Here is a 57,671-nt window from a genome sequence, read left to right on the forward strand (position 1 = left end):
ATGTGGAGCGGGTCAACGGCGGCTCGCCGCCGTTGACCCGCTCCACATTGACCAGCGTCCCTCCGAACAGGTCCAGAGCCTGCCGCACGGACGGCTCCGCCCGGGCCTGTTCGATGTCCGCGCGACTGGCCTGGGTGGCGCCCTTGGCTGGAGCAGGCGGCGAAGCCGATCCGCGCGAACGAGTCCGCGAAGCGGCCGGCTTGGCCACCGGGGCCTCCTCGCGAACCTTCTGATCCGCTGGCTGCACAGGAGCGGCGACCGCCCGCACCCCAGCCGCTGCCGGACGAGAAGGAGCCGGACGGGAAGAAGCCAACTCCCCCGGCGCAGAACCCGTCAGCTCATCCAGCAACGACTGCACCGAGCGGTAGCCCACCTGACCAGCCAGCCGGACCATGGCCGCCTCGGTCAAGGCTCGACCCAGAGCACTGTAACGGACGTTGCGCCGCAGGTCCTCACACACCGCCATCATGTAAACAAACGCCTCCGGTTCAAAACGCCTGGCCAGAGCGATCATCCCATCACGCCCGTCGGCCGGCAAATCCACCAGCATCGTCTGCTCGCCGCATACCCGAAGCAGCATCAGCGCCCGAAGCTGCTCCACCAGCGACTCGGCCAGCCGCTCCAGGCTGTATCCGGCCGCCAGACACTCGTCCAACGACGCCAGGACACCGGCCGCATCCTTGTCCGCCAGTTGCCCGATCAGCCGCGTCAACGCCTCGTCGTGCGGCGCCGGCAACACGTCGTCGATCATCTCCAGCGTCAACCGATCGCCGCCCATGGCCATCAGCTGATCAAGAAGCGACAGGCCGTCACGCATCGAGCCGTTGGCCAGCCGGGCCACCCGCCGGATGACCTGCAGCTCGGCAGTCACACCCTCCTGCTCCAGAATCCAGTCAAAATGGGCCGCGATCCGGTCCACGCTGATCGCCCGGAAATCGAACCGCTGGCAGCGGCTCTGGATCGTGGCCGGCACTTTGTGCGGCTCCGTCGTGGCCAGAATGAACTTCACATGCCCGGGAGGTTCCTCCAACGTCTTGAGCAGGGCATTGAACGCCCCCGTACTCAGCATGTGCACTTCATCGATGATGTATATTTTGAAGCGGGATCGGGCGGGACGATAGATCGCGTTGCCCCGCAGCTCGCGGATGTTGTCCACCCCCGTGTTACTCGCGGCGTCGATCTCGATCACATCCACGTCCTGCCCCTCGGCAATGGCCGTGCAGGACTCGCACTTGCGGCAGGGGTCAACCGTCGGCTTGGGGCTAGCCAGACAATTCAGCGAACGAGCCAGGATCCGGGCCGCCGAGGTCTTGCCCACCCCACGCGTGCCGGTGAACAGATAGCCATGGTGAACACGTTCGCTGTTGATCGCGTTCTTGAGCGTGGTGGCTACGGCCTCCTGCCCAACCAACTCGTCAAACGTCCAGCTCCGGTACTTCCTGGCTAAAACGGTATATGCCATCGAAGCTCCAGCTCCTCCCGGCCCGTCGCCCGTACGGCCGCGTAAACCCGGAGAGCCGCAGGCCGGCAATCCAGCCCGCGGCTCCCCTGACGAAGCCCTGAGTCTACCACATTGAGGGCCAGGTTGACCACGGCACCTGGAACACAAAGGCTGGGCTGCTACCGTTAGGTCCTGACCCGTTGTCCCTCAGCCCCACTGCATGGGACCCGACCCTCAATGTGATCGACTCAGTCGATTGTCTCCTTACCGGCCATGCCGGATTCACTTGCGCGCGGGATTCGCCGGCTGACTGTCCGCCGGCCTTGGCCGCACGGGCGACGGGCCAACCTTGCCGTCATCGCTCTTCGCGCCTGCCATCGCGGAACCCGCCGCTCCCTGGGGCCCAAGCTTGCTCAACCCCGACGGCCGAGTCGTCGCGCTCCTGGTGTTCCCTCCAATCGCCCGAGGACTCGTGTCGCGGTCCCACTCCTTCAGTGGCATATTCTCCAGCGATATGGCTTGAATGTAAACCGGCTCCCGCGGGCGGTCGTCGTTCCCTACCGGGATAGCGGCCATCTTGCGAAGCGTCTCGAACGACTCATCTCCCACCAGATAGCCAAAAGCCGTCTGGTTGCCGTCAAAGGACGGCTGCCGCCCCAGGCAGATGAAAAACTGGCAACTCGCGGAATCAGGGTCGCGCATCGATCTGGCCATGCCCACAGTGCCCAACTCGAACGGGATGTTGCTGAACTCGGCAACCAGACGCTTGCCGTCCGATCGCACACCTCGCCGGTCACCCCGGGGATCGCCACCTTGAATCAGACCACCGGGAATGATCCGGTTGAAGGTCAGCCCGTCGTAGAACCGCTGCTCGACGAGCTCGATGAAGTTCTGAACATGGTTCGGAGCTTCTTCGTAGTAGAACCGCATCCTCATCTTGCCGAAGCTGGTCGTGAACACAGCTTGCCTTTGAGGCAGAACCTGAATCTGCAGCGGCGGCGACTCGACCGCCCCCTCATACGGACGCCAGACCAGCGTGTATTTGCCGGGGCGTCGAAGAGAATCATAGTACTGGCTCATCTCCAGCCGTACACCGACCGATCCGTGCGGAGCCAGTTGAATGGCCGGCACCAGACCGCGGGGCGAAACCGACACCGAGGTGTCAAACGCGTCGCCATGAACGTCGCGGATGGAAAGCCCTGAGAAACCCACGCCGCTGAACACGTGAGCCGTGGGCAATCCCATAAGCGGAGCACCCGCCCCTTCGCTCGTGGTCCTGGGAATCTGCAGACTGACCGGCGCCGTCGTCAGGTTGGTGAGGATGAAGTCGATCCACACTTCCCGCCCGGCTTGAACCAGCGGCCGGTCCGTCCGGAGCCAGGCCGCGATGATCGGCGCAGGCTGAGTCGCCGGGCCGCGGGCCTCCTCCTTGCCCGTGGCCTCACCCAACCCGAAGGCCGTCGTCGCCGCCGCGATTCCCAATAGGTAGATCCAGGTTCGCATGCAAGCTGTCTCTCAGGCCCAGTCCGCTGATAACCTCATGATGCATCGAATCTTACAGACGACGAGCCCCCTTCGGGGCGCTTCCCGGCTCAACCCTTATACACACCGCTCCTCGCGGCCGACGCAGACTAGCGCGGAGCCGATGCGGTCGCCGGCCGGCTCGCGGGAGCCCCGACGGACTTGTTCGCCAAACCCATCCCCGGCTGACTGGCCACCACCCGCATAACCTCAATGTCCTCCCTGGGAACCGGTCCCAGACGCCACACATCACCTTCCTTGAACACCATCAGCGGCACATCGCGCTCACGGCGACCTTTCGAGTCCGGATTCCTAAGCTCCACCTTGGCCAGAACATACCAGCGGTGCAGAGGATCCTTGGGCCTCGGAAACACCTTCCGAACCGTTACCCCCTTCACGCCCTGCCAAACCTTCTTGAAGTCCGCTTCCGAGGTGGGCCGATAATCCACCCCGAAAAGCTGGCGGTAGGCGTCGTAGTCTCCGCGCCCACAAACATCCAGGCAGTGCTCAATGAACTTGTTCACCGTTGCGTCCGCCTGGCGGCAATCAGGAGGAAAGACCACCGTCGGGCGTGGCGCACCAGGAATCTGGCGAGCCAGGTCCGGCCGGTCGATCTGCGGTCCGTCCTCGGCTTTCCGGTTCCCCGAACACTCGCAGCCACCCATCGTGCAGACCGCCAACCCGAAAGCCCAGAGGAGCCTAATCCCCGTTCCGACAAGCATCTCCGTGCCATCTCGCATCACGCCCATCTTAGTGCCCATCCCCTCCCGCGCCAATCGCGGCCCGGCTTCGCCGCCGCCTGATGGACGGCTCGCCTTGACCCTGTCGCCACTCTATCATGGGCCGGAGCAAGGCCGCAGGCACGCACTCATGACCATGGAGCTGCCCATGCCCCCACCGCTTCGACTGGTTTTCTGGGAGACAACCGCTGGCTGCAACCTCGAATGCATTCATTGCCGCCGGCTGGACGTCTCCAAGGAACTCATGCGCAACGACCTGAACACCGAGGAGGGCCGGCGACTCATCGACCAGATCGCCGCGGTCGGACGTCCCGTCCTGGTCCTCTCGGGCGGCGAGCCGCTGATGAGGCCGGACATCTTCGACTTGGCCGCCCATGCTAGAAACGCCGGACTGCTGGTCGCTCTGGCCACTAACGGCACGATGATCGACGCCCCCCTCGCCGAACGCATCGCCGAGACCGGCTTCGATCGAGTCAGTGTCTCCCTGGATGGTTCGAACGCGGCCACCCATGACCATTTCCGCGGACAGATGGGCTCGTTTGGCCGCTCCGTGCAGGCCCTCGAGCACCTGCGAACCGCAGGCGTCGCCACGCAGATCAACTGCACTATCGCTCGGCACAACCAACACCAGCTCGGCGAGATCCTCGAACTGGGGAAGCGAACAAACGCGGTGGCCGTGCACTACTTCCTGCTCGTCCCGGTGGGCTGCGGTGAACAGATCGCCCAGAGCCAAATGCTCAGCACGACCGAGGTCGAGAAGCGACTGCTCGAAATCTACCATCTGGAGCAAGGCACATCCCTCCAGATCAAGGCCACTTGCGCCCCCCACTACTACCGAATCATCCGGCAGCAGGGCAAGATCGCACGCCGGGCCTCTGCCCCCCGGCACGCCGACCAGACCACGTCAGGAGATGCAGCGGGATACGCCCAAACCCGGGACCATCCCGCCAACCATCCGCACGGCCAGCTCCACAGCATCACCAAGGGCTGCCTGGCGGGCACGGCCGTCTGCTTCGTCTCTCATCAAGGACAGGTCTTCCCTTGCGGCTATCTGCCCGTGGCCTGTGGCGACATCCGACACCAGAACTTCGGGGACATCTGGCGCGAGAGTACCGTCTTCAGCGACCTCCGCAACCCGAGCAAGCTGACCGGTAAGTGCGGGGCGTGCGAGTTCAAGACCATCTGCGGCGGATGCCGGGCCCGGGCATTCTACCAGTACGGCGACCTTCTGGCCGAGGAGCCGTACTGCGAGTACCCGCCGCGGCCCCAGCCACCATAACCCGGCTGCCTGCGCGTCCCCGCGACCGCGGCATGCAGCATCGAGCACCGGAGTGGGCGACACCAGCGCCGGGCAGCCGATAACACTCAGCAATGCCCCAGCCGCTTCGGACACTGCTGATCACACCGTTCTTCGACACAGCCCCACCCAGCGGTGGAGCACTGCCCTCGATGACCACGGCCGGCGAGTGGCTTCGCCGCGGACGGCAGGTGGCCGTCGTCTGCACCCGGCGAGAGCGGCAGCTCGGGCCGCTCCAGAACTACGCCGATAGCGGGCAACTCGAGATACACGCGATCGCGACCGAAGAACAGGTCCGATTCTCGCATCACCGCCACGCCGAGGTCGGAGCCGCGGCGACCATGGTGCTGCGGACGTTCCACCCTCACGGGGTTCATGTCCACAACTTCCAGGGACTGCTGGCCCGGTCACCCACCGCCCAGTCACCGCCCGCCCGCCGCGACGGCCGACAATGGCCTGCCCGAGCCCGACCACTTGCCGGCCTCCAGAACTCCCTGCCACAGACGCGAGCCGTTCCACTCCTCGTCGGGGCGGCTACACCAGAATCCATGAAGAATTGCCAAAAAAGGAAGTGACAATCCACCCACCCGGCTCAAGGCCCGTGACGCCGACCATCCAAAGCCAAGCCGACTACTCAGGTGTATGAGCCGCATACCCGACATGCTGACCGGCGGCACCCAGATCCGGCCAGACGCCGGTCGACACACCGGCCAGCAGGGCGGCACCAAACGAGGCCTCCTCGCGATGCCTGGGCACCACCACGGGGAGGCCAAAACGCGAGGAAATGATCTCCCGGAACAGGGGGTTCTTGCGGACCGCGTTGCCCGACGCCACGACGACGGTGTGATCGGAATCACGCTCTCCGACCGAGGAACGGTAAAACGCGCACAACTCCTCGATGATGCCTTCGAGCACCGCGCGGGCCACGTTCCCCAGCTTGAAGTTGTCGAGCGAGACCCCCTCGAAAGAACCTCGCAGAAGAGGGTCGGTACGCGTCCCAGCGAGGGTGGTCCGAGCGGTGAGCCCGCCCGCACCGCCCGGAGCGAGACTAGCCAGACCGACCAGGCGAGCGTAGACCGTCTCTCGATCGGGTACCCCGGCGAACGGGGCGATCCACTCACGAACCACGTCGTTCAGCCAGGCCAAGGCCCGCCCGCCACATAGGCTGGCTCCAACCAGCATATACCTTTTCATCGGTAGATACCGAGTCTCCATGCCCTCCGCTCGACTGAACCCCGGTATCGCCCAACTGATCTGCCCACCCGTACCCAGGTTCACCAGGACCGAATTGTCCATCTGTGCGATGCTGCCGAGCACGCTCGCCTGGTTGTCGCCGATGGCATTGCATACCGGCGTGCCCGCAGGCAAGCCCGTGGCTCGGGCGGTTGCCGCGGACAACCGGCCAATCACCTCGCCCGACTCCCTGACCGGAGGCAGCAGTTCGACAGGCAAATCCAGGGCCTCGCAGATGCGGCGATGCCACGCCATCGCGGCCAAATTGAACACACCAGCGCTGCCGGCATGGCTGGGATCGGTCACTGGCATCTGTTCCGTCAACCAGCCGGCAATCCAGTCGGCCGCGAAGCTGACCCGAACCACACCTCTCAGCGTGGCCCGGTCCCGAGAGAGCCAGAAGAGCGTGCTGCCCATGAAGCCGCTGGCCGGCAGACAGCCACACGCATCCCACACCCGGGCCGGCACCAGAATCCGCATCTGCTCCAGGCTGCTCCGCCCGTGAGCATCCGGCTCCAGGCATCGCCCATCTTGCCAGGTCACCAGGTTGCCCAACGGCTCGGCACGCTCGTCCAGACACATCATCCCGTGCATCTGCCCGGTGATGCCGATGCCGGCCACATCGCTGATCCGCTCACCCAGCTCGGACAGCACCTCCACAACCCGCTCCCGAATCCGCCGCGGGTCCTGTTCCGTACGACCGGTCGGCAGACCGGCTACCGCCGAGTCGTTCGGCCGCTCAACCGAAACCAGCAGTTCTCCCGAAGTCGAGACGCCCACGCCGCAGATGGTGGTAGTACCGATGTCGAGGCCCAGGATGGCTTTCATGATGGCCCCCATGGTAACCGGCCCAACGCGGAATTCGAGAGGGCCGACGAATACCCAAGGGTCGGGCGCCGGAACGAGCCCCGCGATCCCCACCACCCACTCCACGCACCACCAGGGTAAGCCTCTCCGAGGCCAGGGCAGGCTGGGTAGGCCCGCAAGCCCCGTCCCCTCACCACCCCCATAAAAGCCGGACGATTGGCGCAATCGCAGCCCCGGAATACACTCTTACCCTCAGTGGCCCGCTTCCGGTCCCAGTAACCTCATTCGGCATGCCACTCAGGAGGTGCGGGGTAATGACTTCTGGAAATCAGATCTCTCGACGGGCGGTTCTCAAACGCGGGGCGGCGGCGTCCATCGGCGTGGCAGCACCCTACATCATCCCTGGTGGAGTCCTGGCCGCTCCCGGCCGGCCGGGAGCCAACGACCGGGTCATCCTCGGCTTCATCGGCACCGGCGGCCGCGCCCGCCAACTGATGAACCATGTCCCCGCGGAAGGCCGCATCGTGGCCATCTGCGACTGCTATCTCCAGCGATGCGTCGAGACGCTCAAGGAGAAGAAGACCGAGTGGACCAGCTATCAGTACCACCAGAAAATGCTCGAGAAGGAGAAACTCGACGCCGTGGTCGTGGCCACCACCGATCATGCCCGCGTGCTGCCCTGCATCCATGCCTGCCAGGCCGGCCTCGATATCTACGCCGAGAAACCGCTCACGCTGACCATCCGAGAAGGACGGGTACTGGTCAACGCCGTCCGCAAGTACAAACGCATCTTCCAGGTCGGCTCCCAGCAGCGAACCATGGAAATGAACCGATTCGCCTGCGACTTCGTGCACAAGGGAGGCCTGGGCAGACTCAAGAAAGCACAGGGCGTCTGTTACACCGGTCCGCGCGACTACGAGGGACTCCCGCCGCAGCCAGTCCCCGAGGGCGACGACTGGAACGTCTGGCAAGCCCAGACCGAGGCCCGCCCCTTCAACCACGCCCTTCAGTTCGGCTGGATGGGCTGGCGCGACTACTCCGGCGGCGAAATGACCAACTGGGGCGCCCACGGCGTCGACCAGATCCAGTGGGCCTTGGGAATGAGCGATAGCGGCCCGGTCGAAATCTGGCCAACCAGCCCCGGCCCCCACGGCGCTGTCTCGATGAAGTACCCCGGCGGAATCCAGGTGGACTACGACATGCCCCAAGGCCCCATGGGAGGCGGCGTGTTCATCGGCGAAAACGCCAAGATGGTCATCGACCGCAACGTGTTCACTACCGAGCCGGCCGGCGTGGTCGCCAATCCGCCCGACCCGGGCGTGGCCAAGGCCTGGGAAGGGCCGGACTGGGTCTCGCGGCCGCACATGCAGAACTGGATCGACTGTATCAAGAGTCGCCAGCGCCCCAACGCGGATGTGGAGATCGGCCACCGCTCGATCAGCGTGTGCCACCTGGCCAATATCGCTCGCCAGATCGGGCGTCGGCTTCGCTGGGATCCGGAGCGGGAAGTCTTCCCCGGCGATGAGGAGGCTAATGCCTACCTGGACCGCCCCCGCCGCAAGGGCTGGGAGCTGCCCACCATCACATAGGGTGAGGAACGCATCACCAGGCCGGTGTGGTACCGGCGTCTGACCGCCGAGTCGTCAGTGGCTCAGGATGAACGCGGTGAGAACCATCGGATGATTCGTTGGCACGACGCTTGTCGTCCCATCTGTTACGCGAGGAGAATACGACTGTGAAAAAGAACTCCTGGATGCTCGTCGCTCTGATCGGGAGCGTGGGGTCCGCGGCCAGCATGGCCCAGGATGCAAGCTCGATTTCCAGGCAATACAGGGCCTTGAAGGTCCCTGCCCCCTCGCCCGGCTCAACCTGGGCGGTGCTCGACAAGAACGGAGCCAATGCCAAGGTCACTCCCTATTTGTCCTCGCTAGGCCATGGAGAGGCCGGAACGGGCGTCATGACCTCGCCGCCGTTCATCATCGGCGCCAGGAAGATCACCTTCACCATCTGCGGCCACGACGGACAGACCGGCGGCCACGGGGCCAACTTCGTCGCCCTGGTCGATGCGCGCAAGGGCAACGTGCTGATGAAGACCGCCCCGCCGCAAAACGACGCCATGCAGGAACGTGAATGGGACGTGAGCGGGCTCCAGGGAACCGAGGTCCGGATCGAGGCCCGCGACGGCGATGCCGGCGGCGCGTTCGCCTGGATGGGCATCGGTTGGATTGACGCCGGCGACGCCCTACGCGTCGACTTCAAGAACGGCATGCCCAGGGGCTGGGCCCAGACGCAGAAGAAAGAGGAGATGCGCTACGAAACCGTCGCCGGCGGCGTTCCCTTCAAACGGCTTGCCGAGGCATATACCGTCGTCCCCGGCAGCGGATCGGTCCAGATCCCCTGCGGCTTCACCGCAACCCGCCTGTTCTTCCTCGGCTGCACCGCCCACCACTTCAAACCGCTCGAGTCCTTCGCGGGTATCGAAGTCCACTACCGCGCCAGCTCGCCCGACGTCTTTCCCCTGATGTGCGGCTTCACGCTCGACGGAACCTACAAAACGCTGAGCCCGTCACCGGCTATGTACCTCCACGCCTCCGCGGATCCTTACCAGCACTACCTGGTGATCAAGACCCGCGCCGAAGTGATCGAGAAGATCCGGTTGGTCGCGCAGCCCGACCGCTTCCCAATCCCGCGGATCACGGCCATCACCGCCGAGACCACCGCCGAATCCGAACAGCTCATGCCCCTCCCCGACGCGTCCCAGCCGGCCGACGAGTCCGCCTGGATCGACGCCCACGGTCTGTTGCCCGGCTCGCCTGATCTGGGCGATATCATCGACCGGATCCGCCGTGCCCATCACATCCCGCCTGAGGCCGCCACCCCCGTCGGCTTCAAGAAGCTGCAGCTCGACACCGCCTTTCGCAGCGAGGGCGTGGCCGTGGCCGATCTCGACGGCGATGGCCAACTCGACATCGCTGCGGGAAGCGTCTACTACGCCGGGCCCGACTGGAAGAGGGTCCCCATCCTCGCCGAGGCCAGGGAATTCAACCGCTTCGGCTATAGCGATGCGTTCCTGTGCTTCGCCGATGATGTCAATGGTGACGGCAAGCTCGATCTCGTGGAGGTCGGCTTCCCGGGCAAGCAGACGTTCTGGTTCGCCAATCCCGGCAAACGCGGCGAGACCTGGAAGCAGTATCTGGCCATCGAACAAACCGGCAACGAGACACCCGCCTACACCGACATCAACGGCGACGGCCGCAAAGAACTCATCTTCGTGGACGACGGGAAGGGGCAGTGTGCCCTGGCCCAGCCTGGCCAGGACCCCGCCCGACCCTGGACCATGACGCCCATCTCACCACCCGACAAGTCAGCCCCGCCCCCCGCCCACGGGCTCGGCGTCGGCGACATCAACGCCGACGGCCGGCTCGACGTGGTCTTTCCCCAAGGATGGTACGAAGGCCCAGCCGACAAGAAAGCGACCCCCTGGCCGTTCCACGCCGCAACCCTCTTCGGCGAGGCCCAACTCTGCGTCTCGGATTTCGACGGCGACGGCGACAGCGATGTGCTTGGCACCAGCGCCCACCGCTACGGCATCGCTTGGACCGAGCAAACACCGAACGGCTGGCAAAGGCACGACATCGACGACGCTATCTCCCAAACTCACGCCATCGCGGTGGCCGACATCAACGGCGACGGCCTCCCCGACTTCGTGACCGGCAAACGCTTCTGGGCCCACAACGGCAACGATCCCGGCTCGTTCCAGCCCGCCTGCCTGTTCTGGTTCGAGCAGAAACGCGAGGCCGGCCGCCCAACCTGGCTCAGGCATACCATCGACACCAACAGCGGCGTCGGCCTGCACCTCGCGATTGTGGATCTCAACGGAGACAGACTCCCTGACCTGGTCACCGCCAACAAGAAGGGCGTGTTCATCTTCCAGCAGCTGCCGACCGGGGAGAAGGCGGCACGCTGAGCCTGCCACATCCCGTGCCACGTCCCTGCATGCGGAAAGGCCTCAAGGCCTTGCCGCGGGCGTGCTCCCCTTCCCGCCGGCTGGATCGCCCTGACTGTCTCGACGTCTCACTTCTGGCCGTCGGTGTTTGAACTCCTCGGCTTTGCAGCCTCACCCTTCCACCACAACGTTGTCTATCAACCGGGCCGGTCCGATGTGGACGGCCAGAGCAATGAGACATCGACCGGCAACCGTCGTCTTCGGGACGAGGTTGTCCGCGTCGACGATTTCAACATAGTCGATCCGGCACAAACCGGACGACGCAATCCGCTTGCGCATTTCCGCCACCAGCGCCGCGACATCACGCTGGCCGGCGGCGATCGTCTGCTGAGCCCACCTGAGCGCCCCGGACAGGCAGAGCGCCTGCCTCCGGTCGGCAGGGGACAGGTACATGTTCCGGCTGGACATGGCCAGACCGTCAGGCTCGCGGATGATCGGACAGGTAACAATCTCCAACGGGAAGCACAGGTCGCGGACCATCCGCCGGATGACCGCGACCTGCTGGGCGTCTTTCTGGCCGAAATAGGCCCGGTCCGGCTGGACGATGTTGAACAGCTTGGCAACCACCGTGGCCACCCCATCGAAGTGGCCCGGACGAAACCGCCCACACAACCCTTCGGTGAGGCGGGCGACTGCCACGCGCGTGGTCTCGCCCACCGGATACATCTCCTCAACCGAAGGCATGAATACTGTGTCTACTCTTTCGTCAGCGCAACAGGCTAGGTCGGCCTCGGCCGGGCGGGGATACCGCTGGTAATCCTCGCTCGGGCCAAACTGCGTCGGGTTGACGAAGATCGACACCACGACCTCCTGGCACTGTTGGCGCGCGATCCGCATGAGGGAGCGGTGCCCCTCGTGCAGGGCCCCCATGGTGGGTACAAACCCGATCGTCCGGCCGGCACGGCGAGCGGGGGCAAGGCCGCTTCGGAGATCGTGGATTGTATCTATCTTTCGCATTGACAAGCACCTATAGCAGCATGGCCCGAAAAGAAGCCCGCCGCACCACCCAGCCGTCAGGCCCAAACGGCATGGCGTTGACAGGCCGCCGGAACGGCCGATACTCTTCCTTGGCCGTCATGAACTTCTCGCATCTAACCCTTTTATGGCCGCGGTGTCTATACCAATGACGGAATCGAACCGGCCGCTGTTCACGGAGGACGCAGGCAAGCGAGACGCCGCCTGGGTCCGTGCCGCGTTGGCTGGGGATTCCGGCGCCTTTGGCAATTTGGTGGAGACGTACCAGCGGGCCGCGGTGGCGACTTCCTACCGACTGCTGAGCAACAGCGATGACGCTCAGGAAATCGCCCAGGACGCCTTCCTGAAAGCGTACCAGTCATTGTCACGGCTGCACGACCCGACGCGATTCGGCCCCTGGCTGCTGCGAATCGTCAGCAACCTGTCGCTGAACGCCCGCCGCTCGCGGCGGTCGAACCAGTCGGTCACGCTGGACGAGGAACAGGGCACCGGCAACGATTCCGACCGGACCACGTTCAGCCCCGGGCCAGATCGCCGGACCGAAGGCCGGGAGCTGCAAACGGCCGTCGATCTTGCCCTCCTGCGGCTGCCTGAGAAGCAGCGTTTGGCCCTGTTGCTGTTCACCGTCGAGGGCTGGGCCCAGAAGGACATCGCCGAGGTCCTGGAGTGCAGCCTCGAAACCGTGAAGTGGAACGTCTTCCAGGGCCGTAAGAAGTTGAAGGAGCTTTTAGGGGACCAGCTGACCAGATGAGGGACACGGGACATAGCGTATACTCCATCGCCGCATGGGGCAGGCCGTCATGAACAGGCAAATCGACGAGCGTGATGAGTTGCTGCTGAGCAGGCTGCTGGACGGCGATCTGACGGAGCCCGAAGAAATTGAGCTTGCAGCCCGACTCGAGCGCGAGCCTGAGTTGCGGGCCTCGCGCGATGCGCTGGCCCGGCTGAATCAGGCCCTTGTCGCCCGGCGGCAGGACGTCCCGAACGTCGATTGGGCGCGATTTCGGTCGCGGGTCATGGACTCGGTCGAAACGCAGTCCTCAGCCGCCCGGCTCATCCGCTTCCCACGCTGGCTGCGAGTGACCGCGCCCCTGGCCGCAGCGGCAGTCCTGGCGCTTGTCATCCTGGCCAGCCGCCCTCCCGGCTCGGTTACGCATCACAACCGGAAACCGGCAGAGGTCGTGACCCTCGGAGCGCCACACCACGGCCAGGGCGGCGTGCTCCTCGTGCAATACGATCGCCCAGCCGCGACCATGAGCCCTCCCACTGCCCAGGCGTCCGTCGTTCAGGTAAACTACGTCCAGTCCGCCGAGCTGCAGGAGGCCACTCGACGAATCGACAAGGCTCGCGAGAATCAGCCATCCTGGCGAGTCTATACCGCCCACGGATCGGCATCCTCGCCGATCTCGGCCGACATGTTGGATACCCCGCCGTTGTGACCATCGGGGTGAGACTGGCGTCCGGCCCTCGCGAAGCCAGACGCGTTCGCTGGAGTGAGTGATGCCTCGATACTTCGTTCTGACCGTGCGTTACCTGATCGTTACGGTTGCGGCCCTCGTGTTGGCCCCCTCCTTCGTCCTCGCCGCGGACGCCGGAGCCCAGCCTCAACCTGCGCCGCCAGGGGAAGCTTCGGGCAGCGCCGCCACGGCGGCGACGCCCGCTACCCCACCTCCGGCAACTCCAACTGAACAGACCAGGACAAGCTCCGACGCCTCGATCCCGGGCGATGAACCCGACGAGCATGAGATCCGGATCATCAAGGCACTCGAGCAACCCACCAAGCTGGAGGTTCAGAACACCCCTATCCAGAAGGCCCTGCAACAGCTGGCCGACAGCACCGGGATTCCGATTCGCCTGGCAACAGGCACCGCGTCACTGCTCCCCTACGGCTCTCAGACCAACCTGACCGCCAAGATCGAGAATCAGCCGCTCAAGGAGAGCCTGACCGCCCTGCTGCGGCCGCTCGGGCTGCAGTTTGCCCCGCAACACGATCACGTCCTGGTGTCACCCGTCCCGCCGCTCTATCGAATGTCCCGCCGGGCGAGTTGGGAGGAACTCGACCTGCTCAAGAAGCTTGCCACCACGCCGTGGAGCAAAGACCTGTTCGATGCACTGCCATTCCAGTTCCAGGACAGCCCGGCGGCCGACGCCGCCGCCAACCGGGAGACCTTGGGCCGGCTGGCCGACGCGATCGGGGCGGGACAGGCCGCCGAGGTGCTCGAACACGCCTGCCTGCAGCACGGCTGGGTGTGGAGCCTCAACGGGAACGTGATCGTGATCTCGACCAAGACGCGGCAGATCGAGAAACAGCTCGACCGGCGGGTGTCGCTCCGCTACGTCCAGGCAAACCTGAAGGATGCCTTGATGGATCTCGCCGCCCGGGCGGGCGTGCTTCTCCATTTCGATCCCGGCGTGCTGGCCTCGCTGCCACCCCAGACCGCCGAGCGCTTCTCCCTCTCGATGGAGAATACGACGATTCGTCAGGCCTTGGAGATCATTGCGGGCGAAACCGGACTCATGTACTTCATCGAGGCGGACGGGGTGCGGATCTCGAACAACTTGGTTTCACCCACCACCGGCACCGGTCCGGCCGGAGCAGGCGGTTCCAGCCAGGCCCAGGTCGAAGCCACCGCCCAGGCCACCGCCGCCGCTCTGCGGGCGACATCGGTCATCGGGCAGATCAGCTTCCCCCTGAACGACGGCACCACGGCGTCTTTCTACCTCCGCCAGGGCGATCTGCCTCCCGAGGTCAACGAGATGCGCAAGATCCGGATCGACAAGGCGATCAACCAGCTGCGCAAGCATCTCAGTGCCGAGCAGCGCCGGGATTGAGATAGCATCTCATAGAGCTAAAAAGATCTAGAAGCGCGTGCCCCCGCTACGCGGATGGCCCCAGGAAGCTGACCGCGTGATCCAGCACCCGTCGGACGACCTCATCCATGGCGCCGCGCACGCGGACGCCCGCGGAATGGGCGTGGCCGCCGCCGCCCAGGCTGATCGCCAGGGGCAAGATCTCGGTGCTCTCATCGCCGCGGAGATTGACCCGGACGAGGCCCGGTTCCGCCTCGGAAAGCAGCATGGCGATCCGTATCCCGGACAACGAACGGGGAATGGAAACCTGGTCGTCGATGTCGGCCGGAGTGCAACCCGCGGCCTGAATCTCGGCCAGAGTGAGCGTGCTGTACGCAATGCGGCCGTCGCCGACCAGCCGGGTGTTGTGATAAACGGTCCGCATGAGATCGAACTCGTGAGGATGATGAGAACGATACAGCCTCGCCCCGACCTGCTCGACGTCCGCTCCGGCGCGAACCAGGCCAGCCATCGCCTCGAATGTCTCCGCCGAGGCGGTCGGCAAGGTGAAACCGCAGGTATCGGCATGGATGCCGGCGTAGAGGAGCGAGGCGGTGACGCCGTCCAGCGGCCAGCCCGCGGCGACGATCAGTCGATAGATCAGTTCGCAGGAACTGCTGGCACTGTCCACCACCCAGTTGATCCGGCCGTAATCGGGATTGGTCACGTGGTGGTCAATGTTGACCACGAACTTGTCCTCGACCGCGGTCCATTCGCCGGGCACACTGACCCGGCCGGGGCCCGCCGCATCCACGGTGACCAGAACGTCGGCACGGGTGACGCGCACGGCATCGGCCATCGGGACACGGCCCCAGTCGAGCATGAACCTGAGCCTGCGGCTCAGGTGCCTGCCGGGAAGCACGACCGCCCTGTCCGGGGCGGGCAGTACCCGACCCAGGGCAAGCATGGCCCCGAGGGCGTCGACATCGGGATTGGTATGCCCCGCGATCACCGGAGCTTGGGCATCGTTCAGGGCTGTGATGAGTTCTGCGGGCGGCATACCCAACCGTTCACTGCTTGCGGCCCATCGCCTCGATTAACACCCGGGCGGTGGACTCGCGCATCAACCGAGGGTCGGGCAGCCGACCGGCGGCCAGGGCCTCGCGAACATCGCGGCCGCTGATCGCAATCGGCTTCCACCCCCTCTTGCTGCACTCGTCGACCAGGCCGACGCGGCCCAACTCCTCATAGTAAGCGGCGAAGCCGACCTTGACCGGCTTGATCGCCAGATCCCCGTTGAGCTCGTCGAAGATCCGCTGAGCCGCCAGCGGATCCCAGATGTCCTTGCCGTCGTGATAGGGAGCATCGGCGTGCTTGCGGCCGATGATGATGTCCGTGAAGCCGAAGTTCTGCCGGTAGATACCGTGCATGATCGCTTCCTTGGGACCGGCGTAGAACATCTTGATGTCCAGGCCGAGCAACAAGGCCACGTCGTTGATGTCGTAGCCGGCTTTCTTCCACACCTCCACGTCCTTGTCGCCCTCGCCGAGTTGCCGGTTGTCGAGCAGGGCCTGGTAGGTGCGCATCCGGGTGAGCGCATCCACATCGTCGGACTTGGTCTCGCCGATGAGCGGATTGAGGACCACACCGGTGTAGAAACCCTGGCGGGTGAGCACCTCCGCGCCATAGACCAGGGCGTACTCGTGAGCCCGGTGGAGGGGATTGCGGGTCTGAAAGGCGACCACCCGCTTGAACTGCCGTTTGGCGAACAGGGCCCGGGTCTCCTCCGGGCGGAGCACGTACTTGCCGTACTCGGGATGCTTGGGCTGGGGCAGGACCTCGAGCTCGCCGCCGACCAGCAATTCGCGATCGTCGGCCATGACCATCTGCCCGCCGGGGTGATCCAGGCGCGAGGTCTGGTAGACGGCGTGGACGTATCCGGCCTTGTCGTAGGGGAAGATGTCATCCACCCGCAGGATGCCCACCGCATAGCCGGCGGTGTTCATCAGCCGCACCCTGCGGCCGACCTTGAAGGAGGCGGCCACGTCTTTGGCGACGGGCAGGGAAATCGGAATCGTCCAGGCGTACTTGCGACCGCCGGAATCGAGGTGTGCGTCACGAATGACCTGATCGCAGACTTGCTTGGTCATCGGTCCGACCAGCGGACTCAAGCCGCCGTCGCCGATCCGGTAGACGCTGGAGAGGTCGGCGTCGCTGACCGGCATGGCGGGCAGCGAGTTCATCTCCTTGCGGAACTCGGCCTGACGATCAGTTGGGACAGTGCGGTTGACCGGCCTCGACAGGCCGCCGTGCGGGGGGATCAAATCGACCATGGGCGTGTGAACCTGCTCTTCCTTTCAAGCCATGCGCCGGAGATGCCTGCGCGGCAGGCGGAGCGGCGCGGTACGTCATCGCGGGTCAGGCTTTCTTGACCGGGGCCAGAATCATGATGAGCCGCCGGCCTTCGCTCCGCGGCGGGCGCTCCACTTTGACCTTGTCGCCCATCATGGCAATGATGCCGTTGAACATCTGGAAGCCCAGTTCCTGGTGGAAACGCTCGCGACCCCGGAAGATCATCGTGAACTGGACCTTGTCCCCCTCCTCCACGAAGCCCTGGGCCTGTTTCATCTTGATGTCACGGTCGTGCTGGCCGATGTCCGGATGCAGACGGATTTCCTTGAGTTTCTGTTCGTGGGTCTTCTGCTTGCGCTTCTTCTGGGCGTACTTGAACTTGCCGTAGTCCATGATCCGGCAGACCGGCGGGCGTTCGGTCGGGGCGACCTCGACGAGGTCCATTCCCGCGGCTCGGGCGCGGGACAAGGCGTCGTCGGTCGATATCACCCCCAACTGGTTGTTGTTCTCGTCGATCACGCGAATCGGCGAGATCCGGATCTGTTCGTTGCAGCGATGGGCTTGAGCGATGGCTCGTTCCTTTCAGATGTAACTCGACTGCCTGTGACCTACAACGAGACGGCGCGCGTCTCGACTTCTTCCCGGCAGCGGGCGATGAACGCATCGAGAGGCTCGGTGCCGATGGTCTTGCCCGTGCGATCGTTCACGTTCACGGTTCCCTCAGACGCTTCTTTCTCGCCGACCACAAGAATATAAGGGATCTTGTTCTTGCGGGCCTCGTGCTTCTTGGGTCCGATCTTCTCCGCGGAGACGTCCAGGATGGTCCGCAGACCGGCGGCCTCCAACCGGCCGCGCACCTGCCCGGCGTAGTCGGCGCTCTTCTCGCTGATCGAGGCCACATACACCTGTACCGGGGCCAGCCAGATCGGGAAGGCACCGGCGAAATGCTCGATCAGGATGGCCACGAACCGCTCGAAGGCCCCGAAGGGGGCTCGATGGATCATCACCGGCCGATGCGGTGTATTGTCCGATCCGACGTAGGACAGGTCAAACCGCTCGGGGAGATTGTAGTCCACCTGGACGGTCCCCAACTGCCATTCCCGCTCCAGGCAATCCTTCACCACGAAGTCGATCTTGGGGCCGTAGAAAGCCGCTTCGCCGATCTCTTCGGTGTACTTCATCCCGCTGGCCTGGACCGCCTGGCGGATGGCCGCTTCCGACAAGGCCCAGTTCTCGTCGCTGCCGACGTACTTATCGCTGGCCGGCTCGCGCAGACTGACCCGCACCCGGTAGTTTCCTAACTTCAGTAAATCCAATACTTTACGCGTCAGATTGACGCAGCCGGTGATCTCCTCGAGCAGTTGATCCGGGCGACAGAAGAGGTGGGCGTCGTCCTGGGTGAACCCTCGCACCCGGGTCATGCCGGACAGTTCGCCGCTGGCCTCGTAGCGGTAGACGGTGCCGAACTCTGCCAGCCGGACGGGGAGATCGCGGTAGCTGCGCGGCTCGGAGGCGTAGATGCGGATGTGGTGGGGGCAGTTCATGGGCCGCAGCAGATAGCCGTCGTTCTCGCTGAGCAGATCTCGAACCAGCTGCTGGTTGTACTGTTTCATGCCCGGGCCGTTCTGGAGTTTCTTCTCGGTGAGCCGCCGGGCGGTCTCGGGCGACAGGGTTTCGATCTCGCCGAGGAGGCGCTGCTCGTCGGGGCTGAGGCCCTCGGCGTCGCCCCGGGCGACGGTTGCCTCCCACAGCTCGCTCAACTTGCGGGCCAGTTCGCTCTCGTAGAGTGGCGGGAACTGGCTGTCCTTGTAGTACGGGAAGTGTCCGCTGGTTCTGTACAGGCTGAGCTTCCCAATCTGGGGTGTGTAGACCATCTGATAGCCGGTGCGGATCAGTTCGGTGCGGATGAAGCACTCCAGCTCATGGCGAACGATGGCCCCCTTCGGCTTCCAGAGGACCAGGCCGCTGCCGACCAGCGGGTCGATGGTGAACAGACCCAGTTCCTGGCCAATACGGCGGTGGTCGCGTTTCCTGGCCTCCTCCAGCTGGGCGAGATACCTGGCCTGGTCCTTGGGCGTTGGCCAAGCGGTGCCGTAGACCCGTTGGAGCTGTTTCTCGCTCTGATCGCCGCGGTAATAGGCCCCGCTGACCTGCATAATCTTGAAGGCCCCGATCCGACCCGTACTGGGCAGATGAGGACCGCGGCACAGATCCTCGAAACACCGACCCTGCTCGGTGCCGGTCATGTAGAAACTCAGCTCGCCCTCGGCTCGCTCGGCATTGTCGATCTTGTAGCGATTGCCCTCGGCCCGAAGACGGTTCAAACCTTCTTCGCGGTTCATCGCGTAGCGGGTGAACGGGCGGTCGGCTTTCACGATCTCGGCCATCCTGGCCTCGATCGCCTCGAAATCGTCGGGGCTGATCGGCCGGTCGAGATCGATGTCGTAGTAAAAGCCGTTCTCGATGGCTGGGCCATAGACCAACTTGGTCTGGGGGAACAGGGCGCAGATCGCCTCGGCCATCACGTGGGCGGCGCTATGGCGAATGACCTCGAGGCTGTCGGCGTTTTCGGCGCTGGGCGTGAGAATCTCGAGCCGGCAGTCGCGGTCGATGGCTCGGTTCAGATCGACCACCTGGTCGTCGATCTTGCCGGCGATGGCGGCCTTGGCCAGACGAGGACCGATGCGAGCGGCCACATCGGCGACAGTGCTGCCGGATGGCACGTCGAGCGTGTTGTCGTCGGGAAGAGTTACGAGAGGCATGGGACGAGTCTGTGATGCATGGTCTTCACCTACCTGATGCCACAACTATAGCGTTTGACCCGTATGCGTCAAGGCGAAGAGGGGGCATTACCCCTGGGCCTTGGCGTGCCGTCGACCTCCGGGCTGGTGGCCCTGGGCGATAGCCAGGACGGCATGCATCGCCCACCCGGAGGCGACCTTGGCGTCGGCCGAAGCGGGATCCTCCGCTGGGGCGGGTGGACCCCGCGGGCCTGTGCCGCAGTGCCGCACCGAGTCGGCGATAACTCGCGGCGTTGACGGAGGTTATCGACTGGCCGGCAGGGCAACCCCCACTCCAGCGTGGTTGGGCGTCCTGGCGTTGGCCCATCGAGCCGAAGCCCGGCTGAGCGGGCTGGGGCCGCCCCTGGGGAGCGGCGTGGGGCCCGCGGGCGTCGCGGACCCTTGCCTTGGGGCCCCTCAAAACGCGGAACCCCCGGCGGGACAGGCCGGGGGTCCACCTGGAGCTTGGGGCTGCGACGGACGACCGCGTCAGGCGGCGCGTCGGCGGGCCAGCAGGCCCATGGCAGCCAGCAAAAAGAGCCCAATACTGGCAGGCTCGGGGACGGCCACGATCTGCATGCCGTTGATCGTCGCCCGGAGGGCGCTACCGCTGATCTCCTCGGTCTTCAGGATGAAGCTATCGGCGGTCAGGCCGGTAAACACGATCATGTTGGCTTCGGCCGCGGTGTCCGCGGAATTGGCCGACAGCGGAGCCTGGATATAGGTACCCGAGAAGTTGATCACATCCTTGACGAACACCTGGGGAGTCAGGATGCCACCCAGCGCCGTCGGCGGATCGTTGCTGTCGCCAGGCTCTTGCAGCCAGTACTCGGAGACTCGGCCGGAGGTTTCGTCGCCATCGGTGTAAACGACGACGTTGTAGCTCGGTGCGCCCTGAGCCGCGAGCCATGCGCTGACGCCTCGGGCACAGACTTCCGGCTTATTCGCATTGTCCCAGAAATTGTAGGGAACGGCGGTGTCGAGGTTGGCCACGCCGGTGGCATCGACATAGCCGTTCATCAGCTTGTAGTCGGGGGTACCGAAGCCGATGCCCAAACGCCAAGTGTTATTGGAGTCCCAGGTCACGGTGATACCGCTGGCGGCGCCATCGCTGCCATTCACCGCGACACCCTGGCCCCATCGACCCAGGTTGTTCCAGTTGACCTGAGCATAGCCCGGAGCGCCGGCGGATTCCGCCGCACCCAGGTTCTCGTCACCTGAATCCGTGAAGTTGATACCGACGCTGGAACCCCACGCCGCAGGCAAGCCCGCGCACAACAGGACGGTTGCCACGGCGGCAACTTGCTTCCATCCTACTCCTCTCATCGATGGTCTCCTTTCTGAGCCAAGTAAGAAATGACAAACACCGGACGGTGGTACCACCACCCCTCCGGGCGGCACCGGCTTACAACGCGATCGCCGCTACACCCATTTCTTCAATCATCACCCACCGCATGAACGGCGGGAACACATGCTCGCAAGGACCTCACGCCCCCCCGATACCCGAAGTGCCTCGCAGGAATCGAAGGGCACGCGTATTCCAACCTATACTGTACCTGGAACCTCCTTTCGCCGCAAGAGAATCTTGGAAGGAACCGGCCGCATGGGCCACCCCGCCGACATGGTGGAGAACGACGAATGGGGCAGGGGCTGGTCGCCGCCCGGGGGCCAAGCGGGGCAGGCCGCGTGCTTGCCAGCCCGGTCTCTCTTGAGATGGCATCCGATGGCTCCGTAACCAGACGGCCGGGCGCCGGCCCTGCGATCGGCGAATCTGAAGCACCCGCTGGAGGCTGTACAGCCTGTAAGGAAACAACGCGGGGACGACAATACCAATCAGGGGTCTGCCGGAGTCTGGCACGTGGCCGATCTGTCCAATTTCGGGATGAACATCTATCTGGGGATTGGTCTAGCGATTGTCCTGGGCTTCCTCGCTTGCGTGGTGCTGGGGTTGTGGGTCGGTCTGCGAGCCTGGTTCTGGCTGGCCGCCCAGAAGCGAGCCCAGGCCAGGTTCCATCGCACCAGCCGCCGAGCGGACGGGAAGGTCTACCCGCCTTGGATTGGCGGCATCTGCGACGAATGCAAGCGAGTGCGTAGGAAAATCTACTACCCGCCGAATGGACCTCGTCTTTGTCCGGAGTGCTACGAGCGGTTTTGGCGACAGGAGGAAGCGGCCCGGTCTGCTCCCAGCGGGACGGAGGAGGCTTGCGATTCGTCCATTCCGGTCCGGTTCCAGCGCTCTGGGCGTTCCGCGCCGATGTGCGGATCGGCCGGGCATCACGATGCTGGCCTCTGAACGCGGTCACATTCCCACCGGGCGGCTGGGGATCTGAGCCGGTCGAGGATGGGGGCGTATTATGGCCGGCGCCAAACGAACCCATTGGGGCTTCTGGCCGGATGTGAGAAGACGCTTGTCCAAAAGGACTTGCGGGCATACGTACCTCTGGCAGCTCGACGCGTTCTCCCTTTTGGGTTCTCAGGGCGTCCAGATCCTCGGGCATCGGACTCGGTCTGTTCGGATGGTTGGCCGGCGGGCAGACCGCCCACCGTGAGAACACAGCGTGTGTTCCGTGGCCGCGGCCTTGACGAAGCGTCCCGAGGTTCGACGCCGGACCGGTCTGACTATGTGGGCGTGGGGTTGGCGGCGATCGAGCCTGACGCGGTGAAGGGTCACGTCCACCTACCTTCCTCGACCTTCCGGTGCCCAATGGTGGGAAGGATGGCTTGCTCAGCTGATGAGGCGGAAGAGGCCCGAAGAGTGAGTCGGCGAGTTGGCGTGGGGTGCAGCTTGAGGACGAAGCGGGTCACACCCCACGGCTGACCGAGTTCATCATCGCGAGGTTGCGGCGAATCAACTCGATCCGCTGCTGGACGCAGGCGTAGGAGCGAAGTGGATCGGGTGGCGTGTTCTTGCAGTAGTCGACGAGCCGCTCGAGGGTGGTGGTGGCCACGTGGCAGCGGGTATCGCTGGACGCGTAGTAGATGAACAGGCGGCCGTCGGGTTTGGCGACCCAGCCGTTGGAGAAGGTCACGTTGGAGACATCGCCGACGCGTTCCATGCCGGAGGGGGCGAGCAGGTAGCCGGCAGGCTCATGGATGAGGTGGCTGGGGTCGTCGAGAGCGGTCATGAACGCGTAGAGGACGTAGCGCAGGCCGGCGGCGGTGTGGCGTACACCGTGCGCCAGCTGCAACCAGCCGGCGGGTGTTTTCAGGGGTGCGGGGCCCAGGCCGTTCTTTACCTCGTTGATGGTATGGTACTTGCGATCCTGGACGATCTTCTCGGGCCCGAGGCGGGCGTTCTCGACGCTGTCGGCCAAGGCCCAGCCGATGCCGCCGCCCGAGCCGGCATCGATGAAGCCGTCCTGGGGGCGCGTGTAGAAGGCGTACTTGCCGTCGACGAATTCGGGGTGAAGAACGACGTTGCGTTGCTGGGGGGAGCGGGTCTTGAGGTCGGGCAGTCGTTGCCAGCTCTTGAGGTCCCTGGTTCGGGCGATGCCGCACTGGGCAATGGCGGATGACAGGTCGCCGCGTGGCGCGTTGGGGTCCTTGCGTTCGGTACAGAACAGGCCGTAGACCCATCCGTCCTGGTGCTGGACGAGTCTCATGTCGTAGACGTTGATATCCGGCTCGTCCGTCTCGGGAAGGACGACGGGGTAGTCCCAGAAGCGGAATTGATCGATCCCGCTGGGGCTTTCGGCGACGGCGAAGAAGCTCTTGCGATCGACGCCTTCGACGCGGGCCATGAGGCAGATTCTGCCGTTCAAATCGATGGCGCCGGGATTGAACACGGCGTTGATGCCCTGTCGCTCCATGAGGTGGGGGTTGGTTGTCGGGTCGAGATCGTATCGCCAGAAGATCGGGGCATGCTTGGCGGTGAGGACCGGATACCTGTACCGCTCGAAGACGCCGTTGCTTTCAGGCAACCTCTCGTTGGGCCGGTCGATGAGTTCCTGGTGAGTGGCCAGGAGTTTTTGCAGGCGTTGGCTGAATGACGTGGATGCCATGTCTTGTTCCTCTACGCGGGATGCGTTTCGAGTCGTTCGAGCATTTCGAGACAGCATCGCCCGTTGTGGTATGGGCACTTCCAGATTGAGACTTTGGGCATGGATAGGTCGGGCACACCGGTGCGGCTCACGCGCCAGAACCACTCGCCGTAGCGATGATCGACGATCTTATCCTGGATGAATTGCCAGCACCGGGCCGCGGCCTCGCGGAAGGGCGGCTCGCCGGTCAACTGCCAGGCGTTGTAGAAGCCAACGACCGCCTCGGACTGCGGCCACCACTCCTTGTTGGCGTCGATGATCTGGCCGTCGCGGCCCTCGTAGAGCAGTCCGCCGTCGTGGTCGAGCCCTTCGCTGAGCACTGCCCGGGCGAGGCGTACCGCGGTTGCTCGGACGTCAGCCAGCAGCCGCTCGTCGCCGAGTACCTTTGCCGCCTCACACAGCAGCCAGCTGCCCTCGATGTCGTGACCGAAGGTGTAGGTGTCGGAGAGCGGGCGCCAGTAGATGTCGAAGAAGTGCTGAAAGTGGGTTTGATCGGCATTGAGGATGCGGTTGGCGAACAGGTCGATCAACTCGCGCAGGCGGAGGGCGAGGGTCGCATCCGGCCAGACGCGGTACAGGTTGGTGTAGCCTTCGAGGAGATGAAGGTGGTTGTTCATTGACTTGGCGGCGTTCATGTCCTTGTGGCTGAGCCGCATGTCCGGGCACGGTGTCCAGTCCCGGTTGACGACTTCGAGGTAGCCGCCGTTCCGAGGGTCGTGGCTGCCCGCCTCGATGCGTGTGAAGCCGTCGATGGCCCGGTGCAGGGCCTGTGGCTCGCCGAAGGCGAGGTGGTACTCGCTGAGCGCATAGAGGCAAAACGCCTGGCCGTAGATCTTCTTCTTATCGTCGCGGACCCGATGGTCCGGCTCGAGTTCCCAGAAATAGCCGCCATATTCGGGGTCGAAGAGATGCTGTTCGAGGTAATCGCAGGCTCGGCGGGCGAGCCTGCGGTCTTCTGGCTGCCCCAGGCGACGCGAGGCGGCTGCGAAGGCCCAGAGGATTCTGGCGTTGAGGATCAGGCCCTTGGCAGCGGCTTCGCTGACCTGCAGGTCGTTGGACATCTCGGCGATGAAGCCCCCGTGCCGCTCATCCACGGTACGGAGCCGCCAGAACGGGAGGATGTTGCCCAGCAGTTCCCGCCGGATGTCGGCGGCGAGGGCCTCTTCAGTCAGCGCGGCCATGCTCGATCTCGACTCTGCCGATCTGGGCCTCGGTCCGGAAAGTCACTTTCACATATCGGCTGTCGGCGCCGCCGCCCTTGGCCGAATAGAGCGCGGATTGCATGAAACCGTAGAGCGAGCCACCGTAGGTGGTGGTGCGGGTCACGGCCAGTTCGGCGGGCTCGAAGTTGGTTCCGTCCTTCGAGAACGCGACGGTCACATCCTGCTGATCGGCGAGGGTGTACACGAACAGTCGCACCATTCGGATGCCGTCGGCGGCACGGTAGACGACCCCGCTGTCGCGCTCGCCGGCCAAACGGTGGCAATCCTCCTTGAACTTGCGAGCCTCGTTCTCGCGGAACTGGACCTTGCCCTGCTTGAGGTAGATACGGGAATCGTTGCGGAATTCATCGACGAGGGTTTGGTGGTCGATTTTGACCGGGCCGACGGTGTTCGAGGGCTCGGATGTCCCGGAATGGTTACGGGCCAAGATGCGGTAGTGGTAGGACTCACCCGGCCTGGCCGAGTAGTCCACATCGAGGGGGCGGTACTGGACGTCGGCCTCGGACACGTCGGTGGCGATGGTCTTCCAGGGTCCCAGGAGGGCAGGGGCCCGTTCGACGTCGTAGGAGGCGGCCCCGACGGAGCCCTGCCAGCTGATCATTCCGCCGTTGTCGACGGTCAGCAGTCTGGGGGCGGCGGGGGCGGGCAGAGGGGGCGGGGTGAGGCCCCGGATCTCGAAGGCCTTGGTCCGCAGCAGGCTCATCAGCCCGCGTTCGTCGTAGCGTTCGCCGCTCGCGAAGCCCGGCCAGTGATAGGCTTTGAAGAAGTCGCCGCCCAGCGGTTCGTGATGCCAGTAGAACCCTCCATCGCGGCTCCGGCAGCGGAGGCTCCAGAGCAAAGCGCCGGCGATCTTGCGTTCGATGACCGTATCGATGATGGAGCGCAGGGCCTCGGTGCTGAGAAAGCCGAACTCGCCGACGTGGTAGGGCTTGTGTCCGCGAGCCAGATCGCTGTTGGCGGTAATGCGTTTGACGACCTGGCGCGGATCGGGCTCGTAGTGGTGAGTCTGCACGAAGTCGACGTTGGGATCCTTCAGAGAGCTCTGGGGGAGGGTGCCGTAGCCCGCCCCGTCGATGACCAGGTGGTTCGGGTCGACGCTCTTGATGTGGGCGGCCGCGATCCGGGTCCAGTTTTCCGGGGCCTTGAGCTCGTTACCCGTTTCCCAGGCCAGGATAGCCTTGTCGTCGCGATAGCGGAGTCCGGTGATGGTGTTTCTGCGGTTGACCACGGCGGTGACGATGCTCTTGTAGTCCTCGATGAGCTGAGGATCGGTGAAGAACTCATCACCTTTCTTTCCGCGGAAGCCGGCCAGTTCGCCGGTGCCGCCCCACCAGACCCACTGATCGATGAACGGGATGATGACGCGGACACGATGACGGTTGGCGGCGGCCAGCACCTGGTCCAGTATGACGAAGGCTTGCTCGTTGAATTGGCCGGGGCCGAGGATGTATCGTGGGATATCCGCGGGGTCGTCGGGTTTCTTCACTGAAAGGGCGTACATGCGCACGACCTGCCCGCCCAGCTGGGCGATCGAGCCCAAAGCGTCCTCGATTTCGAACGCATCGGGCAGGCGGAAGGGCATGACCTGGTCGAAGCGCATGTCATCCTCGACGTAGTGGAGGTTCGGGATATTGAAGGAGACGAACCGGAACTCGCGGTCGCCGTCCAGGAGCCGATCGCCATCCCGGCGAACGAAATGGGCAAACGGCTCGCTGCCTCTGGGTGGAGCCATTGAGCACCCTCCGCCCCACAAGAACACGGCCAGACCCATCCAGCCCAGCAATGCTCGTTTCATCTGACCGTCTCCCGCTTGTGACCCGTTGTCTCGCCCTGATACCCGACGTTTGTCCGGTGGCGTCGGGTCCGCCAGGAGCGTGGACCGGTTGGACCGAGGAGGGGAAGGCCAACGCCGACCCCAGTGACCGACATGCCCGCCCTGGCCGGGTGGGGCTGTTATAAAGCTGGTTTTGGAGAGGGTCAATCGACGGACCGGCGGGTGGTTCCAGGGGCCTTCCGCGGCATATCCTGGTTCGCGGCGGCCTTTTCGCGGGTCGGCCCCGAGGGTGTTGGCTGCCCGGTTAATGGGCTTGCGTGCGTATCGCAGTCACGGAATGCGGGTCTGGGCGTGTTGCCTCGCGGGCGTGGTTCGGAGTTGTGGCGCTCTTGGATTGCCGGGAGGATGGCTGGGGAGGGTGGCTTGCCTCGCCGCGGCCATCTGCTACACTACGCCATTCCCATGACCGGGCCGGCCGGCGTCCTCGGGGCCCGCTAGGATGCTTACTCCATAGAAGGAAAGGAGTTACGTGCGATGCCAGTAACGATTTACTACGATCGAGATGCGGACCTTGGCGTGCTCAAGGGCAAGAAGATCGCCATCCTGGGGTATGGCAGCCAGGGTCACGCTCATGCCCAGAACCTCCGCGATTCGGGGATGAACGTCACCGTGGCTGAACTGCCGGGCACGGACAACTACAGACTCGCGGTCGAGCACAAGTTTGCGCCGATCAGCGCGGCGGAGGCCACCAAGTCCTGCGATCTGCTGATCATGACACTCCCGGACGAACTGCAGGCTCGGATTTTCAGGAGCGAGATCGCCGAGAACCTCAAACCAGGTAAGGCGATCGGCTTCACCCATGGGTTCAACATTCACTATGGTCAGATTGTTCCGCCGGAGGGGGTGGATGTCATCATGATTGCCCCGAAAGGCCCGGGGCACCTGCTCCGCAGCGAGTTTGTGAAGGGTGGCGGCGTGCCCTGCCTGGTGGCGGTCGAGAAGAACGCGACCGGCAAGGCCCTGCAGACTGCGCTAGCCTGGGGTTCGGGCATTGGCGGCGGCCGTGCGGGCATTCTGGAGACGACGTTCAAGGATGAGACCGAGAGTGACCTGTTCGGGGAGCAGGTGGTGTTGTGCGGCGGGGTGACGGCCCTGGTCAAGACTGCGTTCGAGACGTTGCTGGAGGCCGGCTACCCGGAGGAGATCTGCTACTTCGAGGTCATGCACGAGTTGAAGCTGATCGTCGACCTTTTCTACCAGGGTGGCATCAACTACATGCGTTACAGCGTGAGCAATACTGCCGAGTACGGTGATCTGACCCGCGGCCCGCGGATCATCACCGAGGAGACACGGCAGGAGATGCGCGAGATTCTGAAGGAGATCCAGACCGGCGAGTTCGCCCGCGAGTGGCTGCTGGAGAATCAGGTTGGCCGGCCGACGTTCAACGCCCTGTACAAGAAGGACTACAACCACCCGGTCGAGGTGGTGGGCCGCCGTCTCCGCAAGATGATGAAGTGGATCGACGTCAAGGAAGTCTGATTTTCGATCGCGATCTGGAAGAGTGGTTGACGAGGTCAGGGGCCGCGGGCTGTTTCGCCGGTGGCCTCTGTTTTTTTGGTGTGCAGGGCAGGGACTCAGTCCCACAACACGAACACGGGTGGCGGGCCTGCCGCCGGCCGATCGGACGCTTGCCTGAGGGGCAGGGCCTGCCCGCCGGGGAGGATATGCTGAGCGAGGACATGGGTGACGAACGACTCGCTGGTCGCGTCGGTGTGGGCTCCAGTCCACCCGTAGCTCTCGTACCTGGGTGACCAGGCGATGTTGAAGATTTTGCCGGCCGTCCCGCCGGGTGGGTGGAGGCCGACCAGACCGGCCGAGGGGGAGTCCATCCGGCCGTCGATCGTACCCAAGGCCCGGACCGGCCCGTCCAGGACTCCGTCCTGCGAGGAGTAGTAGACGTAGACCCCGCCGGCGATGTGCTTGAGTGCTTCGCGCATGTCGTAACCGGACGAGAGGCTGGAGCCCAGCAGGATGATATTATGAACCTGGGCTGGCGGTTGGAGGGCTTCACAGGCCCAGACGCATACGCCCGTTCCCGCGGACAGGGCGATGATGTTGACTTCCGCCTGGGGGTACTTCTGGAGGTAGGTGTTGATTTGCCTGCCCAGTTCCACGCCCTTGGCCCGGGCGGCTCCCCGGCCGATGGTCTGATCCAGGGCCGGGTTCAGGAACGGCGACCAGGTGTAGTTGATGATGTTGCCCTTGTAGTTAGCCCGGCGCAGGCCGCTGCGCACCTCGGCCACGCCGAAGCCCCAGTTACCGGCGCCGTCGATGTAGTAGGTCCGACCATGCTGGTCTTCTCGGCTGAATTGGGAATGGCTTTCCGCGCACCCCAGCGAGGGGAGGGCGGCGGCCAATGATAGCGTCACGAGGCCGCCCGGCGCCGATAAACGCTTGGATATCCTCATGTTTTTCCCGTTCAAGGCCACGTGTCTCCTTCTAGTCTAGGACATCGGTCGGAGGCGTCAAGCACTTTGGTGGTGCGGGCCATCGTGGCATGATCGTGATCCGCCGGGCATGGGGCGGTTTGACGCTTGGCGGATGGCCTCATAAGATCGATGGCGGGTGGAGGGTGGGTCGCCTGCCACCAGGATGGTGACGATTTGCGGGTCAAGATCTGCGGGATAACGAACAGCGCCGACGCGCTGGTTGCGGCCGTTGCCGGGGCCGACGCTATCGGTCTGAACTTTGTAGGCGGCCCGCGGCAGATTTCCGTGGGGGTAGCCGCCGCGATTCTGGAATCGCTGCCGCCCCTGGTCACTCCCGTGGCCCTGGTTCGCCTGCAGGACGGCCGGCTGTCCGACGGGGTGGCGGAGCTGCTTGGCCGCTACCGAGTCTCGCACCTGCAGGTCTACGGCCCGGTGGCGGCCGGAGCGATAGACGCCCTGGCCTGCGACGGTTTCTGTGTCATGCCGGTGATTGCGGTCCGTGGGGTGGACTTCGCCCGGGAAGCGGTTCTCTGGCGGGACTGCCGGGCCGGCCGGCCCCGGGCCGTGGTGCTCGACAGCTATGACCCCTTGAAGGAAGGTGGAACCGGTACAGTATTCCATTGGGAGATCATTCCAGCCGCGGTGGCGTCCGGAGCGATCCGGGGCTGGCCGCCGATCATTCTGGCGGGGGGGCTGAGGCCCGGGAATGTTGCCGAGGCGGTGCAGGTGGCCCGCCCCTTCGGGGTGGATGTCTCGTCCGGTGTAGAAGTGGAGGGTTCTCCAGGGCGGAAGGACGCCGCCAAGGTCCGGGAGTTTGTCCTCAATGCCCGAGCTGCGGCGGGCCGTTTGTCCTCGTAAGGGTGGTTGAGGTTGGTGCGCGTTCCCGCGTCGTTGATCCTGTGGTTTCCGATGGTGCCGGCCTTGCTGACCTGCGGGTGCTTGGGCCCTGAGCGAGGGCCGCGCCCCGCGCCGGCCTCGCAGCCGGCGAAGCCGCCGGGCGCTGAACTGGCCGAGTACCTATCGGCGATCCGCTCGGGCGAGTGGGTCTACGAGCGCCGGGAGCTGCCGGCCCACGCTGATCAGCGGCCCTCCGACTATGTCCGACACATCGGCTCTGGGCAGCTCTTCGAGATTGCCCGGGAGTTCTCCGACCTGGTGTGCAGGTACCGAGGGCCGACGACCACGACCCAGGCGGCGGTAGCCGGGCTGCCCACCACGAGGCCGAGCGACCCGGAGATGAAGGACCCGTTGCTCCGGCACCTCAAGGACTGGACCGCCATTCGCATCGAGCTCGGCGAGCCGATGGACCCCATTCCGCCGGAGTTGATTGCCACCGGCCGCTGCACGGAGTCCACCTCGGTGGGCTATGGGAGACGCACGGGTCCGCTGCTGGGGGCGGGCACGCTGACGCGGCACGTGGAGGTAGAGGATCGGGAGCCGGTGGAGTGTCCCGCCGGCCGGTTCGAGGAATGCCTTCGCGTTCGCGTGGATCTGGAGATTCGTTTCCCGCTCACCCCGGTGATCGACTGGACGACCTATGTGTGGCTGGCTCCGAGGATCGGTGAGGTTCGGCGTGTTCAGAGCTTCTCCGGCTGGTTCCTGATCTTCTGGTTCGGCAGCACCCACGAGTACCTGCTCAAGAGCTACCGGCTGCCGTCGGACGTACTTCCGCCGACGGCCGCGACTCGCTGGTCCAAGGTCCTGGTCTTTCTGGATCGTACCTTTCCGCATCCGCGGGTGGCGTACATGGCCGTCGATCTGGCGACGTCGCGACCCGCAGCACCGCCCTCCGCCGCCCCCTGCGCGGGTCCGTGACGAGTCGGGTGTGCGGGCTTATCATGTGCCCGACCATGGCCGGCGGCATCGCTCTTTTTGGTGGCAGTTTCAACCCGATTCACCACGGGCACTTGATCATTGCACGGGCGGTGGCCGAGACGCTGGATCTCGCCCGGCTGGTCCTGATTCCGTCGGCCAACCCGCCACACAAGATCGGCCAGGACTTGGCCGATGCCGCCGATCGCCTGGAAATGGTTCGGCTGGCCGTCGCGGACGAAGCGCTCTTCGAGGTGAGCGACACCGAGATTCGTCGTCGGGGAACCAGCTACACCATTCTCACGCTTGAGGAGTACCGTTCTCGGCTGGCCCCGGGAGAGGATCTCTACTGGATCATCGGCGGCGACACGATTTCGGAGCTACACACCTGGTATCGGGCCCGCGAGCTGGTGGACTTGTGCCGGATTGTGACCGCCGTCCGACCGGGGTTCGAGACACCTGACCTGTCCGTGCTGCAGCCGACGCTTTCGGCCGGGCAGGTTGAGCGCCTTCGACAGGGGATTCTCCAGACGCCGCGGGTGGACATCTCCGCCACCGACGTCCGTCGGCGTGTGGCGGAGGGCTTGTCGATCCGTTTCCTGGTGCCGGAGGCGGTGCGGGAGTACATCGAGCGGAAGGATCTGTACCGCTAGGAGCCTGCCGAGTTCGGGGCCAGGCATGGACAGGGCTCGGCGGCGGGCGCACGGGTCGGATTCATGACCCTCGACGCCCCGCGTTCTGCTCAGCATCCGATCGCGGCCAAGTGCTTACGGCGTCGCACCCCACACTTCGGGTGACTGGAACCCGGGAGGGCGCGGTGCATTGCGGGGGGGGACGGCCTGGGCGGCCAGTCTCCTGTACCGGGCGCGAAGCTCGTCGACCTTCCCGGGATGGCGGGCGGCCAGATCCTGTTTCTCCTGGGGATCCTCCGCGAGATTGAACAGTTCGGCCGGCTCGCGTCCCGGCCTGGCCGGTGTGCCCAGGGGCCGGCTCGTGATCTTCGGGTCTTCATCCCTAGCCGCCGCGCCGCGGAGCACGAGTTTCCATGGCCCGACCAGAATCGCCCCCCCGGCTGGTGAGGCGTTGAGGAGGATCTCCTCGTGGGGCGACGGTTTCCCTTCGGCAATTGTCGGCCATGCGTCCCGCCCGTCGACTGGGAGTCTCTGCGCGGGGGATGCCCCCGCGAGTTTGAGGAGCGTGGCGTACCAGTCGACCATGTGCAGCGGTTCCCGGACGACCGTTCCCGGCCGGATGCGCCCTTCCCAGGCGGCCAGAGCCGCGGCCCGAACGCCCCCCTCGTAAAGCGTCGCTTTGCCCGCTCGGTAGGGGCCATTGCTGGCGACCCGTCCGGGAGCGGGCCCGCCGTTGTCGCTGGAGAATAGGATCAGGGTATTGCGGCGCATATCCTTCTCGTCCAGCGCGGCCACGACGCGGCCAATGGCCTCGTCCATCGCGGCAACCATGCCGGCATAGGTTCGGCGAGGCTCCTCGAGATGGGCATAAGGTTCGAGATACTGGGGCGGAACCTGGTGCGGTGCGTGGACCGCGTTGAAGGGGAGATAGAGAAACAGCGGCTTGGCCACCTTGTGGTGGCGGATCAGACGGACCGCCTCGTCCGCCAGGAGAGACGTACTGTAGCCCTTGTCGTAGCACGTCCGGTCATCACGATGCCAATCGTGACCGCCATCTCGTTGATGGGTGAAGTAGTCGATGGCGCCGTTGTAGTGGCCGTACTGGTGGTCGAATCCCCGGCGGGTGGGCAGGTAGTCGGGCCGGAAATGCCCGAGATGCCACTTCCCGCAAATAGCCGTTTCGTAGCCCGCTTCCTTGAGGGCCTGGGCGAGGGTTCGCTCCTCCAGGGGAAGGCCGTACTGGGCCCAGGGTCGAACCACACCCACCTGAAGCCCGTATCTCATTGGATAGCGCCCGGTCATGAGGGCGGCGCGGGTGGGTGAGCAGAGCGGCTGGACGTAGAACTGTTCAAGCCGGGCGCCGGAGACAGCCAGACGGTCCAGATGGGGCGTCTTGATGGGGCTCCCGTGGAATCCCACGTCGGCATGGCCCAGATCGTCCGCCAGGATGATCACGATGTTGGGTCGAGCGGACTCGGCGGAGGCTGGCGGGCACATGGCCAAGGCGGCCCATACGAACACGGTTTCACCTATCCAGGAGCATTTCATGTTGGGCCCTTTCTTACGGGTAACGGATCCCGGCCATTCGCGACACCGGCGAAGCAAGACCTCAGGTCAGGGGTCGGCCGAGGGATCACGGCACCGGATCATCCCCGGCCCGATTCCCTGCGGTCAGCCGACCCGCGTGCTTCGATGAATGAGGTCTCACCACCGGGTCAGGCCAGAGGTCTCAGCTGAACGCTGGCCCGGAGCGTCTCCACGTCCTCGGCTGCGAAGACCGCGGGCAGGTCGTTCATGGCCGAGGCCGCGGCGACGGCCACCCCCTGGCGGAGGGCGGATTCGCACGTCCCGTTGGCCGCGACCAGGCCGCTCAGGAAAGCCGCCAGCAGGGCATCGCCGCAACCGACGGTACTGCGGAGCCGTTCGGGGGGAATGGTCACGCTGGCGTGCTGAGCGGCGCCCTCGGCGAAGCAGAAGACGCCGCGTTCGCCGGCGGTGATGAGCACCCATGGAATCCGCTTACTCAGTTCGAGTCCCGTCCGGACGATCTGGTCGTCGGTAGCGATCTCGCGTCCGACCAACTCGGCCAGTTCGACGAGGTTGGGCTTGATCATCCACACCTTATGTTCGAGGGCCTTCCGCAGGGGGGCCTGGGACGTATCGACCACCACATGAGCTCCCCGCGTGACACAGGCTTCGATCATGTCACCGAACCGCTCGGGCGGCAATCCCGGAGCCAGAGACCCTGTGAAAACCACAATCACGTCATCGTCGGCGGTCCAGCGCAGATCATCGGTCAGTCGGTCGATTTCCTCGGCCGTCACCGTTGGTCCGATTTCGCGAATGTGTGTTTCGTTGGGCCCTTGCGGATCGATCACGGTGATGTTTTCGCGGGTCGTGCCGGCCATGGCCGAGAACTGAGGGGTGAATCCGGCGGCACGGGCGGCGGCGTTGAACGCCTCGATCGATTCGCGGCCCACCCAGCCAAGAGCGACGCTGGGCATGCCCAGGGCGGCCATGGCCCGGGAGACGTTGATCGCCTTGCCGGCGGGGGTGCGCGAATGGAGGCGGCCGACCAGGTGCTGACCCACGGCGAAGCCCGGAACCCGTATGACCCGATCGATGGTCGGGTTCAGAGTCACGGTCGCCAGTCGCAGGCCGACGGTCGGAGACAGCATCGCGGCTCACCTGGCGCCGAGCAGCAGTTCTTGCGTAAGCTGGTCGAGGCGCTCGTGGTGCAGCCTGCGGCAAGCCAGCTGGTCGGCGTCGAACGTGGTCTTTTTCAACTGATCGTGCGGCGGCAGCCCCTCGCCCGCGCCGCTCCTGAGCTCCTTGAGGATGGCCTGGATCTCGGGATCCTTGTTGAACTTCTGGACCTTCTCCTTCAGGATCAGGTAGGTCCTCATGCAGCCGCTGACGAAATCCCAGACCTCCTCGCGATCGGATGAGCGGAAGGCGTGGGCGTCAAAGGATCGAGCGCCCTGCCAGCCGGTGTCCTCGACGAGCTTGACCACAAAGAAGCTCTCCTTGAGATCCTCGGAGCCGAAGCGTTGATCCTGATCGTAGCGCAGAGGCTTCTGGGCGTTGAAATGGCAACCGAAGAGCTTATGGACCTCGATGGCCTGGGCGATATCGTGGTAGGTGTTGAGACCGGCCATGCGCGAGTGGGCGATTTCGACCACCAGGCCGCAGTTCTCGGGCTTGTTCAAGGTGGCGATCAGCCCGAGCGCGTGTCCCACGGTCGGCATGTAAATGTCGCCGCGCGGCTCGTTCGGTTTGGGCTCGATGGCCAGTCGGTAGCCGGTGTAGTCCTGTTTGTCGATATAGGATTGAAGGTAGTTGAGTCCCTCTCGAAGCCACTTGATGGCTTCGAGAGGGTCTTTCGCCGCGTCCACTTCCGCCCCGTCGCGGCCCCACCACAGGTCGCAGAGCTTGCTACCCAGGGCAACGCCGACGTCGATGGAGTTCAGATACCGCTGCAGGGCGAGCTGCCGGACCTTGGGGTCGTGGCTGGTGAGGGCCCCATCCTTGTAGACCGGATGACCGAACACATTGGCCCCACAGTTGACGCAGGCCATACCCTGATCCGCCATCCGCTTGTTGGCCTCCTTGATGAGCCGGTCGCGTTCGGCGGCGGTGGCGGTGGGCGGGATGAGATCCTCGGCGTGCAGTTCGATGCCCCAGACTCCGCGTTTGCCCAGCTCGGTGATGACGTCCAGCGGATCGATCCGCTCTCGAGTCGCCTCGCCGAACGGGTCGCGGCCGGTGTTCATGATCGTCCACAGGCCGAAAGCAAACTTATCACTCTTCTGCGGCTGGTAGGAAGCCATCGAATGCTCCTCTTATGGGACCCGGTGTAGGCGGCCGGCACGGCCGCCCGCTCAACACTCGGGCATTGTACGTCCTTCAGGGACCACGGCAACAGTCCGAGAAGGGCAGCGGTGTCGGCAGACCCGGGCGGATGGGGTGACAAGCGGGCGATCCACCTCATGGCCCCGGGAAATCGCGACGATGAGGAACGTCGACGGGTGCGTGATAAGCGGAGCGCAACGGCACGGGTTATGGGGCGGATGTTGCCGCCAATCGGGATCCGCCTCAAGCCCATGTCTCTCGCAGGGAGCCATCGGTGGGTGAGCGCAAACGCATTCTGACCTTCGTCTTGATCATGGCCGCCGTCGCCGCCCTGGCGATCGGGGCGACGCTCGCTCTGCTGCACAGCACCTCGTTCGAGCGGCACCGCGTCCGGTTGTCCGAGGTGGCCTGCAACACGGCCCGGATCGTGGAGATGGCCGCTCGATATCATGAGGCGGTCAGACCGAATGCCAGCGGCGAGGATGCCGCCGCCATCGCCCTGAGCGCGCTTCGGGGCGGCGCTTCTCGTTCACTCGGGCTGGGCGAGAGCGGCGAAATCCGCCTGGCTCGCCAGAGCGACGGGACCATCCTTGCCCTTTGGCCCAAACTCTCCCCGGACACGATCACCCGGTCAGGTCCACCCGGGTTGAGCTTGTCCGAGCCGATGCGGCTGGCCTTGAAGGGCCGATCGGGAACCCTGGTCGGTCTGGACGGTCGAGGCGTGCGGGTGCTGGCGGCCCATGAACCGGTTGCGGGCCTGGGCTGGAGCGTAATCGCCCAGATCGATCTGTCGGAGATTCGGGCGCCTTTCGTGAAAGCCGGTCTGTACCTGCTCGTCCTGACCCTGGTCATGATCGCCATCTGTACCAAGTTCCTCATGCTCTTCGCGGATTCGCTCGTCCGTAGGTTGCGAGCGAGCGAAGTGCGGACTCAGGCGATCGTGGAGATAGCCGACGACGGGATCGTGATCGCCGACGCGGGCGGGGTCATCCTCTCGTGGAACTCGGCCGCGGAGCGGATCTTCGGCTACTCCGCCGCGGAGACGGTGGGGCACAGCCTCGTGGACCTGATCGTGCCGGAGCGGTATCGCGAGACCAAGGGTGCGGCCATGCGCCGCTTTGCCAGGGACGGACAAGGCCGAGCCCTTGGAACGACACTGGAGCTCACCGCCTTGCACAAGAGCGGGGCGGAGTTTCCCATCGAATTGACCCTGTCCGCTTTCCGGGACGCCAGCGGTTTCATGGCCCTGGCCATGGTGCGGGACATCACCCAGCGCAAGCTGACCGAACTCCGCGAGCGGGAGCAGGCCGCCCAGCTGGCCGCCAAGAACGAGGCGCTCGAGGCCCAGAGGCAGCAGTTGCGTGCCCAACACGATGAACTGCTAGCGGTCAACGCCGCCCTGGTGCAGGCCAGGAACACGGCCGAGGCGGCCAGCCGGGCCAAGAGCGAGTTCTTGGCCAATATGAGCCACGAGATCCGGACCCCGATGACGGCGATCCTGGGCTTCGCCGAGAACCTCCTGCTCCCGGACCTGCCGCCCCAGGAAGCTCGTTCCGCCGCCGAGACCATCCGCCGCAACGGCGAGCATCTGCTGGCAATCATCAACGACATTCTGGACTTGTCCAAGATCGAGGCCGGCAAGCTGGAAATCGAGCGGATCGCCTGCTCGCCCCGCCAGATTCTCAGCGAGGTGGCCACGCTGTTCCGAGGTGCTGCCGAGGCGAAGCAGCTGAACCTGAAGATCGAATCGCTTGGCCCGATTCCCGACAAGATCCGCTGCGACCCCACCCGGTTGCGCCAGATTCTGCAAAACATGGTCGGCAATGCCGTCAAGTTCACTGCCTCGGGCAGTGTCGGCGTGCTGGTCTCAGAGGGTGAGACTGCCGCCGGGGCTCGCTTCCTGCAGTTTGATGTGATCGACACCGGCGTGGGCATGACCGAAGAGCAGAGCCGGCGGCTGTTCGAGCCATTCATGCAAGCTGACAGTTCTACGACTCGGCAGTTTGGCGGCACCGGTCTGGGCCTGACCCTCACCCGGCACCTCGCGGAGCTGCTCGGTGGGACGGCTGAACTGGTCCGCTCGGCGCCTGGCCAGGGTTCGCATTTTCGGTTCACTGTGGCCGCGGTGACCGCCGACGAGGAGACCGCTGCCGCGGGGACGGTCACTTGGCCGGAGGGTTGCCTGACCGAGCCGTTACCCGCCGATTCACCGCGGATCGAGGCCCGCGTGCTCCTGGCCGAGGACGGCCCCGACAACCAGCGGCTCATCTCCTTCATGCTGCACCGCATGGGCGTCGAGGTGACCGTGGCGAACGACGGTCGCAAGGCGGTCAACGAGGTACTCGCGAGCATGGAGATGGGACAGCCCTACGACGCGGTGCTCATGGACGTCCAGATGCCGACCTGCGACGGTTACGAGGCGACACGGCTGCTCCGAGCGGCCGGCTATGAGAAGCCGATCATCGCCTTGACCGCCCAGGCCATGGCCGGAGACCGGCAGAAGTGCATTGCCGCGGGATGTGACGACTATATCAGCAAGCCGATCCATCGGGTCCGCCTGTCCGAGGTGCTGCAGCACCTGCTCAACGATCAGGTCTCCAGGGCCGGGCGGGCGGACGACCGCTGATCCACGAGATCAACTGCCCGGCAGCATCCCACGTTGTTCTCTCCCGATCCTGTTCCGACGATCGCCGGAGTTTCAGTGTTCCGATCGCTGGCTATGGGCACGGCTGCCCGGCGGGATTACAATCTGCTACCCTGATGATCGAGGCCGACGGAGGAACAGCGGCATGAACGGAAGAGAGCTTCTGTTGAAGGCGTTGGCCAACGAGTCCACCCCGCGCTCGGCCTGGGTGCCATTTGTCGGCGTCCACGGAGCGAAGATGCTGGGCTTGTCCGCCGAGCAATACCTTCGTTCCAGCGGGAGCATCGTAGCCGCCCTGCTCAAGGCCAAGGACCTTTACCAACCTGACGGTCTGCCGATCGTTTTCGATCTCCAGCTCGAGGCCGAGATTCTCGGCTGCCAGATGCACTGGGGCGAGGAGACACCTCCGTCGGTGAGTTCCCACCCGCTGAATGATCGCAGCATCGCCGACCTGCCCTCCTTCGATGTCATCAAGGGCCGGTTTCCGGTGGTGCTGGACGCCCTGCGCGAGGCCAAGCGGCGGATCGGCGGCGAGGTCGCGCTCTACGGCCTGATCACCGGTCCGTTCACCATGGCTCTGCACCTCATGGGCACGAATGTCTTCCTGCAGATGTTCAACAGCCCTGAGGCCGTCCATGAAGTTCTCCGCTTCAGTACGCAGGTCGCCAAGACCTCCGCGGATGCCTACATCGAGAACGGAGCGGATGTCGTCGCGGTGGTCGATCCGATGACCAGCCAGATCTCGCCCGCCCACTTCCGCGAGTTCGTGGCCGCCTATGCCAATGACATCTTCGATCACATCCGCTCGCGCGGGGCCTTGTCCTCGCTGTTCGTCTGCGGCAATGCGACGCGCAACCTGGAGAACATGTGCCAAACCCGCTGTGACAACGTCTCGGTGGACGAGAACATCTCCCTGGAGTCACTGCGCGACCTGGCCGGCAAGCACAACAAGTCCTTTGGCGGCAATCTCAAGCTGACCACGGTGCTGCTGCTGGGCAGCGAGGACGACGCCCGGCGCGACGCCCTTCGCTGCCTGGACATCGGCGGCACCAAGGGCTACGTGCTCGCGCCCGGTTGCGACCTGCCTTTCGCCACGCCGGAGGCCAACCTGGAGGCGGTTGCCTCGCTCGTCCACGATGAGTACCAGCGGGAGGTCGCCCGGGCCAAGGTCAAGAACATGGCCGAGATGACCTTCGAGGACGTGCTGCTACCCAACTACGGCGAGGAGGACAAGGTCTTCGTCGACGTGGTCACGCTGGACTCGGCATCGTGCGCCCCCTGCCAGTACATGGTTGATGCGGTATTCAAGGCCACCAGACCGATGGGTGACAGGGTCGTCATCCGCGAGCACAAGATCACTACCCGCACCGGCCTAGGACACATGGCCAAGCTGGGCGTCGGCCAGATTCCGACGATCTGCATCGACGGCGAGGTCATGTTCCCCTCCATCATTCCTGACGTGAAGACCCTGACCGAGGCCATCGAGGAACGGATCAAGGCCAAGGGCAAGACATGATCCCGCTCGCCCTGATCACCGGTTTCCTGGGCAGCGGCAAGACCACCCTGCTGCGCCGCGTCATCGAGCGACATCGTGGCCGGCGGCTGGCCTACCTGGTCAACGAGTTCTCCTCGCTCGATGTGGATGGGCGCGTGTTGGCAACGGAGGGCGAGCGGGTTGTCTGTCTGCCGGGCGGGTCGATCTTCTGCAAGTGTCTGGTGACCTCCTTCATTCGGCAGTTGCGGGAGATCTCCGAGTGGCACGATCGGCCGGACCAGCTGCTTGAAGGCCTGATCGTTGAGGCCAGTGGCATTGCCGATCCCAGGGTCGTCGGCCAGATGCTGGGTGAAACCCGCCTCGATCAGCTCTACCGGCTGACGTCGGTGATCAGCATCGTCGATCCAGGCAGCTTCCTGGCCCTTCGTGAGACGCTGCCCAACATCGCCGCTCAGATCGAAGCCAGCCACCTAGCGATCGTCAACAAGGTCGATCTGTTCAGCGAGGCGGCCTTGGCCGAGGTAGAAGCCGCCGTCCGCGAGATCCAACCGGCGATCGAGATTATCCGATCCACCTTCTGCTCGATCGACCTGGATCCGTTCGCGCCGCGAGCGGCCCGTCCTATCCACGGTGAATACGCTCCCTGCGCCGACCCGCACTATGCGAAAGTGGTATGGAAGGGCGAACGGCCGGTCGACGTCGATCAACTGGTGGCTCGGATCCGCGAGGCGGGAGCGGACATTTACCGAGCCAAGGGTTTTGTTTATACCGGAGATGAGACGCTGTATATTGACGTCTCCGCCGCGGAGACAACCACCCGAGCCGCGACGGGAGGCGCGAGCCGTACGGAACTCGCCCTGATCGTCAGGCCGGGTAGGGAGGAGAGCGTCCGCTCCCTGCTGAGCTGAGGATTACAGCGAGATCATTACCGAGCGGTCTTCCTGTCCGGCCGGACGCTGATTGCCAAACGCTGACCGCTCACACAACAACCAAGGATCCCTGAATGAAGCCAATCTACCGCAAGACACTTGTTGAGCTGTTGACCGTACCCACCGCCCCACTGTGCGAGGAGTACGTCGTCGGCTACATCCGCCGCTGGGCGAACCGGCGGCCGGGCATCGAGTTCAAGCAGGACGAATACGGCAACATCCGGCTGCGGGTCAAGCGAGGATTGAGGCCGGCCGCCGCTCCCATGCTGTTCTCCGCACACATGGACCATCCGGGCTTCGAGGCGGAGAAGATGATCGACCCACGACAACTGAAGGCTGTCTGGCGCGGCTGGGTAGCTCCCGAGTACTTCAAAGGGGCCGGGGTGCGATTCTTCAGCGACGGCCGGTGGGTGCGAGGCACGATCAAGTCCACGAAAACCGGTGTGGTTCGCGGTCGGTTGCGCGTGACGTCGGTCGTGGCTGACGTCAAGGCCCCGGTGGAACCGGGGTCGATCGGCATGTGGGATCTGCCGGACCCGCTGGTTCGCGGTACGCGGATCTTCGCTCGCGGGTGCGACGATGTGGGCGGCGTGGCGGCGATTCTGTGCGCCCTCGATGAGCTCGCCCGTGGTCGCGGGCCGGTGGAGGCTTACGCCCTACTGACCCGGGCTGAGGAAGTTGGCTGGGCGGGCGCGATCGCGGCGTGCAAGTCCGGCATCATCCCCCGCCGCACGCGGATCATTGCGGTCGAAACCAGCTCCGAGATCCCCGGCGTGCAAATGGGCAACGGGCCGATCCTGCGGGTGGGCGACTCCCTCGCGATCTTCCCAAACCCGCTTTGTGCCCATACTGCCCGGGTGGCCAAGGAACTGGCCAAGCGCCGGGGCGGCTTCAAATGGCAACGCAAGCTCATGGACGCCGGCAGCACGGAAAGCCTCGCTTACCTCGAGTACGGCCACGAGGCGATCGGCATGTGCCTGGCGTTGGGCAACTACCACAACATGGATCGGGAGCGAAAGCGGATCGGCGCCGAACACATCGATCTGAACGACTTCGAGGGCCTGGTGCGGTGGTTTGTCGCCCTGGCCAAAGACCGGCGCCCAAGCCTGGATCACGATCCGGCCGTCCGCCGGGTGATCGCCAAGCAGGACCGGACCTGGAGTTCCAAGCTGAAGAGAACCCGGGGGCGGATCGGCGGGCGGTAGAGTGCCGGAGGTAGCGATCGGCGTTCAGCGATCAGCAATCAGCTTCCCGATTCTATTGATGACGAAACCGCGCCGCAGGCGTTACGGCTGGAACTCCCGGGCGAGAACGCGCCAGATGGGGTTGTCCTTGCGTGGCGGGGCGGGATGTTCGCCGCGTTCGATCGCCTGCCAGTACGAATACGGCCGCTTGCCCGGCCCGAGTTCGTAGTCCAGGCCGTCCCATTCGTCCTCGCGGAACGCGTAGAACGCCCAGTGCCAGCCGAACCCGTTGGCGGACTTGATCACGTCGGACAGGTACTGCTCAACGCCAGGGACGCGCCGATCACAGCCGAATTCGCTGAGGATGATCCGATGGGCGGGCACGCCGTTACGCCGGGCCCAAGCATCAACCTGCGCGAGTTCACGCTGCACCACTTCGGGGCCGGGGTACGGGATCTTGCCGCCGTTGATCTGGAAGGTTGTGTAGTTCCACGGCTCGTAGCAGTGCACCGCGTAGAGCGTGCGTTGATCGGCGACCGGGCGCAGGAAATCGATGTGGGCCGGGGCCGCAAAGTCGCCGCCGTCGAGCAGGATCGGGGTATCGGGATCGACGGCGCGCACGGCCAGGATCAGGCTCGCGTACAGTGTGTTGACGTCGGCGGCCGTCCCGGCGACCCGCTTCTCGAACGCCTCGCGGGCGGCACGGTCCGCCAGATCGACCTTCATCGCCCGGGCCGGGGCCGGCTCGTTGACCAGGTTGTACGCGACAACCGCCGGATGCCCACGCAGTGCCGAAGCGAGTTCCTTCCAGAATGCGGCCGCCTGGCGATGGTACTTGAAGTCGGTCCAGAGCCGAGCGTCGAAGCGTCCGTCATTCTGCTGCTGCCAGCGCATACCGGGCAGCGACAGCGGGACGACGACGATCTTGACGTCCTCGGCCGCCGCCCAATCGAGCACCTCACGCAGTCTCTGCGGATCGGCCGGTGGAATCCCCTTGAAGTCGTCGGCGTTACCGAGCAGGAAGTCGCGGCCGGCGCCCTTCCACTTGCTCCAGGTGAGCCGCACGACGCGGATTCCCGCGGCCCGTGCGGCCGCGAAGTACGCGCGGTCGCAGTCCCGATTGAAGCAGTTGGCCCCCTTCCGCTGCTGGTCCCAATAGGGCAGCTTGCCGGTTTGCGGCGCAAGCGGCGCGGGCTGGGTCGATGCGTAGCCGAGCAACCAGACCGTCCACACAGTGGCAACGAGTAATCGCACCATGATCGGTCCACACCTCCGAGCACCAAGGGCCATCCGGCGAAGCAGAGCCACGATGACCGCCCTGACGGCCGTCAGGCAACGATAGCTCCGACACAGAACCAGCTCAAGTATGCCGCTCTCTTCCTTGTGCCCGTTGCGCATTCTCGCGGCCAATTCCTCATCCTCCTCTTCACCCCAGCGTCCCTCTGTGTCCCCTGCGGTTCAAATTCGGTCTTCACCGCGGAGCAATGCAAGTAAGGACCCGGTTGATTTCGTGGAAGGTGAAACCCTTACAGGGTTTTGGAGGTGTATCAGCGTATACCAACCCGGGGTGCGCTGCGCGACCCCGGGCTGTGGTCTGGAACCGCGTTGCGGTTCGGTTCGGTTGCCGCACCGGTTGACGATTCCCGGCTCAGCACACGTCTTTGGCTCGCCCATGGCAACAGGGACCGGGACGCCACCTCGAGCAAGGGAACACACGCGATGAGCAGAGGGCTTTGAACAAGAGCCTCCCGCTGCTCACCTGCCTTTCCCAGCATCAAACAAGGCTCTGCGAGCTTCCTTAGTGTTCAGAAGCTGGAGACCGCAGGCAGCCCAACCCTGAAGAATCTCATCCTCACTATGCAGGCACTCAATCAACAACGGCAGTGCATCGGTCTTCTTTTTTGCGTGATCAATCAACTCCAGAAGCCAGTACCGATGCCCCGAATCAGCCTTGCGCCGAAAGGCATGCATCAGCTCGGCGACGTACTCCGCCGCCCGCGACGATAGCCACTGAAAGCCTTCCTCCTTAACGGATCCACTGCGATGGCGCATCATGCGCAGGCACGCCTCAAAGCCAGGAAAGCGCTTCTTCGTCACGTCGACGCTCCCTTCCCCCGTGCAGGGGACACGGCTGCGAGCGAAGAGCAGTGAATGACCGCCCGCCGCTCACTTGCCCCGTATTCCCATCACGTCCTTCTTAAATACCTTCGTACCGAGGCTCTGGACGTACTGCGTCCAGTCGCTGGCCGGGTCGGGGTCGGCGGCGATCTTGGCCAGGAACATGTGCAGCTTGGCGTCGAGGTTGTCCAGGTAGTGGATGGCGATGGCCTCGGGGGTGGCGGGGAGCTTGGGGCTGCCGAAATCGTACTGGCCATGGTGCGAGAGGATCAGGTGCTCGAGGACGTTCTTGACGTCGGCGGGGAACGGCTGGCCGGTCTCGGCCTCGACCTGCTTGACCTTCTCCTCGATCCAGATCACCGCCATGGTGATGTGCCCGACGAGCTGTCCCTCGTTGGTGTACTTGAAGCTGAGGTTGTAGGTCAGCTCCGCGGTCTTGCCAATGTCGTGCAGGAAGAGGCCGGCCAAGACCAGGTCGAGGCTGACCTCCGGGTAGCGGGGCACGACCAGCAGGGCCAGTTCGAGCAGGTTGCGGGTGTGTTCGAGCAGGCCGCCGATATAGGCGTGGTGCATGGCCATGGCGGCCGGGGCCTTTTGAAATGCCTCCATCAGCTTCTCATCGGTCACGAAGGCCTTGATCAGGTTGAGCAGGTTGCGGTCCTTGATATGGCGGAGGATCGCCTTGACCCGCTCGAACATGGCCGGGATGTCCTCCTTGGTCTGGGGGATGAAGTCGCTCAGATCGATCGCCGCCGGGTCGGCCGGCTGCATGGCGTCCACGATGAACTGCAGCGAGCCCTTGTAGTTTTCCACCCGGCCCTTGAATCGGACGAATCCGCCCTCGGGCATCTTCTCGTACATGGCCTCGGTGGCCTGCCAGACTCGTCCGAGCAACTGCCCGGTCCGGTCGGTCAGCACACAGTGGATATACAGCGAGCCGTTGTTGGTGGTACGCAGGTCCTTGGCGGCGATCAGGAAGACCTGGTCCTCGACGATTTCGCCGGGGGCCATCTGGTCAATGAAGCGACGCGATTTGGTGCTGAGGGATGCTTTGCTCATGCTCGCCAGGATACAGCTCGGCATTGTCTGCCGCAACGCCGGAGAAATGAGCAGGAGGAAGGGTGTTCGGACGGTTGGAGTTCGTCGGGCGTCATTTGCCGGCGCTTGCGATGGAATCATGCCTGCGATTACAACATACACCCGGCGAGGTGACCATGCGCTGGACACGCTTCCTCATTCCGACCACGAAGGAGACGCCGGCCGAGGCGGTGGCCATATCGCATCAGTTGGCTCTGCGGGCCGGGCTGATTCGATCGGCCGCACCGGGAGCGTTCACGTACCTGCCGCTCGGCTGGCGGGTGCTCCGTCAGATTGAAGCCATCGCCCGTGAGGGGCTCACCGCCGCGGGAGCGATTGAGCTGCACCCCGCTCTGCTGCAGGCATCCCGGCCATGGGAACAAAGCGGTCGAGCGGCGGCGTTCGGGGATGCGCTGATGCGCGTCCGGGGCAGTGGCTGGCAGGATGAGGTCGTGCTCGGCGCCGCCTACGACGAGGCCGTTGCCGAGATCGCCAAGGTCCATCTCAACAGCTACAAGCAGCTGTCCTGCACGCTGTTTCGCGTGGGCACCCGCCTGCGAAATGAGAGCCGCACCGGTGGTGGCCTGCTGCACATCCGCGAGTTCCACACGCTGGATGCGTACTCGTTCGACGCCGACCAAGCCGGGCTCGACGCGACCTATGCGGGCATGCTGGAACGAGTTGGCGGCATTGTGCGGCGATGCGGCGTGCCTTACGTCGTGGCCGATGGCGAGCCGGGCGCTGATGGCCGCCCGATGTCCCATCGCTTCATGGTGCCGGCCGAGGCGGGTGACGATCTGATCGCGGTGAGCGAGGACGGAACCTACGCCGCGGATCCGGCCTGCGCCCGGCGGGCGGTTGCCCCTCTGCCGACTGAGACAACGGAAGGCGCTTCGAGCCCGCTGACCGAGGTTCCCACGCCGGGCTGCTCCAGCATTGATGATGTGGCCGCTCTCCTGGAGGTTCCGTCTTCGAAGCTGGTCAAGACGCTCGTGTACGCCCTTGCCGACGTCCAGACCGGCAAGCGGAAGGGCTACGTTGTCGCCTGCGTTCGCGGCGACCATGAAGCCAGCGAGGCCAAGCTACGATCATTGCTGGGCGTCAGCGACCTGACCATGGCCGACGCGGAGGAAGCCCGCCGCAGCGGTTTCGAGATCGGCTTCGTCGGACCACACATCGCCAACCGCGTGGAGTGCATCCTGGCCATCGATCCCGACGCCAGGGCGGTCATCGACGGTGTGGCCGGCGCGAACCGCTTCGACCACCACGTCACCGGCTTCCGCTGGCCACGCGATGTCGCCTCCGAACGGCTGGCCGAGGCGATCGTGGCGGACATCCGGGCTATTGTGCCGGGCGACGCCGCTCCCAACGGCTCGCCGCTGGCCATCCGGCGAGCATTCGAAGTTGCCCGCGTGGTCAAGCTCGGTACGCGCCTCACGCAGCCGTTGGAGGCGACGTTCCTCGACGCATCGGGCAAGGCACGCCCGTTCGTTTGCGGCCGCTACAGCCTCGGCCTGGACCGCCTTCTTGCGGCCATCATCGAGTCTCACTACGATCAGGACGGCATCCGGTTCCCGGTCGGCGTTGCTCCGTTTGATGTGCTTATCGTGGCCCTGGACGTCCGCGACGAGCATGTGCTCGCAACGGCCACCAGACTGTACGACGAACTGGCCCGGCACGGCCTCGATGTCCTGCTCGACGATCGCGACGCCCGCCCGGGTTTCAAGTTCAAAGACGCCGACCTGGTCGGCATCCCGGTGCGGTTGACCGTGGCGGCGAGGGCTCTGGCCGAGGGCAAGGTGGAATTGAAGATGCGTGGCGGCCAACTCGAGAAGCTGGACCTCGATGCGGCCGTCCAGGAAGTCGCGAACCGGCTGGGTTTGACCCGGGCCTCTGGCCTGTGAATCTTCAACGTGGCACCGGCGTTCCGCCTGTGCGTGTCGAATGCAAGGGTCCCCGCAAGACAGGAGGTGCTCCCATGCGTAACCGGCAGAAATGGCTTTGGATCGTCACAGGCGTCGGCCTGTCCGTTCCCTGGGGGGTAGCTGCCGAACAGAGCTTGAAAGGGGTCAACCTGGCCGGCATGGATGGCTGGGACATCGTGTTGGCCGAGGACGCCACTCCCAGCGAACAGTATGCGGCCGAGGAGCTTCAGGCCTTCATGGCCCAGTGTGGCCGCAAGCTCCCGATCGTCAAGGACGCCAGCCGACCCGACGCGCACGTTTTCGTGGGGGCAGGCAAGGCGATGCAGGCGGCCAAGGTCGGGTTCAGCGTGGAGGGTTACGGCCCCGAGGATCTTCGGATTGTCATCCGCGACAACAACATCGCCATCGCCGGCGGACGACCGCGCGGCACGCTATACGGCGTGTACGTCTTCCTGGAGGACTATGTGGGCGTGCGTTTCCTGACCGCCGACCACACGTACACCCCGCCGATTGGCGAGTGGCGGGTCGTCGGTCCGGTGGACCGCTTCTATCACCCCGAGCTGCGCTTCCGCTGGAGTTACTATGGCGAGACCAATAGCAACCCGGTCTTCGCCGCCCGGCGCCGCTGCAATACCACCACGGAGGATGCGAAACTCGGCGGCAAGACTGGCTTTGGGCTGATCTCCCACTCGTTCGGCGCCCAGATTCCCTCCGCCAAGTACGGCAAGGAGCACCCTGAGTACTTCGCCATGATCGACGGCAAGCGGCTCGTTCCGGCCTCCGGCAATGACTGGGCCGAGACCGAGCCCTGCCTGACCAACCCCGAAGTTCTCAAGATCGTCACTGCAGCGGTCCTGGCGGAACTCAAGGCCAATCCCAAGCGCGAGAACATCTCCGTCTCGCAGAACGACAATGACAAGTACTGCCGCTGCCCCGGCTGCAAGGCCATTGACGACCGCGAGGGCACACCGATGGGCTCGCTGTTGACGTTCGTCAACGCCGTGGCCGACGAGGTTGCCAAGCAGTATCCGAACGTCAAGGTTGGCACGCTGAGCTACTGGTACACCCGCAAGCCGCCCAAGACGATCAAGCCCCGCCCCAACGTGCAGATCCAGCTCTGCAGCATCGAGTGCTGTGTCATGCACCCCATCACCGACCCGAAGTGCCCCAAGAACGCCGAGTTCTGCCAGGACATGGACAACTGGGGCAAGATCTGCCCGGACATCTCCGTCTGGAACTACAACACCAACTTCAGCAACTACCTGCTGCCCTGCCCGAACCTTCGGGTCATAGAGCCCAACATCCGCTATTTCGTCGGCCACTCGGCCAAGGGCATCTTCATGCAGGCCGGCGGAGACGCCCGCGGCGCCGAGATCTCCGATCTCCGCAACTATCTCATGAGCGGCCTGCTCTGGGATCCCAACAGAAGTGGCCAACAGCTCGTCAACGAGTTCCTCGACCTGCATTACGGGAAGGCGGCCGAACCGATTCGCGGATTCCTCGCTCTGACCCACAACAACGCCGCGGCCAAGAACCTGCACCGCAACTGCTTCGGCCAGGCCAAGGATTACGGCATCGACGAGGCCATCGCCCAGGCCGGCCTGGAGGCCTTCGCCGCGGCCATCAAGCTGGCCGACGACGACACCATCCGAGCCCGCGTCGAGAAAGCCTCGATCTGCGCCTGGCGGGCGGCTATCGAGCCTTGCTGGTACGCGTCCGAAGGGAAGCTCGACACCGCGCTGGCCGAACGCATGAGGCCGATGGTCAAGACCCTGTTCGAGCTGTGCGCCAAGCACGGGGTAACCATGACCAATGAAGGGCGACCCGTCGGCGACACGCTCAAGCATCTCAAGAAGGTCTTTGGAATCCCCGAGTCGGGTAGCTTCTAGGGCCGATGAACGACCGCATGTGCTTCAAGTTAGCCATGGGCCAGATGCTGGTGGAGGGCGGAAGGCCTGAGGCGAACCTCGATCGGGCCGAGGGGATGATCGCCCAGGCCGGTCGACAGGATTGTGCGTTTATCGTGCTGCCCGAGTGCCTGGACCTGGGATGGACCCATCCGACGGCCCGCACACTGGCCGAGCCGATCCCTGGCCCGCGTGCGGACCGGATTGCCTCGGCCGCCCGTCGAGCCGGTGTGCACGTCGTTGCCGGCCTGACCGAACGGAACGGTGACCGCGTCTACAACGCCGCTATTCTGATTTCGCCCCAAGGCACGATCCTGGCCAAGCACCGGAAGATCAACGAGTTGACGATCGGACACGACCTCTACGCGACCGGCGACATTCTATCCGTTGTCGAGACCAGTTGCGGCGTTGTCGGCATCGATATCTGTGCGGACAACTTCGCCGACTCCCTGGTCTTCGGCCACGCCCTGGCCCGCATGGGCGCCCAGGTGATCCTCTCGCCCAGCGCTTGGGCCGTGCCCGCCGACCATGACGAAACGAGCCAGCCGTGTACCATGCTGTGGATCGACTCGTATTCCACTTTGACCCGGCTCTATGACCTCACCGTGGTCGGGGTAAGCAATGTCGGATGGATCACCGGTGGACCCTGGCGTGGCCGCCAGTGCATCGGCTACAGTCTGGCCATGGGCCCCGGCGGCCGGATCATCGCCCGCGGGCCCTACGGCCACGATGCTCAGGCCCTGGTTGTCGCTGAGATCGAGCTCCAACCACCGATCGGCCGTGGCACGGAAGTGGCCGCCGTGCTCAAGGCCCGAGGCTACAGCGGCCCGTGAACCCGAGCTTCCCCCCGCCGCCGTGCCCCGCCGATCCCGACCTTGGGCTGAAGGGTCTTGGCACAGGTTCGCCGTGCAGGATAGTCAGTGATTCTGTAATCCGGGTCGTTTCAGTGGTTGTCCCGGTTAGCCGATTACTGCCTTACCGGAACGACTGCTGGCGACCCGTTCTCGGGCGGTGGCCGAGGGTTGACGGTTCGAATGGTTCTGCTAGACTGGAGTTACTTGGCGTGATGGCCAGGATGGATGTGTGTCCAGCGAGCTTTCTGGCGTCCGATTCCCCGATAGCTCAATGGTAGAGCACCCGGCTGTTAACCGGGTTGTTGTAGGTTCGAGTCCTACTCGGGGAGATCCTAAATCCTTATTCTCACGTCAGTTGCATGTTCTTGTTGTAGCACCCGAGATGCACTTCAGGCCCTCTTCTCACCTGCCAAAACAGTAGATACCGTTTTGCGCGGGCTGCAGATCGGGCCATCCTCCCTCCTTCAAAGCGTTGTTCTGAAATGCTTTGCGCGCAAGAAGCCGAACGAACAACAACCCGGAAGGGCGCCTGGGTGTCGTTGGTTCGGCTGGACAGCGTGGATCAGCCTCGGCCGGTCCACTCGCCAGATCCCATCATGGCCTCAGGACGCGAGACGCCCACACGTAAGGCGTGCTCACTGGATTGCACGATCGCGCCCGTGCGTATCGTCTGGCCCATGGTCTCCGTTCGCTGAGCAGGTTCTGCGGTTACCACGTTCCCGCCGGTCTTGCCTGCTCGACTGCACACCCGTAAGTTACCAACTGAAGATCGTCCAAGTGCGGTCGCCTCGCAGGGGAGAAGTGTGCGATGCCGCGATCACAATCCGTCGAACGACAACTGACGCTCAAGGATCGATTGTCACGTCTGACCTACGCACAGGCCTGTCGCCTGCTCGGGGAGGACGGCGCACGCATCATCCGCAGCGGAGCCAAGCACGAAATCGATATCGCCCAGCATGTGTACCTTCGCGGGGACCTGTTTCGCCTGAGACTGCCCGAAGCTGTGGTGACCATCACGCTGTCGGCGACAGCGCCCAACCGCCTGCAATACAACTGCACGTCATGCAGGACGGTTTGCGAGCACGTCGGGGCGGCGTTCGGCCTCATTCTCGAGGAGAAGACGGTGTTGGGGCTAGCGGCGCCGCCGGGGGAGCGCACGCCCGTCGAGAGTCTCAGCGAAGAAGAACTTGTCAGGCGGGCGATTGAGGAACGCCTGGAACGTGCGCGGGCCGAACGGATGCGAATCCGCCCGGTGGACGGTGATCGCTTGTGGACGGACTACCTGGTCACGAATGTGATGTCCGGCAAAACCTACCGCGTGGCCCTGCGCGGCTGGGAGCCCGGCGACTCCTATTGCTCATGCCCCGATTTCCGCATCAATACATTGGGCACGTGTAAACACATCCTGAAGGTCCACCGATATGCCAAGGCAAAATATCCCGCCAGCGTCCTGAATCGGCGATACCGCCAGAGCGAACTCGCTGTTCACCTGCTGTACGGCAAGGAGACGGAGCTGCGACTGCTCGTGCCCGAGGCTCTCGATTCTGAAACTGCACGGATCATCCAGCCACTCCGGAATCGAGCCATCGAGCATGTTGGCGACTTGGTGGGGCGGCTACAAAGACTGGCCGCCCTGGGCCGTGAGGTCACGGTCTATCCTGATGCTGAGGAACTCATCAACCGTCGCCTGTTCGCGGACAGGATCGCTTCGAAGGTCGCGGAGATTCGGAAGAATCCCAAAGCCCACCCGCTGCGCAAAGAACTGCTGAAGACCGAACTCTTGCCCTATCAAATGGACGGCGTGGCCTTCGCGGTGGGAGCGGGCCGGTCGATTCTGGCCGACGACATGGGTTTGGGCAAGACGATCCAGGGCATAGGCGTGTCCGAGTTGCTCGCGCGGGAAGCGGAGATTTCCAGGGTATTGATCGTCTGCCCGGCCTCCGTGAAAGCGCAATGGCGCAGCGAAATCGAGCGTTTCTCATACCGTGACTGCCAGCTTGTGTTGGGCAGCGCGCGTGAGCGGGTCCGGCAATATGAGAATCAGTGCTTCTTCACCGTCTGCAACTACGAGCAGGTTCTGCGGGATATCCTGGCCATCGAGCGGGTCCGGTGGAACCTGATCATTCTGGACGAGGGCCAGCGGATCAAGAACTGGGAGGCGAAGACCAGCCGAGTCATCAAGGGACTCAGATCGCCATTTGCCCTCGTGCTGTCCGGGACGCCGCTGGAAAACCGGCTTGAGGAGCTCTACTCCGTGGCTCAGTTCGTCGACGATCGCCGCTTGGGGCCCGCCTTCCGTTTCCTCAACCGCTATCGGATTGCGGACGAGGACGGGAGAGTGCTCGGGTACGGTAATCTTGCGGAGTTGCGGGCGAGGCTCGCCCCGATTCTGCTCCGCCGCACGCGCGCCTCAGTCATGCAGGAGTTGCCGCCGCGATCGACAGAAATCGTCCGGGTCACCCCCACCGGGGAGCAGCTCGAAATACATGATGGCAGTCTGTACATCGTGAGGCAAATCGTCAAGAAGGCATACATTAGCGAGATGGATCTGCTGCGGCTGCGCAAGGCACTGCTGGTCTGCCGCATGGCCGCCGACAGCACGACGTTGGTCAACAAGGAGAAGCCGGGCTATTCGAGCAAGCTGGAGCGTCTTGACGAGCTCCTTGAGCGGCTCCTGGCCGAGCCGGACCGCAAGATGATCGTGTTCTCCGAGTGGACGGGCATGCTCGACCTCATCCAGCCGCTGCTGTCCAAGCGCGAGGCCCGCTACATCCGGCTCGACGGATCGGTGCCGCAGAAGAAACGGCAGCAGATCGTGCACACTTTTCAGCGGGAACCGGATTGCCGGGCGATCATCATGACCAACGCCGGGGCCACCGGCCTGAACCTGCAGGCGGCCGACACGGTGATCAACGTGGACCTGCCCTGGAACCCCGCCGTGCTGGAGCAGCGCATTGGCCGCGCCCACCGCATGGGCCAGAAGCAGCCGGTGCAGGTCTTTGTCCTGGTAACCGAACAGACCATTGAAGAGGGGATGCTGAGGACGTTGAGCCTCAAACACGATCTGGCGCTGGCTGCCTTGGATGTGGACTCCAACGTGGACGCCGTGCACTTGGCCAGCAACGCGGAAGACCTCAAACGGCGGCTCGAGGTGCTGTTGGGCCGCAAACCTGACGCGCCGGTGGACGAAAGCGAGAAGGCGAGGAAGTCGCAGGAAGCAGATCGTTTGGCCAGGCGCGAGAAGATCGCAACGGCCGGAGGTCAGCTTCTGGCCGCCGGTTTCACGCTGCTGGGCGAACTGCTGGGGACAAAGGGTGCAGCCGAGCCGTCACCAACCGTCACCGAACAAATCAAGAGGCACTTGGCCGACTGCATTGAGCGCGACGAACAAGGCCGTTCGAAGCTGAGCGTGTTGCTGCCGGACGACTCTCTTCTCGACCGCATCGCCGAAACCCTCTCCCGGTTGGCCAGGGGCACTTGACCCCAGATCCTCCGCTATTGAGTGCTGAAAACGACCGGGTTTCGGGAACCGGCCGGCCGTTCCTGCGTCCAAAGGGCGGGACCAACCGAGGTCGGCAACCGATGGCGGGGTCAGCATCGGGAACGCCCGCTCAGCGGGCAGGAGATCCGGCCATGACGAAGAGAATGGTACCGCACGCCGTGGGAGCGTGCCTGGTGGCGATGGTTAGTACAGCGAGCGTGTGGGCGGAGACCGCCGCGGCGGAACGTAAGTCGCCGAAACCGGGGCAGCCCTTGAACGCCGACGCGATCAGCGTGGCGAAAGGCAGCGCCGCGTTCGGGCTGGATCTATACGCCCAGTTGCGGGCGATGGACGGTAACCTGGCATTTTCGCCGTACAGCATTTCGACGGCCCTGGCCATGACCTACTCGGGTGCCGGCGGCCAGACGGCGGAACAGATGGCCCGGGTGCTTCATTTCGAGCCGGCGAAGGGCAAGATACCCCCGGCGTTCGCGGATTTGGCGATGTCGCTGTACACGGCCGGCAAGGACACCCACGGCAGCCTGGACATCGCCAACGCCCTGTGGGGTCAGCAGGGAGAGCAGTTCCTCATTCCGTTCCTCGCGAACAACAACGAGTTCTACGGCGCGGGCTTCAAGCAACTCGATTTCGCCAAGAGCATCGAGCAGGCCCGGCAGGCCATCAACGCCTGGGTGGCCGAGAAGACCAAGGACAAGATCAAGGAGCTCCTTCAGAAGGAAGATGTCGACGCATCGACCCGGCTGGTGCTGACCAATGCCGTCTACTTCCGCGCGGACTGGGTGTCCCAGTTCGCCCCGAAGCTCACAAAGGACGCCCCGTTCTGGCTGGACGCGAACCGGAAGGTCAACGTGCCCATGATGCACCAGGATGCCAGGTTCCCGGTCGCGACCGTGGGGGACGAACTGAGTCTGATCGAATTGCCGTATGTGGGAAAACGGCTGAGTCTGGTTGTGTTGCTGCCGCGGAAGAAGGACGGACTGAGCGGGCTGGAGAAGTCGCTCGACGCGGACAAGCTCGCGGGTTGGATCGAGCAGACGAAGCCCACGCCGGTTCGTGTCTCGCTGCCCAAGTTCAAGATCAGTACACGGTTCAACCTCTCGAAGACGCTTGCGGCGATGGGCATGGCGGATGCGTTCGACGCCGCGGCCGCCGACTTCTCCGGCATGAACGGCAAGGTACACGACCTGTGCATCTCCAACGTGATCCATCAGACCGAACTCGAGGTCTTTGAGCAGGGAACCGAAGCGGCCGCGGCGACGGCCGTGACCATGAAACGCGACAGACGGAGCGAGGCCGAGTTCACCGTCGACCATCCGTTCCTGTTCGTTCTCCGCGACAGGGAGACGGGGAGCATTTTGTTCATGGGGCGAGTGGTGGATCCGAAGAGCTGATCCGGGAGCCGCCCCGCGGCAGTGCGGAGACTGGCGAGGACTCAGGATCGAGCGGCATGAAGACTCCTACAGGAAGGTGCTGTCCGAAACCTACCATCGCCTATACGCAGCGTATACGATCGCATTGTGCCTTCCAAGAGCGGTTGGGAGTACACCCGTTGGCCGAGGGCCATTCGACGACCGCGGGATTCTTGGGCGACGACCAACACCCAGTCCTTCTTTCGCCCCTTCGGGGCTTGTACCCTCTTTTTAACCTATAAAAGGGGCTTTAGCCCCTGGCTACAGACCATTGCCCCTTCGGGGCAAGGAGGCAAGCCTCATTCGCGGCCGACTACTTGGCGAGGGCGGCGCGCGGGGCTGCACGGGTCTCTATGTTGTTCCGCGGTAAGTCAAACCGGTCTCGATCGTCTAATATGGACGCTGATGTCGAACACTCCGGCGATCCCAGTGGACCGCACGACCAGCCCCGCCGAGTTTGACGAGGAACGGCTCGTTGAACGATTCGTCGCCCGCGATATTCAGAAGCTCTGAACACCCAAATGGGCTTTATAGCCATCTCCAGCTGTTATGCAATAACGAGGTTTTCCTGCTCGGGGAGGTTTGAACTTCTTTGTGGAGCCTCGATGCCTGGCGGTGTCAGGCACGTTCCCTCTGATGCCTAACGTACCATCCGCCAAGGAGTCATCATCGCCCGCCCTGTCGCCGGATGGAGCCGAAGAAGGGCAAGTCGATGCCAGGCGGTGCTCTGCGGTGGAAGCCGTTTGGCCCAGCTCGTCAGTGAACTCGATGCCGGCGGCCATGTGGTCAGGCACGGGCTGCCGACATAGCCGAGCCGGGCGTCACTCGGCAGGCAGAACTAACCGGAAACCAGAGGTGATATTCCGCCAGGCCGGCGAGGTGTTGTTACGATCCGCCACCGTGCAGAACATGGCGGCGTATTCCCACGAACCACCGCGGATCACGCGAAGCTGATCCACCGTATACCAACTCTCGGTCCACTCCAGAACATTTCCACTCATGTCGTAGCAGCCATAGTAGCTCTTGGCGTCATTCCGGCCGTTCGTTCCGTTGTAGTAGCCCACGGGAGTGGGTCCGCCCACACAGGCACCGGCGCCCTCTGGGTGGTAGTTGCACCACAGACAGTTGATCACGTCCTGGTGGAAGCCGTATCTGTAGAGCTTCTGCTCCTCCGGATCCCAACCCGCAGCCTTCTCCCATTCCTGCTCAGTCGGCAGTCGGTAGGCACGGCCCTCAGTCTGACTCCGCCACGCGGCGAAAGCGGTGGCATCATCGTAACTCACCCATTGGATCGGGTAGTTGGCCTTGCCGGCCTTGACCGTGTAGGAGTAGCTGCCCTTCGAGCCGATCTGGTCGATCTTCATACCGGGGTAATAGTGGGCCCCCGTCTTGTCGACGTTGTTCAGGAACTCGCAGTACGAGGCGTTGGTCACCTCGTATTGATCGATGAAGAACGTCGCAAGGTAGATCGGCGGTCCGTTCTGGTAATTGAACTCGCCGGCTGGAACCAGCACCATGCCGGGTGGAATGACGCGGACATTCACCGTCAGATTCACGGCACGCGCCGTGTTCCCGCGGGCGTTCGTGGCGTTGGTCAGAGTCAAGGTGTCGCTGTAGCTGCCCGCAGCCAATCGGCTCGCCTCGGCGTTGAACCAGATCTCCACAATGTCCGAAACCCCAGCGGCAAGCTTGCCGCTGGCTCTCGAAAGGGTGACCCACGCCTGAGTCTTCTCCGCTGTCCAGCTGATGGGTCGGCCGCCGATGTTGGACAGGGTATAGGTCTTACTGGCCGGTGCGAACGGGCCTCCTTGATCGCCCGCACCGACGAATCCATCAGACTCGGCCACCGACAACACACCCGGCGGACGCCGCGGTACAAACCGCAGTTGGAAGATGCCGAAGTCGGATTGGTCCACGTCGCCGTCAACATCCAAATCCCAATCGGCGCATTTCTCACGATATGGAATAACAGGCCCTGAGAAGCAGGCCACGAAGAGTTCGAAATCCTGGATTCCGGTGGGAGGACAGCCATTGGCGTCAACGCTCACCCAAGGATACGTGTTCGGGCACGCATCAAGGCAGTCGGGCACACCATCACCGTCTTCGTCTTCGTCTGATACGCTGCAGCCGCATTGGCCGGGTGCAACCTTAGCCGGATCGGCAGGACACTCGTCTGCGCAGTCGGGCGTCCCGTCAGCATCGGTATCGACGTCGGAAACGTCACAGCCACACCGGCCGGGCGCAACCTTGGCCGGATCGGCAGGACACTCGTCTGCGCAGTCGGGCGTCCCGTCAGCATCGGTATCGACGTCGGACACATCGCAGCCACATTGGCCGGGTGCAACCTTGGCCGGATCGGCAGGACACTCGTCTGCGCAGTCGGGCGTCCCGTCAGCATCGGTATCGACGTCGGGCACGTTGCAGCCGCACTGGCCGGGTGCGGTTTTGGCCGGATCAGCAGGACACTCATCTACGCAGTCGGGCGTCCCATCGCCATCCGTGTCGACCTCGGACACGCCGCAGTCGGGCGTCCCGTCGCCGTCCGTGTCGACCTCGGACACACCGCACCCGCATCGGCCGGGTGCAACCTTAGCCGGATCGGCAGGACACTCATCTACGCAGTCGGGCGTGCCGTCAGCGTCTGTATCGACGTCGGAAACGTCACAGCCACACCGGCCGGGTGCAACCTTAGCCGGATCGGCTGGACACTCGTCCACGCAGTCGGGCGTCCCATCGCCGTCCGTGTCGACCTCGGACACGCCGCACCCGCAAGCCCCGGGTTCGGTCTTGTCAGGATCATCCGGGCACTCATCATCCTGCAGCAGACTGGAATGCAGTCGGATCCAGTTCACCGTGCAGGAAG

42 protein-coding genes, 1 tRNA gene and 1 other RNA gene (1 of these 44 running past the window's edge) are annotated in these 57,671 nt (G+C 64.3%); 22 read left to right on the forward strand and 22 right to left on the reverse strand.

The genetic code is table 11. The features are described 5' to 3' along the window. The 4 genes from dnaX to KA354_00020 all read right to left on the reverse strand — a co-directional run. Positions 1-1,462 (reverse strand): DNA polymerase III subunit gamma/tau (gene dnaX, locus KA354_00005; protein MBP7933000.1); only part of this gene is annotated, 1,462 nt, incomplete at its 3' end. A 113-nt stretch (positions 1,463-1,575) separates the two neighbouring features. Then, positions 1,576-1,674, reverse strand: an RNA gene (ffs, locus tag KA354_00010) — signal recognition particle sRNA small type. A gap of 49 nt (positions 1,675-1,723) precedes the next feature. Continuing rightward, entirely contained in the window at positions 1,724-2,944 is a 1,221-nt protein-coding gene (locus KA354_00015; protein ID MBP7933001.1) for a peptidylprolyl isomerase, read from the reverse strand. 128 nt (positions 2,945-3,072) lie between these two features. Beyond that, positions 3,073-3,711 (reverse strand): hypothetical protein, encoded by a 639-nt coding sequence (locus KA354_00020; GenBank protein MBP7933002.1) that lies wholly within the window; start codon positions 3,709-3,711, stop codon positions 3,073-3,075. Positions 3,712-3,832: 121 nt separating this feature from the next. On the opposite strand from KA354_00020, the gene KA354_00025 reads away from it, so the two are divergent. Together KA354_00025 and KA354_00030 are read left to right on the forward strand one after the other, a co-directional pair. Further along, positions 3,833-4,981 (forward strand): radical SAM protein, encoded by a 1,149-nt coding sequence (locus tag KA354_00025; GenBank protein ID MBP7933003.1) that lies wholly within the window; start codon positions 3,833-3,835, stop codon positions 4,979-4,981. A gap of 92 nt (positions 4,982-5,073) precedes the next feature. Further along, a complete protein-coding gene (locus tag KA354_00030; protein MBP7933004.1) occupies positions 5,074-5,574 on the forward strand; it encodes a hypothetical protein in 501 nt (166 codons plus the stop codon). 55 nt (positions 5,575-5,629) lie between these two features. Here KA354_00030 and KA354_00035 read toward each other — a convergent pair whose 3' ends face one another. Continuing rightward, positions 5,630-7,060, reverse strand: a complete 1,431-nt coding sequence (locus KA354_00035; GenBank protein ID MBP7933005.1) for a hypothetical protein — start codon at positions 7,058-7,060, stop codon at positions 5,630-5,632. A 293-nt stretch (positions 7,061-7,353) separates the two neighbouring features. Here KA354_00035 and KA354_00040 point away from each other — a divergent pair, with 293 nt between their 5' ends. Both KA354_00040 and KA354_00045 read left to right on the forward strand, forming a co-directional pair. Next, on the forward strand, positions 7,354-8,628 hold the full coding sequence (locus KA354_00040) for a Gfo/Idh/MocA family oxidoreductase (protein MBP7933006.1): 1,275 nt from the start codon (positions 7,354-7,356) through the stop codon (positions 8,626-8,628). Between the two features lie 146 nt (positions 8,629-8,774). Further along, entirely contained in the window at positions 8,775-11,006 is a 2,232-nt protein-coding gene (locus KA354_00045) for a VCBS repeat-containing protein (GenBank protein ID MBP7933007.1), read from the forward strand. A gap of 150 nt (positions 11,007-11,156) precedes the next feature. Here the strand turns inward: KA354_00045 and KA354_00050 are convergent, their stop codons facing one another. Continuing rightward, on the reverse strand, positions 11,157-12,002 hold the full coding sequence (locus KA354_00050) for a pantoate--beta-alanine ligase (protein MBP7933008.1): 846 nt from the start codon (positions 12,000-12,002) through the stop codon (positions 11,157-11,159). Positions 12,003-12,168: 166 nt separating this feature from the next. Here KA354_00050 and KA354_00055 point away from each other — a divergent pair, with 166 nt between their 5' ends. The 3 genes from KA354_00055 to KA354_00065 all read left to right on the forward strand — a co-directional run bounded on the left by KA354_00055 (position 12,169) and on the right by KA354_00065 (position 14,852). Further along, complete coding sequence (locus tag KA354_00055) at positions 12,169-12,771, forward strand: sigma-70 family RNA polymerase sigma factor (GenBank protein MBP7933009.1); 603 nt, start codon at positions 12,169-12,171, stop codon at positions 12,769-12,771. A gap of 49 nt (positions 12,772-12,820) precedes the next feature. After that, entirely contained in the window at positions 12,821-13,459 is a 639-nt protein-coding gene (locus KA354_00060; protein ID MBP7933010.1) for a hypothetical protein, read from the forward strand. A 61-nt stretch (positions 13,460-13,520) separates the two neighbouring features. Next, positions 13,521-14,852 carry a hypothetical protein gene (locus tag KA354_00065; protein MBP7933011.1) on the forward strand — a complete coding sequence of 444 codons (1,332 nt, stop codon included), beginning with the start codon at positions 13,521-13,523 and terminating at the stop codon, positions 14,850-14,852. A gap of 46 nt (positions 14,853-14,898) precedes the next feature. Here the strand turns inward: KA354_00065 and KA354_00070 are convergent, their stop codons facing one another. The 5 genes from KA354_00070 to KA354_00090 all read right to left on the reverse strand — a co-directional run bounded on the left by KA354_00070 (position 14,899) and on the right by KA354_00090 (position 21,268). Further along, on the reverse strand, positions 14,899-15,870 hold the full coding sequence (locus KA354_00070; protein ID MBP7933012.1) for a DHH family phosphoesterase: 972 nt from the start codon (positions 15,868-15,870) through the stop codon (positions 14,899-14,901). Between the two features lie 10 nt (positions 15,871-15,880). Next, positions 15,881-17,143, reverse strand: coding sequence for a sulfate adenylyltransferase (locus tag KA354_00075; protein MBP7933013.1), 1,263 nt, complete (start codon positions 17,141-17,143; stop codon positions 15,881-15,883). A gap of 85 nt (positions 17,144-17,228) precedes the next feature. Further along, positions 17,229-17,732, reverse strand: coding sequence for a translation initiation factor IF-3 (infC, locus tag KA354_00080; protein ID MBP7933014.1), 504 nt, complete (start codon positions 17,730-17,732; stop codon positions 17,229-17,231). 38 nt (positions 17,733-17,770) lie between these two features. Then, positions 17,771-19,924 (reverse strand): threonine--tRNA ligase, encoded by a 2,154-nt coding sequence (locus KA354_00085; GenBank protein ID MBP7933015.1) that lies wholly within the window; start codon positions 19,922-19,924, stop codon positions 17,771-17,773. Between the two features lie 507 nt (positions 19,925-20,431). Continuing rightward, positions 20,432-21,268: a PEP-CTERM sorting domain-containing protein gene (locus KA354_00090; GenBank protein MBP7933016.1), complete on the reverse strand. Its 837-nt coding sequence runs from the start codon at positions 21,266-21,268 to the stop codon at positions 20,432-20,434. A 532-nt stretch (positions 21,269-21,800) separates the two neighbouring features. Between KA354_00090 and KA354_00095 the strand changes: the two genes are divergently transcribed. Continuing rightward, the gene (locus KA354_00095) at positions 21,801-22,235 is read left to right on the forward strand and encodes a hypothetical protein (protein MBP7933017.1); all 435 of its coding nucleotides are present in this window, start codon (positions 21,801-21,803) and stop codon (positions 22,233-22,235) included. A gap of 508 nt (positions 22,236-22,743) precedes the next feature. Here the strand turns inward: KA354_00095 and KA354_00100 are convergent. The 3 genes from KA354_00100 to KA354_00110 are packed head-to-tail and all read right to left on the reverse strand — an operon-like array spanning position 22,744 to position 27,000. Continuing rightward, entirely contained in the window at positions 22,744-23,943 is a 1,200-nt protein-coding gene (locus KA354_00100; GenBank protein MBP7933018.1) for a glycosidase, read from the reverse strand. 11 nt (positions 23,944-23,954) lie between these two features. Beyond that, positions 23,955-25,163, reverse strand: a complete 1,209-nt coding sequence (locus KA354_00105; GenBank protein MBP7933019.1) for an AGE family epimerase/isomerase — start codon at positions 25,161-25,163, stop codon at positions 23,955-23,957. Beyond that, the gene (locus KA354_00110; protein ID MBP7933020.1) at positions 25,147-27,000 is read right to left on the reverse strand and encodes a cellulase family glycosylhydrolase; all 1,854 of its coding nucleotides are present in this window, start codon (positions 26,998-27,000) and stop codon (positions 25,147-25,149) included. Before KA354_00110 ends, KA354_00105 begins: the two co-directional genes overlap by 17 nt. Before the next feature lie 513 nt (positions 27,001-27,513). On the opposite strand from KA354_00110, the gene ilvC reads away from it, so the two are divergent. Continuing rightward, on the forward strand, positions 27,514-28,518 hold the full coding sequence (gene ilvC, locus KA354_00115) for a ketol-acid reductoisomerase (GenBank protein ID MBP7933021.1): 1,005 nt from the start codon (positions 27,514-27,516) through the stop codon (positions 28,516-28,518). 95 nt (positions 28,519-28,613) lie between these two features. On the opposite strand, the gene KA354_00120 is transcribed toward ilvC, so the two are convergent. Continuing rightward, on the reverse strand, positions 28,614-29,408 hold the full coding sequence (locus tag KA354_00120; protein MBP7933022.1) for a hypothetical protein: 795 nt from the start codon (positions 29,406-29,408) through the stop codon (positions 28,614-28,616). Between the two features lie 189 nt (positions 29,409-29,597). Between KA354_00120 and KA354_00125 the strand changes: the two genes are divergently transcribed. The 3 genes from KA354_00125 to nadD are packed head-to-tail and all read left to right on the forward strand — an operon-like array spanning position 29,598 to position 31,933. Beyond that, a complete protein-coding gene (locus KA354_00125; GenBank protein ID MBP7933023.1) occupies positions 29,598-30,326 on the forward strand; it encodes a phosphoribosylanthranilate isomerase in 729 nt (242 codons plus the stop codon). Positions 30,327-30,338: 12 nt separating this feature from the next. Further along, positions 30,339-31,283 (forward strand): hypothetical protein, encoded by a 945-nt coding sequence (locus KA354_00130; protein MBP7933024.1) that lies wholly within the window; start codon positions 30,339-30,341, stop codon positions 31,281-31,283. A 35-nt stretch (positions 31,284-31,318) separates the two neighbouring features. Then, complete coding sequence (gene nadD / locus KA354_00135; GenBank protein ID MBP7933025.1) at positions 31,319-31,933, forward strand: nicotinate-nucleotide adenylyltransferase; 615 nt, start codon at positions 31,319-31,321, stop codon at positions 31,931-31,933. A gap of 114 nt (positions 31,934-32,047) precedes the next feature. Here nadD and KA354_00140 read toward each other — a convergent pair whose 3' ends face one another. From KA354_00140 to KA354_00150, 3 genes are all read right to left on the reverse strand, one after another. Next, positions 32,048-33,460 carry an arylsulfatase gene (locus tag KA354_00140; GenBank protein ID MBP7933026.1) on the reverse strand — a complete coding sequence of 471 codons (1,413 nt, stop codon included), beginning with the start codon at positions 33,458-33,460 and terminating at the stop codon, positions 32,048-32,050. A 167-nt stretch (positions 33,461-33,627) separates the two neighbouring features. Continuing rightward, positions 33,628-34,590: a 1-phosphofructokinase family hexose kinase gene (locus tag KA354_00145; GenBank protein MBP7933027.1), complete on the reverse strand. Its 963-nt coding sequence runs from the start codon at positions 34,588-34,590 to the stop codon at positions 33,628-33,630. 6 nt (positions 34,591-34,596) lie between these two features. Next, positions 34,597-35,742 (reverse strand): xylose isomerase, encoded by a 1,146-nt coding sequence (locus KA354_00150; protein ID MBP7933028.1) that lies wholly within the window; start codon positions 35,740-35,742, stop codon positions 34,597-34,599. 296 nt (positions 35,743-36,038) lie between these two features. Here KA354_00150 and KA354_00155 point away from each other — a divergent pair, with 296 nt between their 5' ends. From KA354_00155 to KA354_00170, 4 genes are all read left to right on the forward strand, one after another. After that, positions 36,039-38,390, forward strand: a complete 2,352-nt coding sequence (locus KA354_00155; protein ID MBP7933029.1) for a response regulator — start codon at positions 36,039-36,041, stop codon at positions 38,388-38,390. A gap of 163 nt (positions 38,391-38,553) precedes the next feature. Beyond that, positions 38,554-39,924, forward strand: coding sequence for a uroporphyrinogen decarboxylase (locus tag KA354_00160; protein ID MBP7933030.1), 1,371 nt, complete (start codon positions 38,554-38,556; stop codon positions 39,922-39,924). Further along, complete coding sequence (locus KA354_00165; GenBank protein MBP7933031.1) at positions 39,921-40,811, forward strand: GTP-binding protein; 891 nt, start codon at positions 39,921-39,923, stop codon at positions 40,809-40,811. The genes KA354_00160 and KA354_00165 overlap by 4 nt, the downstream gene beginning before the upstream one ends. 95 nt (positions 40,812-40,906) lie before the next feature. Beyond that, entirely contained in the window at positions 40,907-42,037 is a 1,131-nt protein-coding gene (locus tag KA354_00170; GenBank protein ID MBP7933032.1) for a hypothetical protein, read from the forward strand. Between the two features lie 81 nt (positions 42,038-42,118). On the opposite strand, the gene KA354_00175 is transcribed toward KA354_00170, so the two are convergent. The 3 genes from KA354_00175 to KA354_00185 form a co-directional block, all read right to left on the reverse strand. Next, positions 42,119-43,426: a cellulase family glycosylhydrolase gene (locus KA354_00175; GenBank protein ID MBP7933033.1), complete on the reverse strand. Its 1,308-nt coding sequence runs from the start codon at positions 43,424-43,426 to the stop codon at positions 42,119-42,121. A 345-nt stretch (positions 43,427-43,771) separates the two neighbouring features. Then, the gene (locus KA354_00180) at positions 43,772-44,113 is read right to left on the reverse strand and encodes a HEAT repeat domain-containing protein (GenBank protein ID MBP7933034.1); all 342 of its coding nucleotides are present in this window, start codon (positions 44,111-44,113) and stop codon (positions 43,772-43,774) included. A gap of 69 nt (positions 44,114-44,182) precedes the next feature. Beyond that, positions 44,183-45,193: an HD domain-containing protein gene (locus KA354_00185; protein MBP7933035.1), complete on the reverse strand. Its 1,011-nt coding sequence runs from the start codon at positions 45,191-45,193 to the stop codon at positions 44,183-44,185. A gap of 155 nt (positions 45,194-45,348) precedes the next feature. Here KA354_00185 and proS point away from each other — a divergent pair, with 155 nt between their 5' ends. The 6 genes from proS (at position 45,349) to KA354_00215 (ending at position 54,790) form a co-directional block, all read left to right on the forward strand. Next, positions 45,349-47,115: a proline--tRNA ligase gene (gene proS / locus KA354_00190; protein ID MBP7933036.1), complete on the forward strand. Its 1,767-nt coding sequence runs from the start codon at positions 45,349-45,351 to the stop codon at positions 47,113-47,115. A 74-nt stretch (positions 47,116-47,189) separates the two neighbouring features. Then, positions 47,190-49,025 (forward strand): DUF4838 domain-containing protein, encoded by a 1,836-nt coding sequence (locus KA354_00195; GenBank protein MBP7933037.1) that lies wholly within the window; start codon positions 47,190-47,192, stop codon positions 49,023-49,025. A 5-nt stretch (positions 49,026-49,030) separates the two neighbouring features. Then, positions 49,031-49,876: a carbon-nitrogen hydrolase family protein gene (locus KA354_00200; protein MBP7933038.1), complete on the forward strand. Its 846-nt coding sequence runs from the start codon at positions 49,031-49,033 to the stop codon at positions 49,874-49,876. A gap of 278 nt (positions 49,877-50,154) precedes the next feature. Then, positions 50,155-50,226: transfer RNA gene (locus KA354_00205), tRNA-Asn, on the forward strand. Between the two features lie 479 nt (positions 50,227-50,705). Beyond that, on the forward strand, positions 50,706-53,378 hold the full coding sequence (locus tag KA354_00210) for a DEAD/DEAH box helicase (protein ID MBP7933039.1): 2,673 nt from the start codon (positions 50,706-50,708) through the stop codon (positions 53,376-53,378). Between the two features lie 152 nt (positions 53,379-53,530). Next, positions 53,531-54,790: a serpin family protein gene (locus tag KA354_00215; GenBank protein ID MBP7933040.1), complete on the forward strand. Its 1,260-nt coding sequence runs from the start codon at positions 53,531-53,533 to the stop codon at positions 54,788-54,790. A gap of 839 nt (positions 54,791-55,629) precedes the next feature. On the opposite strand, the gene KA354_00220 is transcribed toward KA354_00215, so the two are convergent. Beyond that, positions 55,630-57,671, reverse strand: the 3' end of a protein-coding gene (locus KA354_00220; GenBank protein MBP7933041.1) for an SUMF1/EgtB/PvdO family nonheme iron enzyme. 2,416 nt of this gene lie beyond the right edge of the window; only the last 2,042 of its 4,458 coding nucleotides appear in the window; its start codon lies off the right edge, out of view; it ends in the stop codon at positions 55,630-55,632.

The organism is Phycisphaerae bacterium (assembly GCA_018003015.1).
In the GTDB taxonomy this organism is placed as follows: Bacteria; Planctomycetota; Phycisphaerae; order UBA1845; family PWPN01; genus JAGNEZ01.

Coding starts and splice junctions, on each gene's coding strand:
- KA354_00015 (MBP7933001.1), bottom strand. CDS start 2,944: ATGCGAACCTGGATCTACCTATTGGGAATCGCGGCGGCGACGACGGCC.
- KA354_00020 (MBP7933002.1), bottom strand. CDS start 3,711: ATGGGCGTGATGCGAGATGGCACGGAGATGCTTGTCGGAACGGGGATT.
- KA354_00025 (MBP7933003.1), top strand. CDS start 3,833: ATGACCATGGAGCTGCCCATGCCCCCACCGCTTCGACTGGTTTTCTGG.
- KA354_00030 (MBP7933004.1), top strand. CDS start 5,074: ATGCCCCAGCCGCTTCGGACACTGCTGATCACACCGTTCTTCGACACA.
- KA354_00035 (MBP7933005.1), bottom strand. CDS start 7,060: ATGAAAGCCATCCTGGGCCTCGACATCGGTACTACCACCATCTGCGGC.
- KA354_00040 (MBP7933006.1), top strand. CDS start 7,354: ATGACTTCTGGAAATCAGATCTCTCGACGGGCGGTTCTCAAACGCGGG.
- KA354_00050 (MBP7933008.1), bottom strand. CDS start 12,002: ATGCGAAAGATAGATACAATCCACGATCTCCGAAGCGGCCTTGCCCCC.
- KA354_00055 (MBP7933009.1), top strand. CDS start 12,169: ATGACGGAATCGAACCGGCCGCTGTTCACGGAGGACGCAGGCAAGCGA.
- KA354_00060 (MBP7933010.1), top strand. CDS start 12,821: ATGAACAGGCAAATCGACGAGCGTGATGAGTTGCTGCTGAGCAGGCTG.
- KA354_00065 (MBP7933011.1), top strand. CDS start 13,521: ATGCCTCGATACTTCGTTCTGACCGTGCGTTACCTGATCGTTACGGTT.
- KA354_00070 (MBP7933012.1), bottom strand. CDS start 15,870: ATGCCGCCCGCAGAACTCATCACAGCCCTGAACGATGCCCAAGCTCCG.
- KA354_00075 (MBP7933013.1), bottom strand. CDS start 17,143: ATGGTCGATTTGATCCCCCCGCACGGCGGCCTGTCGAGGCCGGTCAAC.
- KA354_00085 (MBP7933015.1), bottom strand. CDS start 19,924: ATGCCTCTCGTAACTCTTCCCGACGACAACACGCTCGACGTGCCATCC.
- KA354_00090 (MBP7933016.1), bottom strand. CDS start 21,268: ATGAGAGGAGTAGGATGGAAGCAAGTTGCCGCCGTGGCAACCGTCCTG.
- KA354_00100 (MBP7933018.1), bottom strand. CDS start 23,943: ATGGCATCCACGTCATTCAGCCAACGCCTGCAAAAACTCCTGGCCACT.
- KA354_00105 (MBP7933019.1), bottom strand. CDS start 25,163: ATGGCCGCGCTGACTGAAGAGGCCCTCGCCGCCGACATCCGGCGGGAA.
- KA354_00110 (MBP7933020.1), bottom strand. CDS start 27,000: ATGAAACGAGCATTGCTGGGCTGGATGGGTCTGGCCGTGTTCTTGTGG.
- ilvC (MBP7933021.1), top strand. CDS start 27,514: ATGCCAGTAACGATTTACTACGATCGAGATGCGGACCTTGGCGTGCTC.
- KA354_00125 (MBP7933023.1), top strand. CDS start 29,598: ATGGCGGGTGGAGGGTGGGTCGCCTGCCACCAGGATGGTGACGATTTG.
- nadD (MBP7933025.1), top strand. CDS start 31,319: ATGGCCGGCGGCATCGCTCTTTTTGGTGGCAGTTTCAACCCGATTCAC.
- KA354_00140 (MBP7933026.1), bottom strand. CDS start 33,460: ATGAAATGCTCCTGGATAGGTGAAACCGTGTTCGTATGGGCCGCCTTG.
- KA354_00145 (MBP7933027.1), bottom strand. CDS start 34,590: ATGCTGTCTCCGACCGTCGGCCTGCGACTGGCGACCGTGACTCTGAAC.
- KA354_00150 (MBP7933028.1), bottom strand. CDS start 35,742: ATGGCTTCCTACCAGCCGCAGAAGAGTGATAAGTTTGCTTTCGGCCTG.
- KA354_00160 (MBP7933030.1), top strand. CDS start 38,554: ATGAACGGAAGAGAGCTTCTGTTGAAGGCGTTGGCCAACGAGTCCACC.
- KA354_00165 (MBP7933031.1), top strand. CDS start 39,921: ATGATCCCGCTCGCCCTGATCACCGGTTTCCTGGGCAGCGGCAAGACC.
- KA354_00170 (MBP7933032.1), top strand. CDS start 40,907: ATGAAGCCAATCTACCGCAAGACACTTGTTGAGCTGTTGACCGTACCC.
- KA354_00185 (MBP7933035.1), bottom strand. CDS start 45,193: ATGAGCAAAGCATCCCTCAGCACCAAATCGCGTCGCTTCATTGACCAG.
- proS (MBP7933036.1), top strand. CDS start 45,349: ATGCGCTGGACACGCTTCCTCATTCCGACCACGAAGGAGACGCCGGCC.
- KA354_00195 (MBP7933037.1), top strand. CDS start 47,190: ATGCGTAACCGGCAGAAATGGCTTTGGATCGTCACAGGCGTCGGCCTG.
- KA354_00200 (MBP7933038.1), top strand. CDS start 49,031: ATGAACGACCGCATGTGCTTCAAGTTAGCCATGGGCCAGATGCTGGTG.
- KA354_00210 (MBP7933039.1), top strand. CDS start 50,706: ATGCCGCGATCACAATCCGTCGAACGACAACTGACGCTCAAGGATCGA.
- KA354_00215 (MBP7933040.1), top strand. CDS start 53,531: ATGACGAAGAGAATGGTACCGCACGCCGTGGGAGCGTGCCTGGTGGCG.